Consider the following 55704-nt stretch of genomic DNA (forward strand, 5'->3'; position numbering starts at 1 on the left):
TTCGTCCTGCCCCTCGTCGTTCCAGCGGTCCTCATCGCCGACGGCATCTTGGTCGTCGGACTCGTTGTCGGACTCGCTCTCCTCTTGAGCGTCGAACCCGCTGGCGACGCGCACCGGCGCCGAAAACTGCATCGGTGGCACGGAGAAGACGAAGTACTGCCCCTCGCCGACAGCCAAGCTGAGCTCTGGCTTTCCGCCGGAGAACCACCAGAGATACGCGCAAAGCATGTCTCGCCATTTTGCGTTCCGCCAAGACTTGGTCACCTTGCGACGCAATGAGTGTGCTTGCGCCTTGTCCTCCACCGGGTCCATGCCGTTGGGCGTAAACACGATGCGCGGGCGCAGGCGAAGGTGCTCGACCGGCCACGTCCGCATCTGGGCCTGCATCCCCAGGTGCCAGTGAATGCCCTTCGACTGACCAACAATCTGGCGAGAACCCCGGCGATAGCCCCAGTCGAATGAGACCCTCGTAAGGGGGAATGTCTTGATGTCACCCCACCAGCTCACTCGTCCGTTCGCGCCAGCGTCGCCACGGAGGCGTCTCGCTTGACATGCCGCATCAAAAGCTTGGCTGGCCAAGTCCGAGATGGCGCGCTTCGCCTCGTCTGGTCTGACGCCTAGCTCCGGCCAACCTAGCGAGATGAACTCCCTCGTCTCGACACCAGGAGCTTCGAAGCTGTAGCTGACCGGCGCCTCAGCACCCCGCAGGTGAGGAGCGCTGAAGGCGAGTACGCCGCTCCTGAAAGGAACCACCGGCCACTTGTGAGCCGCCCTGCTCTGGAAATCGTCTAGCGGAATGCCACCCGGTGTGTCGTAGAAGCGGATGTACTTGGGGCTGCTACGTAGCTTCAGCCAGTTGGCCATCAGCGGCTCGGTCTTGGGAACAAGTCGCGTTGAGCCACGTGCATGCTCTTCAAGCCAGGTCTGGGTCGGGGCTGCGGCGCCAGTCGTCGGCACCCGCAGCTCCGACAACAGTTCGGAGAGTTCGCCAAGGCCGGCTGCCCAACTCCGGGTGAAGTCAATATATTGGAAGCTGGCGATGCGGAACGTGGGCTCGTACGGCTCCAGCCGCAGCGGGATGATGAACTGAGCGTCCCCCAGTTGCTTGGCGAGCAGGGTGGCCATCTCAATCTCCGCCCGTACGCCAGGCTTCTCAAGTCCCGACGGCGTGCATACCAGCAGCATTTTCACTGCTCGCGTGCGCAGCGCCTGCTCGAGCTCACGCGACCAATCCGCGCCGCCTCGCAAACGGAAGATGTCCGCCCAGACCTCATAGCCTAGGCCGGAGAGTTTTGCGCCCAGCCAGCTGACGAAGCGGTTGTCCTCTGGCGTCGCGTGTGAAAGGAAAACGCAGTCGCGGGTCGGCTGTGACATGCCGTCCTCGCTACTTGCCGGCCCCCGCCGCTTCCACTTGGGCGAGTCTCGCCGCAACCTCCCTCTTGCCCAGGTTGCGCAGGGACGCAATCGCTTCGAGCTGAGCTTGCCGGGGGCGGGTTTGCCCGCTCTCCCATTTGTAGACAGACAGCGGGCTCACCCCAAGGAGTTTGGCGTAATTGGCAGCAGAGAGGCCCGCCTTCGTGCGTTGCGCTGCAAAGCGGGTTGCACTGAACCGCAATTTGCGACTGCCCATCCCCTCTCCCGCAGGCCTGGGTTCGTCGACAACCCGGGAGCTCTTGGGCGCACGGCCAATTTGCTGTTCGAGCTGTTGGACTCGCTTTTTCAAAGCTGCAATATCTCGACGATAGCTTGTCGTCGCCTTCTTGAGCGAGTCGACCTCGCCGCGCAGGACCTTCCGGGAAATGCGTGCGATTTCTGATTTCAGTGCTGAAGCGATGTCGGGCATGCCTCTTCCTCATATTAGGTTCACCTCGGGTGGCGCGCGCGACCTGCTCGCAGGGATGCACCCCCCAGGGGGTCGCGCTTATAGGCCATGAACTGCGGCGGCGCTTGTGAATGGAGGGTTGCGCTTCGTTCGGTGCTCTCCGCCGTCCGGCACGTCGACGTTCGAAAATCCATTCTCCAGCCTACGCAGCACTGACGCTATAGCGAATCCGCTCCGCTGGCCCGTGCTGAACGCTCAATGCTACTGGAACCGCCCGACCTCGCAGAGGAGCCCAGTCGGCGCCCATACCAGCGACACCACTGGCAGACCCGGCGCAAAGCTGGCCAGCCGCTGCAATGTGTCGAAATCGGTCTGCGAGTGTGGGCCACCCATCGGGTGGCTGTGCCAAGTGCCGACATAGTGCAAGTAGCCCACTGAGTCGCCGTGGGCTTGGCGTAACGCCGCCCTCAATCCGCGCGTGCCGAGCACGAACCGCTCCGGGTAGCGTTCGCTGTCTTCGGGAGCAGGGACCAGGTCCGCGATGTAGATGGTTCGAGACAGGACATCAACGTGTCCCAGTAGTGCGCCCCCGGTCTCTCGCGGGGTCCAGTGCTGCGAGTCGGCGGAGATAGCCGCGGCAACGGTGCCGCTCACCCGCACGGTCCATCCCCCGTCGCCGACGGCCGCCAAGACGTGCGTGGGAGCAACTGCGTCCGATTGCCACTCCATCCCCAGGTCATCGTCCTGGCCCACGCCGACCAGCAGCCGCGCCTCTTTCGGAAAGCCTGAAGCAAGCCACTGCTGGACCTGCGTAGCAATGCCAGCACTTCCGCGGGATAAAACGCTGTCCGGCATGCTCAGGGTCAGCGAGCGGCAGTTGTCACCAACGAACACCTCCGTTGGCTCGGCAGCGTCGCCGCCGATGGCGCTGCGCAGTTGCACGTTCTGGCGACAAAGTGCATAGAGGTGCGCGTAAAGGTCGTCGACACGTGCAGCCCGCTGCGGCGCCTCCAGCAGGACGACAGCCACCCTGCCTCCCCCGATGAGGAAAGCGCGCGCCACGCGAACTTGCTCGCCCAAGTGAGCCGTCTTGGCGACTGCTGCAGCGACCTTCAAGGAGGCAGTGGTGTCGACAAAGAGCCTGGTTGCAGGCTGCACCACTTCGCTTATCTCCTGGCCGTCAGCGCCCAAGAGCATGGGCACGATGTCGCGAGCCACGGCACGCGCGCCTTGGTGCCCCAGGCCTGCAAGCGCTTTGCGCGTTTGCTCCGCCTTGTTCCAGCCGGATGCGTCGAGCAGGGCGTGGCGGGCCAGGTTGTGGGGCGAGACAGACTCGTCATCGACGAGGGTCTGCGCGCCAAAGCCTGCCCTTCCCAGGTGCAGCGCCACCTTCGAGCCGACGCTGCCGCAGCCGACGATGGTGACCATCTGCTGGAGGTCGGCGTCAGCATAGCCAGACGTGGCGGCGAGCAGGCGTGGGCTGATGCGGTGAATTTGGTATGCCGGCTCCACCTTTGCATCGCGCAACTCGGGGCGATGCGGCTGTCTGGCGACCCGCACCAGGTACGGCACGAATTCAACACTGCGGTGCGACCCAATCAGGTGGACTGGCCGGTGTGCAGCTAGCACCACTCCAAGGCAAAAGTCGCCAGGCCAGGGCCAGTTGCCCGCGCTGGCCGCGAACATCATCGAGCGGAAGATGGCGGTGTCAAGGCTGGCACGCAGCGCCTCACCTGAAATGCCCAAGCTCTCGGCGCGCTCCAGGAGGGTAGGCACGTCGACCACGGTGTCCGCAGCGTATTCGCTGCAAACGCGCGGCTGACCATTCGCCCAAGGAGAGCACGCCAAGAACACGGGAGTTGTCCCGGTCCACGCCTCGGTGGCCTGCAAGCGCGCCAAGCTGAAGCTGCCCGGCTCCTCGCCGGGCGCGCCAAGGCACAGATGGCGAGATGTCCCCACCTGGAACAGTCTCGAGGGCAGCGCCAGGATGCTGCCGTCGTGGGGCAGGCTCAGGGCTAGGGCGTCGGCGTCGAATTCGATGCTCGTCTCGGGGCTGCCGCGGCGCGTGGGCTCCCAGCCCTGCTCCAGGTCCAGCAACTGGCCGGCGGCAGCCTTCTTCAGCCAGTCCAGCAGCTGGTCCAGAATTTTCTCTATCCCGAACCGGTGCATCAGCTCCGTCAGGTCACCTTCGAAGATGCATGGAGGCACGAGGCTGCCGCGCCGGTGCGGATTGATGTGGGCGAAGTTCGAGGGGAAGTCCGTTCGCAAGCGCGGCGTGGGAGCGCGCATGGGAAACTCTGGCGTGAACACCAGATAGACCGTCTCCAGGCGTCGCACGCCGGTTGCGGACACATCGTTCTGCGCGCGGCTGGGCAGGCTCACTTCCACGTCGAGGACGGCCATCTGGCGGTCGTCGACCTGATGAACTGCAATTTCGGAGCGCACGGCCTGGTGGCCCGCTAGCTCCCGAAGTGCATCCTCTAGCGGCGTCGGCACCGCGTCACCGGCTCCCGTGCGGCATCGGCGTGGAGGCCGAGGTGATGATGGCGGCGGACTTGCGGCCGGTTTCCTGCTTGGCCGGCAGGGACACCCCCTCCGCGGAGACGGTGAGCTCCAGCGGCTCCGGGTTCGCCTCGCTGGGCTGCTCGCCCACGCAGACGAAGCTGCCGCCGGCGTCCTTGACGATGGCCTCGTACTCGCGCTTGGCGCCGATGCACGGCGGGTCGCAGTCGTCGTCCTTGATGGGTGCGCAGCTGGCCACAATCATGGCGCCCTTGCGGGTGACCGACAGCGCCTTGCGGGCGTCCTCGCTCACCTTCGCCTTGCCCTTGGTCTTGGACCAGCTCTCCCAGGAAAGCGTGTGCCACGAGCAATGGTGGGGTGCCAGCAGCAGGTCGTACTCCAGCACGCCCGTGTCCGACTTGTGGCGTTCCCACTGGCGCTCCCAAATCAGGACTTCGGCGTCACCGCCGCACAGGAACTTGCAGCCGTCGGGGGTCTTGGCGTCCGCGCCGACCATCATGTTCAAGATGACGCTCGAGTGGTTCTTGCGCAGCTTTTCCTCTTCCTCTTCCGTCTCCTGCTTGGGCAGCGGGGCGAGCAGCGTGGCGGTGAAGTAGCCCTTCTTGTTCACGCCGTTGATGTGGCTGAACTGCTGGTCGATTTTGACCAGGATGGGCGTCAAGTCATCGGTCTTGCCGTTCTCGTCCTCGCCCATGACCAGGATGCGGTCGCCATCGCCCACGCCCTCGAACTTCTTGTCCCGGTTCACTTTCACGCGGCGCTTGGCTTCCGTGTTGAAGGCCTTGGCGTCGTCGCACAGCACGTGGTCCTTGTCCGCCCGGCGGTACACGATGGGGGAAGACCAGATTTCGCGGATGACGATGCGCTTTTCACCGTCGGGCTTCTTGTCGTCCGGGTAATCGGCCAGGGGGCCGAGCCAGAAGTGGTTCTGCAGGCCCCGGATGTGGTCCGCGTCCGGATGGGTCATCAGGAACGCGTCGACGTAGGGACGGTTCTTGGAATCGCGGCCCAGGCGGTCGCGTAGGTCTTTTGCAACGTCACGCGTGTCGTCATCCGGGTCATCGGCTGCGCCGCGGATGTTGATGTCGACGAGCACGGTGGTGCGCGCCTGGTCGGCCAGCCTGAGCAACGTCATGTCGCCACAGCCGACCGGAAAGAAGGTGATGGAAGCCGCCATTGTTGAGCCCTCGCTTAGCCGATGTATACTCAAGTATACGACAAGCCAGTTTACTCAACTCAGTTTCCCCACCAGCTACTATGACTGTTTTCCTGTATGGAAACCCACCAAGAGTCTGAGTTTGGCTCCGGACGGCCGGAGCCCAGCAGTTGGAGCCAAGACCGTCGGCTGAAGTTCATCGACTTCCGGCTGCGCTGGGAAGGGCGAGTAAACCGCTCGAACCTAATGGGCCACTTCGGAATCTCTGCCCCGCAGGCTTCCGCTGACTTCGCCAAGTACACGGACGCGGCGCCCCAGAACCTGGGCTACGACACCAAGCTCAAGAGCTACGTCCGCGCGGAGACCTTCGCACCGCTGTATCCGCGAAGCCGCTCGCAGCTGTACCTGAACGAGCTACTGGCATTGAGCACGGGCATCCTGGAAAAGGACTTCAGCTTCATCGGTTGGCATCCGGATGTGGCGACGGCGCCAGTGCCCCAGCGCACCTTCGACGGCAGCACCCTTGTCACCCTAGTGCAGGCCATCCGCGAAAAGCGCTGTGTCAATGTTGCCTATCAGGGCATGTACCAGCAGGAGCCCTCGGTGCGCGAGCTTGCCCCGCATGCGCTGGCCTTCGACGGCATGCGTTGGCACACGCGGGCCTATTGCTTCAAACGCGGGCGGCACCAGGACTTCGTGCTTGGCCGCATCCTGGAGCTCACCTTGGGTGAGTACAAGACCGCGCCCGCACCTGACGAGGAATGGAACCGCACACTGGTTCTGGTTCTCGCCCCGAACCCCGCCCTTACGCTGGCGGCCAAACGCGCCATCCGCCTCGAGTACGGAATGCACGACGGATTTTTGCAACTGCCTTGCCGCCAAGCCCTCCTGTATTACGCACTTCGCCGCCTGCGTCTTGAAGACCCTCGCCATGAGCAGTCATCGGCGCAGCAAATCACGCTGGTCAATCGCGACGAGCTGCAGCCGTATATCAACCAAGTCGACAACAAGGCGTCAGATGGGACTCGACCAACTCTTTGATACGTACAGCCTTCGCGCGCGGCACCTGCCGACCGTGCTCGTCGTGGCGCCGCCGCTGATGGTCGCGTCGCTGTTGTTTCCGAAGGTCTACGACCGCATGGGCGCGAGCATGACGTCCGTCAGCGTGAGCGTGAGCCTGAGCCTGGTCTTCCTCTTCTTCATTGCCCACGTGCTTCGCCAGCGCGGTCGCGCGGTGGAAAAGAAGATGACCGCCGAGGCCGGCGGCATGCCCACCACGTGCTGGTTGCGGCACAAGGACACCAACCTGGACCCTGTGACCAAGGCGCGCTATCACGGCTACCTGGGCAAGAACGTGCCGGGGCTGAACGTGCCTTCCCAGAGCCAGGAGCAGCAGCGGCCCGAAATGGCAGACGACACCTACCGCTCCGCAGTGAAGTGGCTGCTGGAAAAGACGCGCGATACCGCCAAGTACCCCCTGGTGCTCAAGGAAAACGCGGAGTACGGCTTTCGCCGCAACATGTTCGGCGGCAAGTGGCTGGCCATCACGTTGTGCGTCCTGCCCCTTGCCGCCGCCTATGCGTGGGATGCGTACAAGGGCGTCGGGCCCCAGTTCGACAACGACCATGTGGCCGCCATCGCCATCGCGGTCGTAGCGGTCTTGGCTTGGCTCTTCTTCGTCACGAAGGAGTGGGTCAGGGATGCGTCCCACGCGTACGCGCGTGCATTGCTCGCCACATGTGAGGCCTGACCGCAAAGAAACACACACAACAGGGAGCAGTACATGTCCGGCGCATACGCCCATCTTGCAGTAGTAAACGACGCCCAGAAGCACGCGGAGGCCGCAGGGCTGCGCGAGGACACGCTCGTCGCCCTGGGGCTTCACCTGAAGTTCCTCGAGCTCGGCTCGGTCAGCCCCGACTACCCGTACCTGTCGCTCAAGCGCGGGCAGAAGCAGTGGGCGGACGCCATGCACTACACGCACAACTCCACGCTGCTGCGCGCCGGCGTCGCTGCGGTCGCAGCCTTGCCCGAGGAGCTCAAGCCCAAGGCGACCGTCTGGCTTTTCGGCTTCGCGGCGCACATGACGACCGACATGACCATCCATCCCGTCGTGGAGCTGCGCGTTGGACCTTACCAAGGCAACGAGGGCGAACACCGCCGGTGCGAGATGCACCAGGATGCCTTCATCTTCCCCAGGGTGATGAACGTCGGTGAAACGGGTCTTTCCGAGCACTTGGCCACCGGCATCGCCACGTGCCATGCGCCAGATGACGAGGACGTCCTTGACCCCGCCGTGGGGCGCGTGTGGATGGCCATGCTCACGGCCGCATACCCGAGTGTCCGAGGCGACGCACCGCCTCTTCCCGATACTTGGCACTGTGGCTTCAAGGACATCCTCTCCGCGATGGCGGGCGCGAACCACCTGTTCCCTTTCGCGCGGCACGTCAGCGCCGACCTGAACTTGGCGTACCCGACCGAGCGCGCCATCGACCCGAGCTACATCAAGGGCTTGCGCACGCCCCAAGGTCCCATGGACTACGAAGCCATCTTCGAGAAGGCGCGCTCGAACGTCCTGACGGTTTGGAAGAGGCTTGATGACGCCCTGGCTGCAGGCGGTGATTCGGACGAACTCAACGCGCTGGAAGATTGGAATCTGGACACCGGCCGAACCGTGCAGACCGCACAACTTGTTTTCTGGAGGGGTCACGCATGAACCGCTGGATTGTTGTCGCGAGCCTGGCGCTCTCCCTGGTCGCCTGCGCTTCGCAGCCGAGCGAACGCGAGATGAACTACCTGGCCTCCGCGCTTACCAAAGTCTCGGCCGCTGTAGACGCAACTGCACGGCACAGGCGCTCTGCCGACGGACTGGACGAATCCCAACTGCTTCAGGCGGCAACCGCGCATGACCCGTCCCTGCTCAAGCCTTTTGGGGGGCTCACGGTGCGAGTTCTTCGTGATGGGCGTGATTCGGCTGTCCTGGTCTGCAAGGCGGGCGGTGGTGGCGCGCTGCTGGAGGACGCTGGCTGCACCGCAAAGATGGACGTCCATCGGTGGAACCAAGACGCGAGTAACCGCTGCGAATTCAGCCTGAACGTCAAGCAGGTCTGCGCCAGGTAGGGCACGAGAGGGAGGAGTCATGCCGAAAAACATAGTCATTTTCTCGGACGGCACGGGACAGGCCGGTGGCCTGAAACCCGACCAGAACTTGAGCAACATCTACAAGCTGTTCCGGGCGTCCCGCCCGGGACCTGAAAGCCCCATCAATCCAGCGGAGCAGGTCGCCGCTTACGACGCTGGACTCGGCACAGATAACGACGCAGGCAGGATTCCTTTCAGTCCAGTTCAAAAGTTCCGAAAGCTGTGGAGCGGCGCCACCGGAACCGGCATCAGCCGCAACATCGCCGACTGCTACGAGGCCATCCTGAAGCATTACGAGCCGGGGGACCGGGTGTTCCTTTTCGGCTTCAGCCGCGGCGCGTACACGGCGCGCTGCGTCGGTGGCGTCATGTCTCTGTGCGGCGTGCCCACTCGTGCAGCCGATGGGGGCCCGCTGCCGCGGTACGGGCGGGCGCTGCGCAAGATTGCTGACGAAGCCGTTCAACAGGTGTACGAGCACGGCTCCGGCAGCAACGACCCTCAGCGCAAGGCCGAGCGCATGGAGAAGGCACGACGCTTCCGCGAAAAGCACGGCAGTGCCAATGCTGAAGGCCAGGCCAACGTCGTACCGTACTTCATCGGCGTCTTCGACACCGTCGCATCACTCGGTGCGCCCGGGCCGCGCCGGCTGCTGATGTTGCTGGGCCTCTCCGCGTTCGTCGCAGCCATGACGGCCCTGGCCGCGGGCGTGGTTTCGCTGCTGCCGTGGTTCACGTTCGCAGCCACATACATCATGTTGGCCACACTCATTGTGGTGGGCATGGGAGCCGGGTACCTGCAGACGCACCTCAAGACCATTCGAGACTTCCCCGACAAAGGGGACGTCAAGCGGCACATCGCGGCCTGGCGCTTCCGTTTCTATGACAACACGCTGAACACGCGGGTGCGTTACGCGCGGCATGCCCTGGCAATTGACGAAAACCGCAAGGACTTCGCCCGTGTGCCGTGGGCCGCGCCGGGAGACTGGCCTGACCGCACCGGCGAGCCTGAGTGGCTTCAGCAGGTCTGGTTCGCTGGGAACCATTCGAACATTGGCGGCAGCTACGCGGAAGACGAATCGCGGCTCTCCGACATCTCGCTCAAGTGGATGGTCGAACAAGCCACCAGCCTGCCGCACCCGCTGAAGGTCGATTGGTCCCGACTGAACCTTTTCCCTGATGCCGCCGGCATGCAGCACTGCGAGATTGAGAGCATGCGGGACTCGTACCCGTGGTGGGTGCCTAAGCGGCTGCGCTTCGTCTGGGCCCAGCATCCGCGTGAGATTCACGTCGATGCGCCGCTGCACCCCAGCGTCGTTGAGCGGTTCGAGCTCGCCCAGGTGTCGCGCTATGGACTTCATGCGCCGTACCGGCCTGGCCATCTGACCACGCACTCGAAGCTGGGCAAATACTACGGGCGTGCGCCGGCGCTTGACAGTGAGGCAGCGGCCGTTCTTCAGCCGGTGCCGGAGAAGCAAGCGCAGGCGTAAGAACAAGAACCACGAAAAAGAACAGGGCGAGTAATGGCCGATTTCATTGAGCTGGATTTCTTGGACGTTGAGTCCGAAAAAAGCGGCGACGCAATCACCGTGCGCTACGAGGTCGCAGGCGTTCAATCAGTGCACGTCATCGACGGCGGCTACGTCGACACGGGCGACAAGGTGGTCGCGCATCTCAAGAAGTGGTGCGGCGGCCTTGCCGTGAACCACGTCGTGCTCACCCACCCCGACCAGGACCACGCCAACGGACTGCGCAAAGTCCTGGAGGAATGCGAGGTAGGGACGCTTTGGATGCACCGGCCTTGGCTGTTCGCAGACCAGCTCCTTCCTAGCTTCCCCACATACAAGTCTGTGGACGCGTTGCGCTCCAAGCTGCGCGCTTTGTATCCGGGTCCGGCAGCGCTCGAGGACATCGCCCTTGAGCGAGAGATTGACATCAAGGACCCGTTCCAAGGTGCGCAAATCGGTCAGTTCGTTGTGGCGGCGCCTTCGAAGGCAAGGTACCTGCAGTTGATTGTGGACTCCGACCGGACTCCGGAGAAAGCGGAGGAGAAGTCGCTCGCTCAAGTCGTTGCGGAGGCGTTTGACAGCGCCTTCAAGGCCGCCAGCAATCTCGTGAAGCGGGCGTGGGGCATGGAGACCTTCCCTGTGTCAGGGACGAACAGGGAGAACGAGATGAGCGTGGTGCAGTTTGGCGTCTTCGGCGGCAAGCGCGTACTGCTCACAGGTGATGCCGGCCGTGAGGCACTGACCGAGGCAGCCGATTTTGTGGAGGCCCGTGGCCATGCGCTGCCCGGCGTCTGGTGCTTCCAGGTCCCGCACCACGGAGGTCGTCATAACGTGAGCACTGAGCTGCTTGACCGTTGGCTCGGCCCCCCGCTGGGGGCAGCGCCCGAAAAGACGGGTTGGCTTGCCGTCTGCAGTTCCGCCAAAGCGGACACTCACCATCCGAAGAAAGTGGTCGTTCGAGCGATGCTGCATCGTGGAGCGCACTTTTCATCCACCGAAGGCCGATGCGTCCATGTCAGCCATCCAAGAATTACCCGGCCGGGCTACTCATCCATTCCACAGGCCGACTATCCCGAGCACCAAGAGGAGGACTAAAGTGGTCGGCTCTCGCGGCGCTTTGAGCAGCTGAGCTTAGGCGCGCGCAGGCTTCGCAGGAGGCCGCAGACGGCAGGCCGAGCGCGAAAGTCTTGCACTGACAGGACGCAAAAGTCTTGCATTGACAAAGCACATAAGTCGTGTAACTATACGGCAGCAAAATCTTGTCATCGCAAAGCATAAAACTCTTGTCCCCATGCCCTCCCCGAACGAAAAGCTGGCTCAATCTCTCGAGGCTCTGCACGCCTTGGAGCCCGCACGCGCTATCCCTGCAAAGGCGCTCACACGCGTCCATCGGGAACGGCTGAGAGACGCAGGCTTTCTCAATGAGGTGGTCAAAGGCTGGTACATCCAGACGCGGCCGAACGACGGTGTCGGCGACAGCACAGCTTGGTTTGCCAGCATGCGGGAGTTCATTGCTGGCTACTGCACCGAGCGATTCGGGGACGAGTGGCACGTTGGACCGGAGCAGTCACTCTTGATGCACTCGGGAGAGCGCTCGCTCCCCACACAGCTGCAAGTTTGGTCGCCAGCGGCGGGGAATCAGTCTCTGAATCTGCTCCATGGCACCTCACTGTTCCTGTACAAAGCCCCTCGACTGCTCCCCTCTCGCCCAAGTGAGGACGCAGGAGGCTTGCGGCTGGTTGAACTGGAAAGTGCTCTCGTTGCTGCCGGACCAGCATTCTTCACCCAGCAACAGCTGGCGGCGACGATTGCGCTGCGGAGCCTGCCTGAAGCCAGCAACCTGATTCGAATCCTGCTTGAGGGCTCCCACTCCGTTATCGCAGGCCGACTTGCGGGCGCTCTTCGAGCGTTGGGCAGGCCTGAAATGGCGGAAGAGATTGTGCAGACGATGAGGTCTGCCGGTTACACCGTGGTGGAGACCAACCCTTTCGAAAAGCCGGTGAATACGACGCCGGGGGGCCGACCCGAAACGCCGTACGTGCAACGCATCCGACTCTTGTGGGCGGACATGCGCCAAGCCGTCATCGACACCCTGCCTGCGCCAGCGGAGGCGTCTCACGATGTCATGCAAGTGCTGGCCGACGTCGAGGCTCGATACGTCACCGACGCCTACCACTCCCTGTCCATTGAGGGCTACCGCGTGACGCCGGAACTCATTGAGAAGGTTCGTCAGGGCAACTGGGACCCAGACGGCGACGACAAGGGTGCTCGGGACGCCATGGCAGCGCGCGGTTACTTCGAGGCTCACAACGCGGTGAAAGAGTCCGTTGGCAACATAGTGAAGGGGCAAAATCCAGGAGAGGAGCTGCGTAAATCACACAGCGCTTGGTATCGAGCTCTCTTCGCACCCAGCGTTCAAGCGGGCGTTCTCAAGCCTCAAGACCTGGCCGGCTATCGAAACGACCAGGTCTTCATTCGCGGAGCTCTGCACGTCCCGCTGTCAAAGGAGGCTGTGCGCGAGACCATGCCGGTCCTGTTTGAGCTCATTTCGAAAGAGGAACATCCTGCAGCAAGGGCCGTTCTGGGTCACTTCTTGTTCGTGTACATCCATCCTTACATGGACGGTAACGGGCGGCTGGGTAGGTTTGTGATGAACGCGCTGTTGGTGACAGGCGGGTACCCTTGGACCGTCATTCCAGTGGAGCAGCGCAAGGCCTACATGAGCGCACTGGAACAGGCCAGCACTCACCGAAACATCCTGCCGTTTGCTGAATTCATTGGCAAGCTCATTGCTGAGCAGCGTGAACGCCCACTTGAACGTCCAGGAAATCGAGTTGCGGCGGCCGCCTAAGCGGTCCTCCGAAAAGCGTCTGTGCGCGGGTGAGCGTAGAGGACCCACGACCGCCTGTGTGGGCGTTTAAAAAGCGGGACTATACGCATCAGCGGCCGAGTTGCCGCCCGACCCAAGCGAGCTCTAGATTGACAGACCACGACGAGCAACAGCTACTAGCGCACCCTGCAAGAGCGCGACGCCGGGAGTGACGATGAACTCGTCGCTCGCGCGAACTCTGCTCCGGAGCTGGGCGGGTCGTTCATTGTCGAGCTCGGTGACTTCACCGTACGACGAGCGGCGCCGGTCGTCCCGCTCGACGCCTCCAACATTACAGCCCTGTAATGTTCGCGTCCAAATTCCCCTCTGTGCTTCAGCGACGCCACGGACCGTGACCTAGAATAAGTCCGATGCGCCGCTGGTTGCTGATTGTCCTGTTGCTCGTCATGCCGTTCCAGACAGTCTGGGCGGTGGTCGCGCCTTACTGCGGACACGAGACGCAGAGCACGGCCCAGCACTTCGGACATCACGAGCACAAGCATGCTGCAGGTGGTGCTGAGCAAGGCACGGCAGCCTTGCCCGGCGCCGACATGGACTGCGGAGCCTGCCACTTGGTCAGTCCCGCTACCGTTCCCGCCGCTCTTCTCGTCGCAGCGGCGCCGCCGACCGCGGCGCCGGTGGAGTTTTCCCCGACGCACTACATATCTCGGGTTCCTTCAGGCCCGGAGAAGCCCCAAAGACACGCCGCATCGCCTACCGTGCGATTCGTAAGCGGCGTGGTCTCAAGCCTTACCACCTAGACTCAATCCGCCCGAATCGCTTCTGTCTCATGACAAGAAGGAAGATTCGATGCGTTATCCCCTGGCGGCGCTCGCCATGGCGCTGGCCGCCGTGGCCCTGCAGGCCCAAGCTCAAACAACAATACCTGCGCCTGCTGCTGCCGCGACAACACCGCAGCTCACTCTCTCGGAGGCAATTCGCCTGGTCGAGTCGGCCAACCCTGCGCTACGCGGCCGGCAGGCCCAACTCCTAGCGGCTGAAGGCCTGCGCCAGGAGGCCGCCTCTCCGCTGTTCACCAATCCCCAGCTGACCCTGGAGCACACGCGCCGCAGGCCAACTGGCGCGGCTTCAGAGGGCAGCAGCACTGAGCCGCTCGTTGGCATGGCTCAGCCGTTCGAACTGGGTGGCCAACAGAGCAAGCGGCGCGACGCCGCTGCAGCCGTGCTCGAATCCGTGCGCGCTGAAATCGAGGACGCGCGCCTGCAAGCAAGGGCAGAAGCAACTTTGCGCTTCAACGCCGTTCTTGTAGCGCAGCGCAAGGTTCAACTTGAGGAGCGCGCGCTTGCCCTGTTCGAGAGTTCCGCGCAGGCGGTAACCAGGCGTCGTGAAGCCGGGGAAGACACCCGGCTGGACGCCAACGTTGCCCGCATTGAATCGGAGCGAGCAAGAAACGCCTTGGCGGTGGCGCGAGAGCAGCTGCTCGATGCGCGCGCCGAGCTCGCCGCGGCCTTGCAGCTGCCTGCATCGCAACTGCCCCAAATAGCAGGTGATGCAAGCCTGTCGCCGGACCACGTACCGGTGTACAGCATCGACCAACTCTTGGCTGCGGTTCCGTCGCTGTCACGGCTGCGTGCGTTGAGCGCCCGTGAGGCTGCGGCGCGTGCACGTCTGGCCGTCGAACAAGGAAATCGGCTGCCTGACGTCACCGTGGGCGTGAGCGTCGGGCGCGAAGGCCCGGCCGCGGCACGCGAACGAGTGACCACGTTGTCGGTGTCACTGCCCCTCCCGTTGTTCAGGCGCAACCAGGCGGCCATAGGCCAAGCCCTCACCGATGTAAACCAAGCCGAGATTGACCGAGCAGTCGGTGTGCGCGACGGCGAGGCCACTGTCCGCCGGTTGTGGCTTCGCCTGGGCAGCCAGGCAGAGCGTGTTCAGCGACTGCGGCAAGCAATGGTGCCGGCGGCACTGGACAACCAGCAGCTTGCCTCTCGCTCAAGGAAGGCCGGACAGATTGGCTTGCTGGACCAACTCTTGGTGAACCGTCAGGCGCTCGATGCTGAACGAGAGCTCAACGAAGCAGTGGCGGACTTTCACAACACCCGTATCGAACTCGAACGTGCGGCCGGCTGGTCGCAAGAAGGACACGCACGATGATTTCAATCAAAAAACCCGGGCCCACGAGACGCAAGAAGCTGTTGCTGGCAGGCGGGGCGACTCTCGTTTTGGTTGCAGCGCTCTCTCTGCTTGCGTGGGACCGAGGCAGCGGGGCCTCTGCCACCAAAGAGGAAGCCGCAGAGGGTAAGGAGGGCCACAACGAAGCCCAGGAGCTCACCTTGACGAGCGAAGAGGCTGCTCGAGCCGGCATCAAAGTCGAGCCGCTCAACCCTCAGAAGCAGTCTTCGTCCATCGTCGTAACGGCAACCATCCAGGCGGACCAGGACCGGATTGCCCGCGCTTCTCCTCGGACGGAGGGTCGCATCATTTCCGCGCCTGTACGGCTTGGCGACCGCGTCCGCGCAGGCCAGGTCCTGGCATCCCTGGACAGCGTGGCAGTGGGAGAAGCGCACGCGAGTCTGATGCAGGCCCAGTCGGAGTTGCGAATTGCGGAAGCCGACTTCAAACGCGCAGAGGCGCTGGTCGCCGACGAAATCATCCCGCGCAAAGACTTCCTTCGGGCGCAGTCGGAGCGAGATAAGGCGGCGGCCAGCGTGCGGGCGGCAACGGACCGCCTGCGTCTATTGGGTGGGAATCCAGGTGCCGGCGGGCGAGCGATTTCAAGTTTCGCCGTCACCGCTCCTTTTGCGGGCACCGTCATCGAGAAGAAGGCCACTCTTGGCGACTTGGCTAGCCCCAATGAGCCGCTGTTCACCGTCGCAGACCTCAGTCGCGTCTGGATTGTGGCGGACCTGCCAGAGGCGGCCGTATCGCAAGTGCGTGTCGGCGCTCAGGCCCGGGTCAGTGTCCCGAGCTATCCGAACGAACTCTTCGGCGGTCGTGTCAGTCACATCGGCGCGGCCTTGAACAAGGAAACGCGCACGGTCGCGGCTCGCATTGAGCTCTCGAATGCCGATGGGCGCTTGAAGCCTGACATGTTCGCCACGGCGACCATCGAAGTGACTGGCGACACGCGCGAGGTGATGGCGCTTCCCGACTCCGCCGTTGTGCTGATGCAAGGGCAGCCCACTGTGTTCGTCTTCGAGCAGGGCGCCTATGTTGCACGCGCTGTTCAAACCGGTGAGCGCATCGGCGGACGCACGACCATCACCGGAGGCATTCGCGCCGGCGAGCAGGTGGTCACCGCAGGCGCCTATGAGCTCAAGGCACGGAAACAGAAGTCCCAGCTTGGTCACGGGCACTGAAGGAACAACAACAACATGCTCAATGCAATCGTTGACGCGGCACTTCGCTACAAGGTGTTAGTGCTCGTCGCCTTCGGAGTACTTGTCGGCCTGGGAATCATGGCGTTCCGGGCCGTGCCGGTGGACGCTTTCCCTGACGTCACCCCCGCGCAGGTGAATATCTACACCGAGTCGCCCGGCGTCGCCGCTGAGGACATCGAGAGGCTACTCACGGTGCCTATCGAAGGTGCCATGGCGGGCTTGGCCAACGTTGAGGTGGTCCGCTCGGTGTCCCTGTTCGGCCTCTCGTACGTCGGCGTGTACTTCACCGACGACGTCGACATCTACTTTGCACGACGCCTAGTCGGGGAGAAGCTGCAGGAAGTCAAAGAGCGCCTGCCCCAGGGCTACGGCGAGCCGGTGCTCGGCCCAAACAGCTCTGGTCTGGGCCAAGTGTTTTGGTACACGATTGAAGACGCGGACAAGAAGCTCAGTGCAATGGACCTGAGAACGCTGCACGACTGGACCGTGCGCCTCATTCTCAGAACCGCACCTGGCGTCGACGACGTCATCTCCTGGGGCGGGCACGAAAAGCAGTTCCAAGTGCAAATCGACCCTCGTCGGCTCGTCAAGTACGGCCTGACGTTCAAGGAAGTCATGGAAAGCCTGGCTGCGAACAACAAGCAGGTGGGCGGCCAGTACCTCAATGTTGGTGTCGAACAGTACCTGGTGCGTGGATTGGGGCTGGTGAGCAATGCCGCTGACATCGGCTCCATCGTGGTTGCGGAGCGCAACTCCGCCCCCGTCTACATCCGTGACGTGGCTGACGTGCGGGAAGCGCCAGCCGTCCGCTTCGGGGCCGTCACCCGAGACGGTCGCGAAACGGTCCTGGGCATTGCGCTGGCCCGCATCAATGAGAACGCTGCAACCGTTGTCGAGGGCGTGAAGGCCAAGCTGAAGGTCGCCCAGGCAGCGCTGCCAAAGGGCATTGAGCTCAAGCCCGTCTATGACCGGACTGAAATCGTCGACAAGGCGATGAAGACCGCGCAAAGCGCGCTGCTCGAAGGCTCCATCCTCGTTGCAGTCATCCTGTTTCTCTTTCTGGGTGAATTCCGCTCTGCCATCGTCGTGATTGTCACCCTGCCGCTGGCGATGTTGTTCGCGTTCATCATGATGAGGCAGTTCGGCTTGTCAGCGAACCTGATGTCCCTCGCCGGCCTGGCCATCGGCATCGGGATGATGGTGGACGGCGCAGTGGTGATGGTGGAGAACGCTTTTCGCCTGCTGTCGCATGCACGGGAGTCGGGACGCCCCATCAACAAGACCCATGTGGTCCTGGAGGCTGCCCGGGAAGTCGCCAACCCGATTGCGTTCGCCATCCTCATCATCATCGTGGTGTTCCTGCCGCTTTTCTCCCTCACAGGGCTGGAAGGCAAGCTGTTCAAGCCGATGGCCCTGACCATCACGTTCGCCATGGCGGGCTCACTTCTGCTCTCGCTGACGCTGGTGCCGGTTCTCGCGTCCTTGATTCTCAAGCCCAAAGAGGAGAAAGACACGTGGCTGGTCGCTCGCTCCAAGCGCGTGTACCTGCCCCTCCTGGACTGGGCCCTGGACCACAAGAAGAAAGTCCTGGGCGCCGCTTTGGCTCTCCTTGTCGTGGCCCTGTCCCTCTTCCCTTTTCTGGGCAAGGAGTTCATGCCGCAGCTCCAAGAGGGGGCAATCATGTTCCGCGTCGTCGGAATTCCCTCCACCTCGCTGGACGAGTCCATTCGCGTGGCCAACGTCATGGACGCAAGCTTGCGGCGCAAGTACCCGCAGGTGCGTTCTGTGCTCGCGACCATTGGCCGTGCCGAGAAGGGCGAGACGGCCGACGTGAACTACATGGAAGTCTTGCTTGACCTGAAGCCGCAGGACGAGTGGCCAACAAAGCAGTCCTACGCTGCCCTTGGCAAGGACATGCAGGAGTACTTGGAAACGCAGGTGCAGACGGCAGTGTTCGGCGCCACCCAGCCAATTCAGATGCGCGTGGAGGAACTCATCTCCGGGGTGCGTGCAACGCTGGCACTGAAGGTCTACGGCGAAGACCTGGACAAGCTTGAAGACCTCTCTGCGCAGCTCAAGGGAATCATCGGCGCAGTCCCTGGAGTTGCGGACCTGTCGGCCGAGGCGAACAAGGGCAAGCCGCAGATGGTCATCAAGGTGGACCGCGCCGCTGCTGCTCGCTATGGACTCAACGCGGATGACATTCTGGAGATTGTCCAGTCCGGCATCGGCGGCTCCACGGTCTCCACCCTCATCGAAGGCACCCGTCGTTTTGACATCTCGGTCAGGCTGGCCGAGGAGTACCGCAATTCCCCCTCGGCCATCGCCGCAATTCCAATTCGCACGTCCGAAGGCGCGCTGCTGCCGTTCTCGCAAGTTGCGAAGATTGAAATGAACGAGGGCTACACCTTTGTCAGGCGGGAGGCACTGCAGCGGTACGCCGTCCTGCAAATGGATGTCCAGGGTCGAGACGTCGACAGCTTCGTCAAGGATGCGAATGCTGCCATTGCTGCCAAGGTCAAGCTGCCCGCCGGCTATTGGGTGGAATGGGGCGGCGCTTTCGAAAACCAGCAGCGAGCCATGGCGCGACTGGCACTCATCGTGCCCTTGACGATTGGGTTGATTTTCATCCTGCTCTACACGGCATTCAACTCCGTACGGCACGCCACCCTAATCATCGCCAACGTCCCTTTTGCCATCATCGGCGGTGTGTTCGGTCTCTTCATGACCGGTCAGTACCTGTCCGTTCCGTCGGCCATCGGGTTCATCGCGGTGTTCGGTGTCGCCATGTTGAACGGTATTGTTCTAGTCACATTCCTCAACGAGCAGCGACACCAAGGAATGTCGATTCGAGACGCAGTGCGGCAAGGTGCGGCCCTGCGATTGCGTCCGGTGTTGATGACTGCATCAGTGGCCATCTTGGGTCTTGTGCCAATGCTGTTGTCTACCGGCATCGGCGCGGAGACGCAGCGGCCGTTGGCCACGGTCGTCGTCGGAGGGCTCATCACGTCCACGTTGCTGACCCTGCTGCTGCTCCCCCTTATGTACGAGTGGTCCGAGAGCCGCGCAGAGCGCAAGCGTGAGCGCACGCAAGACACCGTCCCAGAGCATTTGCACCCAGCCAAGGAGCTGCCATGAAGGAAATCAAAGCCTACGTACACCGCGACCGAGTGGCGGACGTTATCGCCGCTCTCAAGGAATCCCCTGCATGGGGCGGAACGGCCGGCGATTCAAGCCATAACCTGGCGGTCTATCTCGTGAGGGGCATGGTTGCCGCAGCCCATGGCGAGGACCGTCATTACTCCACCGACCTGGGCGATGAAGTCGTCAACGAATACAAGCTCGAGATGATTTGCACGCCAGAAGAGACCGAGGGCTTCATCAAGTTGATTGCAGCCAACGCCCGCACCGGTAGTTCGCCAGCCGGCTGGATAAGCGTGTCCGACCTCGAGCAGGCCATTCGGATTCAGTAGTCCCCTCTCACCACCTTTATCTTCTTTACGAAGGCACCTGACATGAAACGCACTCTCACTTCCCTGCTTCTCGCTGCCCTCATCGCGCCGGCCATGGCTGCTGGCGAAGACCACAAGCCAAAGCATGGCGGCATCGTGGTGGAAACAAAGGCCGGCGACCTCGAATTGGTGGCAAAGCCGGAGCAAATCCACATCTACGTCGGCGACCACGGCAAGCCGCTGAAGCTCACGAGCGCCACCGGCAAAGTCACTGTTTACTCAGGAGCTGACATGAAGGAGGCACCTTTGGCTCTGGCGGGCGACAAGCTTGAGGCCAAGGGCCCGTTCAAGATTGCCGCAGGCACAAAAGTTCTGGCCGAAGTCTCGGTCAACGGCAAACCGGCGGTCGCTGCGCGATTCACCCTGAAGTAGGCGGTAATGCGATGAACCCCACAGGAAGAGTCGCCCTCTACAGCCTTGTCCTGGCGGCGCTCTTGCTGGGCGGTTGCGCGACTTCCCCGGAGAGTCCCTACCGGTTCTCTGATGGTTGGCGCGAGGCTAAGGTCGTCAAGGTCATCTCCGGGCGGGACATCTCCCGTCCAGGCTTTTGGGAGTGCCTTCGAGATGTACCCGAGGCGGAGCGGCTTGCGCGAACCTTTGTCGAACTGGAGTACCGCAGGATGCGTCGACACGCCCATCGCCTAGTGCCCCTGCCGGCAGGCTTGGAGCTGCAACCTGGCGAAAAGGTGCATCTGAACGTATCGACGTGCGAGAACTCGCTCGTCAAGCGGGCTACGCCAGCGGGGTAGCAGTATGCGAATCGCGTTGCCCTCTTTGCAGGTCGGTCTGCCGATTCTCATCATGTGGGTCGGGCTCGTACTGCTGGTCGTGCTCGCCTTCTTTGGCCTCCGGCACTGGCAACGCAGGCACCCGCGGCCGCCTCCGCCAAAGGAGCTCACGTACAGCCAAGCGCTGCCCTCGCGCCTGGGAAAGACAGGCGCAAGCCGTGCGCCGACCTCCAGTCGCTTCCGAAAGCAGTGAGATGCCCACATGGACCCCTGAGCCTGCTGCCGCATGCGAGGCAAGAGTGTGCGGGCTTTGTGCAGCGGTGTCTTCTGCTTGAGCTTGACCCTGTACCTACTACAACCCTTCCAATGGCTTCATGAGTCGAAAAAGCAGTTCCAACGACAAGCCCGACCCAACCTCCCAGCAGACGTGCTGCGACCACAGTCCTCCTGAAATCTCAGCCGCCGATGTGGTACGCCCTCCCGGCAGCGGCGCGGCTCGCGCCGCTTCGGTCACGCCGGTCGCTGGCGTCCCCGGCACAGGTCCAGCGCGGTTTCGGATTGACACGATGGATTGCACGGCAGAAGAAGCCGAGATTCGTAGAGCGCTCGAGCCCATTTCTGGAATTCGCTCACTGAGTTTTCAGCTGAGGGCTCGCACCTTGGGAATTGACGCGCCGGCGGAGGTGCTTCCGGCAGCATTGGCTGCCATCCGCAAGGCCGGCTTCAGCCCTGAAGCAATTCAGGCGGATGCCACAGTGGAGGAGCAAACCCGCGAAGACCACCCCGACGTACATGACCACGAGCATGAGGTCGGGGGTGGCATTTGGCGCCTGGCCCTCGCCCTGGCGATGGCGGTTGCAGCAGAAGCGCTGTCGTACTTCGCCCCTGAGACCCAACTCTGGAAGTTCGCAGGGATGGCGGTCGCGGCAGTTGCCATCTGGCTGGCAGGCCTGGACGTGTACAAGAAGGGCGTCGCCGCCCTGATGCGAGGCAAGCTCAATATCAACGCGCTGATGTCTGTCGCAGTCACCGGGGCGTTCTTCATCGGCCAATGGCCCGAAGCCGCGATGGTCATGGCGCTCTATGGCATCGCGGAGCTCATAGAAGCTCGCGCCGTGGACCGGGCGCGCAACGCCATCAAGGGACTACTTGACCTCGCCCCCGACCAGGCGTTGGTGCAGCAGACGGGCGGGCAGTGGGTCGCAACCCCAGTTCAAGCTGTTGCCGTAGGAGCTACGGTCCGCGTGGGCCCAGGGCAACGCGTACCCCTGGACGGCGTAGTGACTCGTGGCAACGGTGCAGTCAACCAAGCGCCGGTGACGGGCGAAAGTATCCCGGTCGACAAGACCGTTGGTGACCCGGTGTATGCGGGAACCATCAACGAAACTGGGGAACTGGAATTCAGAGTGACTGCGGGAGCGACGAACACAACCCTGGCGCGCATCATTGCCGCGGTGGAGAAGGCGCAGGGAACACGTGCGCCTACACAACGATTCGTCGACCGGTTTGCGGCCATCTACACGCCGGCCGTATTCCTGATTGCGCTGGCCGTCGCGATTGGGGCACCGTTTTTGATGGGGTTGACCTGGCTGGAAGCCCTGTACAAGGCCTTGGTACTTCTGGTCATCGCGTGCCCCTGCGCGCTTGTCATCTCCACGCCGGTGACCGTCGTCAGCGGCCTGGCCGCGGCTGCTCGTAGAGGGATACTGATTAAGGGCGGAACGTACCTGGAATCGGCGCGCCTTCTCAAGGCTGTGGCCTTCGACAAGACAGGCACCGTGACGGAGGGAAAGCCCAAACTCGTCGACTGGATGCCTTGGGGAACGGGAAATCCGGCCCAGACCCAGCTGCTCGCTGTTAGCCTCGCGGCCCGCTCAGACCACCCGGTATCCGGGGCCATTGCCGCAGCGCTTCCTGGAGACCGCCTCCAAGTCCAGGACTTCACCGCGCTACCTGGCCGGGGGGTGGAAGGGACAGTCGAACAGCAACGACTTTTCCTCGGAAACCATCGCGCCGTCCATGAACGCGGTCTTTGTGGTCCTGAGGTGGAGGCGGTCCTGCAGGCACACGAGCACCAGGGGCGCACTGTCACCCTGCTCGCAAACGCGACGCGCGTTCTTGCAATTTTTGCAGTGGCCGACACCATCCGTCCGACCTCTGAGCAGGCCATTCGCGACCTGAAGGCATTGGGCGTCACGCCTGTCATGCTCACGGGCGACAACAACGCCACGGCACGCGCCATTGCTGCTCAAGCCGGAATAACCGACGCACGAGGCGAGCTGCTTCCTGAAGCCAAGCTCGAAGTTATCAAGCAGATGCAACAACGCTACGGGGCCACCGGAATGGCTGGCGATGGCATCAACGATGCGCCCGCTCTGGCACAGGCAGACCTCGGCTTTGCGATGGGCGGCGCGGGCACGGACACGGCGATGGAGTCAGCTGACATCGTCATCATGAACGATGACCTGCGGCGCGTCGCGGAAGTCGTGGCGCTCTCCAAGAGCACGCACTCGGTGCTCTGGCAAAACATCGTCCTCGCGCTTGGCATCAAGGCCGTATTCCTGGTGCTTGCCGTTTTCGCAAGCGCCACCATGTGGATGGCCGTTTTCGCGGACATGGGAGCAAGCCTGCTCGTTGTCGCGAACGGACTGCGTCTTCTGCGCGCCACCACAGGCGAGGGAGTATGCAAAGCCGTTGCTCCCGCAGCTGCAGGAGGTCATGCCCATGTCCACTAAACCCGCAGGAACCCCGCGCGCTTGCATCGAGGCAGCTCTGCGAGAGGCGGCAGCAGCCACAGAGTCGCTGCTAAATGACGACGGCGGCCTCATCGACATTGAACACGGTGCAAACCTCCTCATTCGAGCTTTCGAGGCGGGCAAGCGAGTCTTTTCGTGCGGCAACGGTGGCTCCATGAGTGACGCCATGCACTTCGCCGAGGAGTTGACCGGGCGCTACAGGAACAATCGCGCAGGCTTGCCGGCGCAGGCCATCAGCGACGTAGGTCACCTCACTTGTGTGGCCAACGACTTCGGCTACGACCAGGTGTTCTCTAGGTACGTATTGAGCCACGGCCGTGCAGGAGACTGCCTTGTCGCCATCAGCACAAGTGGCAACAGCACCAACGTCATCAATGCGGCTGTCGCCGCAAAGGACAGAGGTATGACAGTCCTGGCACTCACCGGCAAGCGTCGTTCCGTGCTCGGGGCGCTCGCTGATGTTTGCATATGCACTCCGGCCGGCTTCTATGCCGACCGGGTGCAGGAACTGCACATCAAAGTCATCCATATCCTGATTGAGCTGGTGGAACGTCACTTTTTCGCGGAAAACTATGCGGACTTGGACCTCGACACGGGGCCCGCATCATGAGCGGCTCGCACAACCACGCCGTCCCGACTGGGAACAAGGAAAAGGCGCTATGGGTGGCGCTCGCCTTGACGGGCAGCTTCATGATTGCCGAGACCATTGCTGGCTTCATCACCGGCAGTCTGGCTCTCATCTCGGATGCGGCGCACATGCTCACAGATGCCGCCGCCTTGGCCATCGCATTGGCAGCAGTCAAAATCTCCAAGCGTCCCGCGGACCTAAACCGCACCTACGGCTACTACCGGTTCGAGATTCTGGCTGCCGCCTTCAACGCCTTGATGTTGTTTGGCGTCGCGGCCTATATCCTCGTCGAGGCATACGGCCGCTTCCGCAATCCGCCGGAGATTCAGACGGGGGCCATGATAGTGGTGGCGCTTGTCGGTCTGGTGGTGAACATCATCAGCATGCGACTGCTCTCGGCTGACAAGGACGCGAGCCTCAATGTGAAAGGCGCATACCTTGAAGTTTGGAGTGACATGCTGGGGTCACTGGGAGTCATCGCCGGCGCTGTCGTCATCCGCTTCACGGGTTGGAAGTGGGTTGACCCGTTCATCGCGGTTGCAATCGGTCTTTGGGTGCTACCCCGCACTTGGGTGTTGCTCAAGCAGAGTCTGAACATCCTTCTCGAGGGCGTCCCTCGCGGAATCGAGCTGGCAAGGGTGCAAGCGGCGTTGCTGGCCTTCCCTGGTGTTACCGGCGTCCATGACCTCCATATTTGGGCCCTCACCAGCGGCAGGCTCAGTCTTACCGCTCACATCGTTCACGACCCCCTGTTTTCCCATGATTCCATGATTGAGCCTCTCAATGAGATGCTCACCAGGGAGTTCGCGCTCTTTCACACGACCCTTCAACTGGAGGTCACACCGTGCAGGCAATCCCGAGACGGGGACGCCCACACGGTTACGAGCGCAGCAAAACCAACGGAGTATGTGGATGCGCGCTGAGGGGCGGTATGGGCCGTCCTTGCGGCTACCAGCCGACCGGAGCGCCAACGCGCCGGGCACTCCAGCTCGGATGCTTTTGCGCTTGCAGCAGTTCGGCCTCGACCTGAGCTCGCGTCAACGGCACCCCACCTTTGACCGGCAGGGGAGCGCCTCGGCGGATGAACTCCCAGGTGCCGTCCTTCTTCGCCGCTTCCATCTCTGCGATGACTTCCGCTCGGCTCCTTCCCGCCTTGGCGTGCTCCGGATAGTTGACGTAGCCCTGCTCGGTGTTGGCCGCATGCAGGACCTGGTCCGCAAAGGCCGGGACCGACATTGCAGCCACAGGGATAAATACCACCAACATCTTCCGAACGTTCATGCTTCTCTCCTTCATTTGGGTCACCGACTCACGAGCCGGCGCTGGCGAATGCGCAGCAGAAGCGAGTATGAGAATGCGCTCCGGTCAGGAGACGAACGCTGGGATTACATGTTTGTCACCACGGACTTCAACCTGCTCTGCACTCCGTAAGCTGAAGCCATGAGAGTCTTGGTTATTGAAGACGAGCACAAGCTTGCGGCCTACCTCCAAAAAGGACTGAATGAGCAGGGGTTTGTCGTAGACATTGCACGCAACGGCATCGACGGCCGACATCTGGCAGTCGAAGGGGACTACGAGCTAATCATCTTGGACGTGATGCTGCCTGGCGTCGACGGCTACGCAGTCCTTAGTGAGATTCGCAAGGCGCGCAAGACCCCTGTTCTGATGCTCACCGCTCGAGACCGTGTCGAAGACCGAGTGCGCGGTTTGCAGGGAGGTGCCGATGACTATCTGGTGAAGCCGTTCGCTTTTTCGGAACTGCTCGCGCGTATCCGCGCCGTCTTGCGTCGAAGCGGTCCACCACAGGAGACGAACTCACTGCGTGTGGCCGACCTGGAGCTCGACTTGGTCAAGCGCAAGGCTTTTCGCGCGGGACAGCGTCTTGCCCTGACCGCCAAGGAGTTCACCCTGCTGGCGTTGCTGATGAAGCGAAGTGGCGAGATTCTGGCGCGCACAACGTTGGCCGAGCAGGTGTGGGACATGAACTTCGACAGCGATACCAACGTTGTCGAAGTCGCCGTGCGCCGACTGCGTGTGAAGATGGACGACCCGTTTCCCAAGAAGCTCCTGCACACTGTGCGCGGGATGGGCTACGTGCTGGAGGACCGCTCGTGAACACCGGCAGGCGAGCGCCTTACTCCCTCGGGATTCGCCTGACTTTGATGTTCGCTTTTCAGACCCTTCTGGGCTTCGGCATACTGAGTCTGGTCATTTACCTTGCTGCTGCGTGGAATCTCTCGCGCAAAGCAGAAGCCGAGCTGAGTCGCAAGTCAGAGTTGGTGCGTCACCTCGTTTCGGAAGCCTCTGAGAGCGGAGACACCAAGTCCATGCGCCACAAGCTCGACGAGTTTTTCGCGCGCCATGAAGGCCTGCAGGTCGACTTGTCGGGCCCCTCTGGCCAGCCCATCTACGCGAGTGCCGAACGTGTGGCGACCGGCGCGGGGCAACGTGCGGCGCAGTTCGCGCTGCCGTCAACGGGGAAGACTTCCATCACGAGTGCGAGAATCACGCTTGACCTTTCAGACGACCAGCGCTTTTTGCAGGCTCTCGCGACTCTGTTGGCGCTCAGCACGCTGCTCGGGGCATCGGCCGTTTCCCTCACCGGTTTTTGGTTAGTGCGGCGCGCACTTGAGCCGTTGCGCGCTTTGGCGGAGCGAACACGTACGATTCGCATGGACAAGCCCGGACAGCGGTTGACCTTAGAGCCTCGAGTCCAAGAGCTTCAGCCGTTTGTTCACCAGTTCAACGAACTGCTGGACCGCCTGCAATACACCTACCAGGAGCTCGAAGCTTTCAATGCAGATGTGGCTCACGAGTTGCGCACCCCGCTGGCAAGCATCATCGGTCAGACGGAGGTCGCCTTGTCAAGACAGCGCGGCGCCGACGAATTGCGTGCGACTCTTGGCTCGAATTTGGAGGAAGTCCGGCGACTGTCAGCAATCGTCAGCGACATGCTGTTTCTCGCCCGGGCGGACAGAGGCGCCGAAGCGATGACCTCCACGGAAATGTGCATTCTGCCGTTGCTGCAACAAGTAGTCGAATTCTACGAAGGCGCCTTGGCCGACCTCTCCCTGAGTGCTCGCATCGAGGGCACCGCTCGCGCCGCCATTGAGCCAGGCCTCATTCGGCGTGCGGTTTCCAATCTACTAAGCAACGCGATGCGCTATGCGGCTGCCGGAAGCGACATCCAAATTTCGGCGAGACAAGACGCCAGCTTAGTGTGGATTGAAGTGACAAACGTAGGTCATGCGGTTCCGCCGGCCGCGCTACCGCGCTTGTTCGACAGGTTCTTTCGTGGCCACCCAGCGCGCGAGGGCAGCAGCGAACACCACGGCCTTGGCTTAGCCATCGTAGCGGCTATCGCCAAGATGCACGGCGGTACGACCTGCGCCAGAAGTGACGCTGGGTTCACGACGATTGGCTTCTCGCTCGCCACAGGGCGGGCACGAGGACCGGCAGGTGTGTCGGGCGAAAACTTGCGAGTAGGGGAAGCGCCAGGGCCCAGGCCTCCGATGGCACTCGTGGCGACTAAGGGCGACGCGCCTCCGCAGCCAGACTCGAACGAATAACATGGAAAATCGTTGGGCGCCGTCTCATTAAACGGCATAGCCAGCAAATGGCGCGGTGCAGCCCCACTTTGGGTCCATCTTAGCCAGTACCGGGGGCGTGGGACAAGGAGAGAACCTCCGAGCAGCCACCCGGCGCCGGCGGTCGCAGACGAGCACACACTTGGGCAAATAGTGGCCGGGCGATGGCCGGACACGACACCGCCTTCAGTTCCTCGGAGTGTCCGGCCTCCCTTGCCGGACACAGGGTCGAACGCCGAGGCGCGGAACGGCAGGCCCTCCAGTTCGCACGACCTCGCCGTCGAGAGTGAGAGGCCGCGCCGCTTAAGGTAAACGCGTGGCCTCACCAGGTGCTGCCGAGGTGTTGGCTTTGCTGTTCTCCGCGACGAGTGCCCGCTCCTCGCGAAGCGGCTCCGACGGGAGGTGTGCCCCGCCCCCTCGCGGAGCCGACTTGAGGCAGGTCTTGGAGCATCCACCAAATCAAGCCGAATCGTCTGGGCCATGCGTCGGAATGGCGCGCGGGCTTTCTGACCGAAGGCTGCGCCGCGCGGATGCGAACCATTGCTCACGCGCCCCAACACTGAGACACTTCGGGCCTCCCTCGCTCGAAGCGCACCTAGGCCTCTGTTCTTACACTTCGCATGAAGAACGAAATTGCCCTGCGACCACAGACGGCCGCAATCCTCACGCGGAACGGCAGCATCCAGCTGCAGTTGCCGCCTCCTATTGTCGAGGTGCTGCCAGGCGTCGAGTGGGGTGCTGTGGATGCTTTTCCCACGCCGGCGTACTGGGTGTATCAAGTGCTCTTCCGCAGGCTGACTGGTCGCCCGGCCGAGTTCCGGCTAGGCCGCTCGTTGCTGGAAGAAGTAGCCGCTTGCCTGCTGGGCGGCCATGGTATGCCGGCTACCGTCTGCATGGCGGCCTTCGAGCATTTGCGTGGGAAGGGCGCGTTTTCCGGTCCGATTCCCACGCAGGCGCGCTTGGAGGCTTGGCTCAAAGAGCCGATGCTCGTGCAAGGTCGAACCGTGCACTACAGATTCGCCGCCCAAAAAGCACGGTACCTCGCTGCGGCGCTGCCACTTGCCCACGAAGCTCCTCATTTCGATTCGGGCAAGGACCTGCGCAATTGGCTCCTTCAATTGCCTGGCGTCGGGCCGAAGACGGCGGCTTTCATTGCTCGAAACTGGCTCGGCGCCGATGACGTTGCAATTCTCGACATCCATATCATGCGTGTCGGGCAAGCAATCGGCCTCTTTCCGCGCAAGATGACGGTCGAGAAGCACTACTTTGAGCTGGAGGAGTTGTTTGTCCGCCTCGCCCAGAACATTGACGTGAGGGCCTCTGAGCTCGACGCGGTCATATGGTCTGAGATGGCCTCTTCGCCGCTGACGGTAAGGCATTTGTTGGAGTACTTGTCAGAGCCACCCCGAGGCAAGCAGAGCAAGACGCCACGCCAAAAGAGTCAAACGGAACTGACATTCGTATAGCCCGCAAACGCGGACGGCCGCTTACCCAGAGCGGTATTGCGACCCCAACTCGTCGTACGTACTGAAGTGTTTGCTGCACCCGGGGCAGTCGCCGCACGCCACGTTGCCGCGGTGACAGCTATGGGACCAAGCCAGCAAGCCTGGCGGCACTCCAGTTTGTCGAATGAGTTGCGCGGTGGTGAACCTGATGGCAGGCGCCTGCACACGGAGCCCACCTTCTTGGAACGCGACAAGTCCGTCCATGCGCTGAAAGAACTCCGGCAATCCGTCCCGATGGCGGCTTCCGTCCCCCTGGACGGTTCCCAAGTACAGCATGTTGACGCCGCAGCTTACTGCGCGCATACACGCCAGGGTAACGAGTAACTGATTTCGGTAGGGCCACCACTCCGTGGTTTGGGCGACGGGATTTGCAGCGGAGCCCGACATGTCGCCGGCGCCCAGGCTACGGCAGTCAACCTGGATGACATGGTGCTCGATGCCCAGCTCCCGGCAGACCTGGGCAGCCGCCGTTTTCTCCGCTTGAGCAGCGTTTTGTCCGTAGTCAACCGTGAGCGCCACCTGTGGACGCTTCCACCAAGCAACAGCCACAGAATCCATGCCTCCGGACAGAAGCAATGCAGTTATCAAAGGGCCGCCGCCTCCCAAAGCGTCGAGTAGATGGCCGTCGCGTAGTTGGTGCACATGACGCAGCCCGAACCCTCCAGCATTGTTAGGCTCTCTTGGCCTTGGTGCCGCTCGCTGTAAACGACTACGGGCTTGTTCAATGCACGGGCATAGCCAACTTCGAACACGGTACCAGGGTCGACCCCATCCGCGATGGCGAACATCACCTGCGAGTCTCTCAAGGCTTGGAGGTCCTTTTGGGCGATGGTGCTTCTATCCCCTTTCAGCCCCACGTCGTGCAAAGGTGAAAAGACCTTCAAGCCCATGTCCTCAAGATTGATGACGGCCTGCTCGACCAGCCACTGCTGCATCAGGTCAAAAAAGGGACCGGCGAGATACACCTGTCTTGGCTCTCCGCTACGGTACGCTTCGGACACTGAAACTGGCTTCGTGCCGTGGTTTGCCAGGTGCTCCGCGGTAGGAAACCCCTGAGTCTCGCAGTAGTAGGCCGTGGCACGCGACGCAATATCTGCAGCCTCCCAAGGACGAAGACCACCCTCCATCCAGGCGTTCGCAAAATGGCCGACAAAGCAATCACCCGACCCGATTTTCCAGACACGCTTCGTTCGGTATGCAGGCACCTGTCTCTGCTCGCTAGCCGTCCAGACATACGCCCCCTGAGCGCCCATCTTGACCACGACCACTTCTGCATTCTGCTCTGCCGCCAAAGCAGGTGCACTGCGGGACGGGTGCGCGCCATGCATGCCCGCCATGTGCGCTGCCTCAAACGAGTTCATGACCAGAGCCAGACGCTCAGCCGTTGAGCCGTTTTCTGCGAAAGGACGGCCTTCCCTGATGTTCTGGGGGTCGTAGACCGCCCACTTCGCGTGAACCTTCGCATCCCCATCAAGCATGCCGAAGCGGACTGCCTTTTCTGCGCTGACTTCGAGAACGCCCCGTCCTTGCTTGGGAGCATCGTAGATTCGGGGCACTGCTAGGTCGTGCATGTAAACGAACCTAACGAGCTCATCGGTCCGGGGCCCCTTCACGCTCAAGGTTCCAAGTAGCGCTCCTCGGTCCTCGAAGGCCTCCCTGGCATCGTCAGTCAGGAACGAGTGAAGTACGACGGGTGTACCCATGGTGGCGATGGCTTCTGCCGCCCGTCCCGCGGACCCATACACCTGGTCCCAACTGGGACGTAAGCACCGCTCCCGGTAGACCCCGCCGACAACTTCAATGGCCATCAGACGTGCTCCACCCGCACGAGCACCTGACCGCTATTTACGTTGAGAACCGTGGCCTTGTATTGGTGACCGTTGTCCATGCAATCTCGGATACGACTTGCGTCGGGCCCGACCAAGCCGCCAAGTAGCTGCCCGCCTTTGGTGACCTGGACAACCCGGCGGCCGCCGGTGGTGGCAACCGACACGTCCAGAACCTCTGCGACGCGCAGACCGGGAACCAGAGCAGGGTTCGGGCTCGTTAGTTGCGCGTCGAATGAAATGTCTTCGCACTGCGGCGGAGTGTATTGCTCACGACCGCCACGGCTATAGCCACCGCCTCCTCCACCCGACATGCAGTTCTCCTGGTCGTTGTTCTACCGCGTAACCAAGCACGATTTAGGCATCACCCAGATGCTCGCGCACGATACCGCTCAAAGCGTGGGACCCACCAGTGCCCTCGCGGAGCCCCTCAGCTGCTCAGTTTAGACCCTTAAAGCAATTACTCTCCTCGGTCGAAAGAACGATTGGGGAAATCGCTATACGTAGCAGGTCACAACATGATGGAGAGGCCCCCTAATGAACAAGAAAGTTGAACCTTTGTCGCAACTAGACTCCAGCCGGGACAGCCTGCTAGGTCTTGCCCGTTGCATAGAGAACCAGATGGAACTGGTCGATTTCCGCCCCGAGTTGCACAGGCCGCCCGAGAAGCTTTCGGAACTTGCGTTTGAACCGAGTTGCATCGAAATCCACAGTGCGGAAGACCTCCTGGGTGTGGATTGCATCTTGGAGTGCCTGCTTGCCGCTGGTCTGCAAGACACTCGCGGCTTCATGTCGCTCGCCCAGAGCGCGAGGACGTACTTGATTTCCAACCCCGTTCTGCTCTGCCAGCCTTGGATAAACAGTGGCGGCACTGTGTTCGAAATGCATTGCGAGCTCACTGGCGGTTTCTTCGACAGTCCCTCGGCACCCTCAAGTGCCTTTGTGAACTAGATTCTCGAGAACATCTTCTCAAGCCGCACCCTCCAAAGGGGGCGGCTTTTTCATTGCCGAAGCAAGTTCGCGGCTGCGAATTCGAGCACTGGCTTTCTCGAAGCAGCCAGTTGTCACGTAGCGGCTGTCCGCCTATAATGAGAGCTTCGACCAGACCTCACCTTGAGTCTGTTATAGACGGCTAGAACAAGAAAGCCGCACCAAGTCCGGATAGCAATCCGACGCAACCGACCTAAGCAGGTCGCCCCCCAAGCATCTAGTACATCTCCGGCATCGCCAGGAGCGCTGCGCTATGCCCGCCATTTGGCAGCGGGCACCGCACCGTGCACGCCGGAATCTCAGCTGCTCCAGCGATTCGCTGGCACAAGGAAAGTAATGAAGAAGAACCGCAACACCGCCCAACCTGAAGTCAAGAAGCCCTGGAGTGGGCGAGTCCATGAGGAGGAATGCACCCGACCTGGCGGACTGCTGACGGGAGCGCTAGTCGCATGTGCAGCAGAGCGACAGGAGACCCTTAACGAAATGGCGGCTCACGTGGGTGTGGGCTACGGTTACATCAACCAATTGCGCAGTGGCCTGCGCAACGTGAGCTCCATCAGCGATAAGTTTTCGCAGGATTGCGCAACCTATCTCGGCATCTCCCGCCTGCAAGTGCTGATGCTTGCAGGCCGGATTTCGCCGTCAGACTTTTATGACTCTGCGAGCAGCTATAAGGAGGAGGTCGCCCGAGCCCTGAACTTTATTTGCGAGGACCCGCAGTGGGGGCATCTCATTACGGGCGAACTGCGCAGTTCCCACTCGGACACCCAGTACGCGGTCGTCAAGCTGTACGAAGCTGCTACGGGCAGCACGTTGGTCCGGGGACACGCCAATAGCAAGAACGTTGTTGAAGACTTGGCGTCTTTTGCCCGTGAAGTCACCATGTCCGCGCCAATGAGCGCTGCGATGCCAGCAGCGTGGCTCAATCTGTGTGCGTGACGCAGGTCCGAACGAAGCGTGTGCGTGGGTATGCAAAGACTGAACGCTTCGGCACGACGGAGCTCGCGTCGAACTGATGGAGCGGGGCACCACGGCGGCCCGCATGTGCGCCTTTGCCATGGGCTCAGGCTTCGCGCGGCGGGGTCCGAGTCCGTGGCCTACGGGACCTATCAGCCGTGGTGTGGTCACGCTGCGTAGGGACTGCAACCCAGGACAGCGGTGCTTGTGGTCAGCTGGAGCCAGCATCGTTGACCGGCACTTCTGCAAGGATTGCGCAGCGGCCATTGAGAAAACGATGCGAGCTATTCGCTTGCCTGATTGAAGTGCAAGGGTGTTCCCGCATTTGCCTTGCGGGCGTGGCTGGTTATCCATACAGTTACCGCAACCAACAAGCATTCATCGCGGAAAACACGGTGGCCCACATCTACATCCAGCACTTGCAGAAGCTGCGCACTGACGGGAAGCGCCATCACGCCTTCCCGTCGATGCCCGAACTGTGCGAGGTGGCGGGCCTGCCGTCCACCGCCTCTGTCTGCGACCTGCCCTCCCGTTTGAAGGAGGCCGGCCACGTCGAGCGGGTGGTGGGCCGCCTCGCCCAGACCAAGCGGTTCTTCGCCCGTCCGCTGGTGGGTCAGGTCCGCACCGGCCTGCCGCAGCCTGCGTCCGACGACCGCACGTACCGGAGGTGCCCCGCCTGACCACCTCCACGCCAACCCCACGGCTTTAAGGCCATCCACTTCTCGCGGACGACGGCTCACGAGAGCCGCGGACCAGCTTTGCCTGAATCTTTCGATTGCAGCCTGGACACGCCAGGCGCAAGGGAGCGTCGCATGCGCGTACTGTTTCTGGACTTTGACGGAGTTTTGACCAAGGTAGCCGCCGAGGGCGAGCGTGTGGTCCTCTTCGAGTGGCTGCCCCTCTTGGCCGCGCTGTTGGTCCCCTGGCCGGATGTCCGCATCGTGGTCCACAGCACATGGCGCTACGACCACACGGACGAAGAGCTGCGCAAGCTGCTCGGGCCTCTCGCCGCCAGGTTTATCGGCGCGGTGCCGCGCGGTCCGCGGGCGGAGGCTATCCGCTGGTTTCTCTACTCGAATGCAGCAATCACGGACTACTTGGTAGTCGACGATTCATGCGCGGAGTTCCCGGAGGACTTCTCGGGCCCACTCGTCGTGTGCGACCCGCTCTTCGGCATCTCTGATGCGCGTGTGCGCGCGGCTATAGCGGCGTGGCTGGCAGGGGGCACGAGGTGAGGCCGCCGAAGGGCCGTGGCGAGCCCGTGCTCTACATGGACGTGGACGGCGTTCTTCATCACGAGAACTGCCTGTGGCACCCTCGGCGCGGAGCGTACCTGCACGCGCCCGAACGCTACGTCCTGTTCCAGCACGCAGCGCTGCTCGAGGAGTTGCTCGCTCCGCACCCGCAAGTGCGGATTGTGCTCAGCACCTCCTGGGTTCGACGATATGGCTGCGCAGGTACGGCAAAGCGGCTGACTGGGGGCCTGCGTGCACGCGTCATTGGGGCCACGTACCACTCCAGCATGTCTAGAGACGGATTCGCCCTTCTCCCGCGAGGACAGCAGGTGACCGACGACGTTCTACGCCGGCGGCCGGGCAGTTGGCTTGCCCTCGACGATGACCCGGAGGGCTGGCCGGACTGGGCCGCACCCCATTTCCTGCAGACGGACCCGTACGAGGGAATTAGCCCGCCGCACTTGCAGGACGAACTGCGCCGGCGGCTCGCGCTCTTAGCCAACCTGCTGCCTCCGTCCGAGCTCCCCCCTGCCAATACTCCCAGGAAGTGACCATGACTGTTTGGACTATTGCTCCAGTTGAACTCCGCCCTAATGTGACCCTCGAGTCGTGGGCGGTATTCGAAGTACCCTTGAACGGCCTGGAAAGGCCGTGGACGCGCCACTTGGCTGGCTATTCGCTCGAAGATGGTCAAGGGCAGGTCTGTTCACCCGTCGAATCCTTCGACCCTGCCACCGCGCAGTGTGTCACCCGCAGCGGTCGGGTCTACCGGCTGCGGGGTCGTCCCGGCCTTGGCCAAGACGCAGAGTACGTGTGGCGCCGGTGGAAGCGCATCGCCAGCATCACCGAGGAGCGGGACGTGACGCAGGAAGTCTTCGCCGCTATTTCGGCAGCGAAGGTGGAAGGTCGTCATGGCGTGGCGGATTGAGCCCATCCCGCAGGCGCCGACCAAGACGTTGGACGCCTGGAGCGTGTACGAGGTCCCCTTCGACGGGGTCACTGCTCCATGGACACGGCACTTGGTAGGTTTCCGCCTGGAGGGCTGCAGTGGGCAGGTTTCGTCCCCGGTGGTCGCCTTCGACCCCGTTACTAGGCGGGCACTGACGCGCAGCGGTCAGGTTTATGAGCTGCGCGTAGGTCCCGGGTTCAACACAGACGCGTTCGTCGCGTGGAGCACATGGGTCTACGCCAACCGCATCCAGCATGCCGTGGACGTGACAGACGAAGTGGAAGCCCTTCTTCGGAGCTACGAGCAATGACCGTCCCTTCCGAGCGCACGCGCGCGCTGCTTTACACCTACGAGCTGCTCAGGCGCCTCCAGGACCCACTGGAGACGCCAAGGGTTCCCCGTTGGCTGCGCGGGCACGCCAAGGAGCTGCTGCGGCACTACCCGGACCACTCCAGCATCCAGCTCGCGCACAAAGCCTTGCCGCATCTGTTTGGCCCGATACCGGGATACGGAGAACGGAGCAGCCCGGGCGACCTGCAGGACTCCAATGACTAGAGGCGCATGCCCTTTAGGACGAGTACCGAACCGTTCTGGAAAGTCCGGGGACAATGCACGAATCCTGAGCTCCTGGAGGCGAGCCGAAGTGACGAGAGCCGGTGCAGGGCACGTCGCTGCAAAGCTCCATTCGACCTTGGCCAATACGACAGACTTCGCCAAACTCGCATGCCCGGCAGCGGAAGCCTCGATGTTTACCGTTGGCGCATCCGAACTGCCGCAATTCGCTCTCGACCACCCGCCACGCTCCGTCTGCGGCGTGTGGGCTACTGGACGCTGAAACCGATGGCTGCGAGCTTCTCGTACGGTCGGCTCGACGGGCGCATGGTGCACGTCAGGGACCTGGAGCCGTCCACCCGCCGCGGGCTGCAGTGCGGCTGCGTGTGTCCCGAATGCGGCCGTCAGCTGCAAGCCCACATGGGCAGCCAGAAAGCTTGGCACTTCCAGCACCACGTCGAAGACGCGAACTGCAATCCGCAGCCGATGACGCTGCTTCATGCCTTCGTGCGCGACGAACTGGCCAAACGCGGCGACCTCGTCGTGCCCCAGGTGCAGGCGTTCATCCATCTTGATGCGGACGGCAAGCGCCTGGCCAAGACAGTGGCGCTGCCCGAGCGGAGCTTCCGGTACACGGCCGCTCGAACCGAGGCGCGCACGGGCAGCATCCAGCCGGACGTGTCGTTCGTCACTGATGCCGGCACCGCCGTAGCGCTCGAGGTCAGGTACACGCACGCGGTAGATGACCATAAGCAGACGACGCTGCGCGGCAGATTCGCGTGGGCAGCCGAGTTCAACGTGTCCGACCTGCCGCCTGACGGGGTCAGCGTGGCGCAACTAGAGACGCTGCTTACGCAGCCGGACCGGTGGAAGTGGCTGGCTAACCCGTTCCTGAGTCAAGCGGAGCGGCTCGAGCTGGCACGGTACCGGTGGAGGAACACCTTGTGGCGCGCCGGCGCTGACATTCGCGCGGTTCCGAATGCCCGCCACGCGCCCCAGAAGCTGAAGACGGCGCAGCAGCACCTCGAGTGGGCTAAAGGTGCATTGCACGAGCTTCGTGGCTGGGTGGTCCATGAAGAGGACGCTGCGGACTGGCTGGGCGAGCGCAACAGGTTCGAGCGAGTCGCCGTCGCCTGTGCAGCCCTGCGAATCAACCCTATCTCTCTTCCAGACTTCCTGACCCAACGGCCAGCGCCCTCAGCTCCTGAACACGTGTTCCGCGCCAGCCCGCACCGATGGCAGCCTCTTGTGTTCAGCAAGTTCTGCATCGGCCGGAGGGCGTTTTCCGCCCACGACGCAGCGAGGTGGTGCCGCCGCGCGGTGCCAGAGCTTTGCTCTGCGGACGATGGGTCGCGTTGCGCCAACGGGTTCTCCTGGACGGCGGCCGCGTTGCACGTGTACTTCCTGCAGCTGGAAGCCCAGGGGCTCCTGCAGGGGGCCGCGAACGTGCCACGGGAGGAGCGCACCTTCACGCCGAAGTTTGTATCCGTCCGCGAGCTGCACGCACATCTCTCAGCCCAGAAAATCAGGGAGGCGCCACCCACCTTGGAGCAGCGCCTTTCCGCTTTAAGGCGCGCTCACGGGTCCAAGGCTCGTTTCTGAGGCAGGTCGGCGAGCGCTTCGCGCTTAACGGAGTCTCTCACCGGCAGCAGCAACCGGCTGTGTGGAGCAGTCGTCCACCTTGACGTACACGGCTTGGCCGGCCGCCAGCGCGTGGCCGGGCTCCACGGGTACGGCCCAGTGCCGCGTTCGCGAAACCTGCCTGTACTTGACCACCGCAAAGCTGGTAGTAGCCAGTTGCTCTGCGCCTGCATTGCGCACGCAGGTGTAGAAGCGTGGCCGCTCCAATTCCGCAGCATTCTGGACAGATACAACTTCAGCCTTCCGCCAGCCCTCGCTCCAGGCGTATTTGTCTTCGTACCGAGGGCTCGCGCATCCGGCCAGGGCGACAAGCGCCATCACAGCAGCGAGATACGCAGGAGTTCGAACAACTTTCATAACGCTTCCTTCGGTTCGGGTAAAGGTGGGTCAGTGCTTGTGGCCAGAACGGTCGTGAACGCCGGGGCTCTCGCGGCCTTCGGCCGGCTCGACTTCCGTAAAGTGGTGCTCTTCGTCGGTCTGGTGGCAGGGCTCCAGTTCGCACTGCACGGTGATGTGCGTGATGGCGAACTGGTCTGCGAGGCGCCGGCGAATCTCCGGGAGAACTCGCCTCTCTGCGTCAACGGCGGGGTCGTTCACTACGTGCACGGTCAGACTCACCTTTCCGCTGGTGAGTGCCCAGACGTGCAGGTCATGGATGCTGCTGACGCCTTGGACTGTGAGCAGCGCTTCCCTGACCTTGGCTAGGTCAATGCCTTCCGGAACTCCCTCGAGGAGGATGTTCAGGCTGGCGCGCAACAGAGACCACGTCCGGGGGAGAACCCACAAGGCGATGAGCACCGCGACCGCCGAATCGACCCACTGCCACCCCGTGAACTTGATGACCAAGGCACCAATGACAACGCCCAGGGAGCCCAGCATGTCGCTCCAGGCCTCCAGATAAGCGCCCTTCATGTTCAGGTTCGCGTCCTTGCCGCTGGCCAGCATGCGCATGCTGACCAGGTTCACGGCCATCCCAATCAGCGCAACCACCAGCATCCCGGTGGACTCCACTTCCGGAGGTGCCTTCAGGCGCAGGTATGCCTCGATGCCGATGTAGACCGCCACGCCGAACAGAAGCATGGCGTTGAAGGCCGCTGCCAGAATTTCGAAGCGGTGATACCCAAAGGTGCGCTTCGCGTCGGCAGCCCTCTTGCCCATCCGAACGGCCGCCAAGGCAATTGCCAAGGCTGCCGTGTCGGTGAACATATGGGCCGCATCGGAGATGAGCGCCAGGCTCTGGGTGAGGACGCCGGCCACCACCTCGACGAGCAGGAATGTCGTGGTCAAGGCCAGCGCAATCATCAGCGAGCGCTCGTTCGGGCCCGCCATGTGGCTGTGACCGTGCGTATGGTCGTGCCCGGCGCCCATCGTCGCGCTTACTTGATTTCGAAGCGAGCGGTGCCGACAGACTTGCCGCCGTTCGACACCACGGCGACCACCTTGGTACCTGCGGCGACCTTGAAGCTGCCCTTGGCCTCCAACTTGTCGTTACCGGCAGGAGCGAGCGTCACCTCCTGCTTCTCCTTGCCGGCGAGGAGCGTCACCTTGGCGCTCGCCTTGGAATGGTCCATCTTCTTGCCGTGGTCGCTCAGATACAGCTGGATGACATCGGGCTTGGCGACGAGCTCGTAGTCGACCTCCTTGCCATGACTGACGATGCCGCCGTTCATAGGTTTGTGGTCGTCCTTTTGCGCCAATGCGGCGCCGCCACAGAGGGCCAGGGCTACGGTGAAGACGATTGCGGTCTTTCTCATGAATGCTCCTTTTGCAGTTAACAGTTCAAAGTGCTTCCGCGTCCTTGTCACCCATCAGGCGCTCGGCGTCTTCGCGGCCAAACAACCAGAACATGACAGGTGTCAAGAACGTGTCCAGCAGAGTCGAGCTGATGAGGCCCGAGAAGATGACAACGGCGACGGGGTGCAGCACTTCGGTGCCGGGTTGCTCCGCCTCGAACAGGAGGGGCGCCAACGCGAACGCGGTCACGAGTGCGGTCATCAGCACGGGCGCGAGCCGCTCCAGCGACCCTCGAACAATCATCTTGTGGTCGAAGTTCTCGCCTTCGAAGCGCATCAAGTTGATGTAGTGGCTGACTTTCAGAATGCCGTTGCGCACCGAGATTCCCGCCAGGGTGATGAAGCCCACCAGCGCTGCCACGGAGAGCGGTTGCCCCGAAAACCATAAGCCCACTACCGCACCAACGAGAGCGAGCGGGATGTTCGCCATGATGAGAAGCGACAGCTTCGCGGACTGGTAGCGGGTGTAGAGCACCACGAACATCAGCGTGAGGGACACAAGCGACAGCAGCCCCACCAAGCGTGAGGCCTGCTCCTGCGCTTCGAACTGACCGCCCAGGGTGATGAAGTAGCCCTCAGGTAGCTTCGTCTGGGCGACGACCTGGCGCATGTCCGCCACGATGTCCGACAGCGCGCGGCCCTGCGCGTTTGCGGAGAGCACGATGCGGCGCTTGCCATCATCTCGGCTGATTTGGTTCGGGCCGTCGCTCTCCTCGATGGTGGCAATCTTGGAAAGCGGTATCCGGCCGTTGGGCGTCTCAATGAGAATTTGCCCCAGCCCGTGTGCCGAGCGCGCCGTCTCCGGCAACTTCACCACGAGCGCGAATCGGCGTCCCCCTTCGACGATTTGGGTGACCCTCTCCCCTTCCACCAGGTTGCCGAGCGTGCGCAGCACTTGAGGCGCCGGCACGCCGTACTGAGCTGCCGCGGCGTAATCCAGCGTGACCTTGATTTGCGGCGCAAGAACCTGCTTTTCAATCTCGAGGTCGGCCACACCGGGAACTGCCGCGAGCTTGCCCCGCAGCGCGTCAGCCTGCGCTCGCAGCACGTCCAGGTCCTCGCCGAAAATCTTGATGGCGATTTGCGACCGAACGCCTGAAAGCATGTGGTCAATCCGGTGTGAGATGGGTTGCCCGATGGAGACGGCGGCCGGCATGTTGACCAGCCGTGAGCGGATGTCCGCGCTGATTTCCCCGATAGAGCGCTCCAGCTCGTGGGTAGGTTTAAGTCCCACGTCCAGCTCACTCACGTGCACCCCCTCGGCGTGCTCGTCCAACTCTGCCCGTCCGCTACGCCTTCCTACGTGCGTCACCTCAGGGACCTGCTTCACCAGGACCTCTGCTTGGCGAGCCAACGCTGCCGTCTCAGACAGCGTCACGCCCGGGTTCAGCCGCATTCCTATAAGCAACGTACCTTCGTTGAAGGGCGGCAGGAACGTCTTGGCGAAGAACGGAACCGCGACCATGGCCAGTGCGACGGCAACCGCGCCTGCTACGAGCGGCAGCTTCGGCCGAGTCAGTACCTTCTGCAGGTTGGTGGCATAGCGAGCCTTCAGCCACGCCAGCACCTTCGTGTCGCCGTGGTCAAGCGACTTCATCCTCGGAAGCAGGTAATACGAGAGCACCGGCGTCACCGTGACCGACACAACCAGGCTGGCCAGCGTCGAGACAATGAAGGCGATTCCCAGAGGGACGAACAGCCGCCCCTCCATGCCTGGTAGCGCGAACAGCGGCACGAAGACCAGCACGATGATGACCGTCGCGTACAGGATGGCCGACCGCACCTCCATCGTCGCCTTCGCCACCAGTTCCACTGGATTGAGGCGGTGGTCCGGGTGCTTAGAGCGGTCCTCCTTCAGCCGGCGCAACACGTTCTCCACACCAACCACCGCGTCGTCCACCAGGCCACCGATGGCAATGGCCAAGCCGCCCAGGGTCATGGTGTTGATTGACAGCCCAAAGTACTTGAACACCAGGGCCGTCATCAGAATCGAAACTGGGATGGCCGTCAGCGCAATGACGGTCGGGCGCAGCGTTCCCAAGAAGAAGAACAGGATGGCTGCGACGAATACGGAAGCTCCAATCAGCTTCATCTGCAGGTTGCTGATGGACGCTTCGATAAAGCTTGCTTGCCGGAAGGTGACCCGTGGCGCCTCCATGCCACGAGGCAACGACGCTTTCATCCCTGTGAGCGCTTCCTCGACCGCCAAGGTGAGTCCAACCGTGTCGGCGGTCGGCTGCTTTTGGATGCCCAGAATAATTGCCGGCTTGCCTTCGAAACCTGCGTCACCCCGTTTGATGGCCGGCGCAAACGCCACGTCTGCAATCTGACGCAGAAGAATCGGCTGCCCAGTCTTGGTCGCAGTCAGCGCCAGATTTCGGAGGTCGTCCAGTCGCGAGGTCCTGCCCAGGTGCCGAATGAGAAACTCGCGCCCACTGAGCTCAAGGAAGCCCCCAGACGTGTTCGATGCGAACCCCTTGAGGGCAGCTTCGAGCTGCTCGTGGGTGATGCCAAGTTCCGACATGCGGGTCGTGTTCGGCTGCACCTGGAACTGTCGCACCTCTCCGCCAATCGGGATGACCTGAGCCACGCCTGGAATGGCCATGAGCCGCGGCCGAAGGGTCCAATCGGCGTACTCACGCACATCCATCAGGGACACCTTGGCCGTGTCAACCGGGATGGCGATTTGCATGATTTCACCCATGATGGAGCTGATGGGCCCCATGCGAGGAATCACGCCTTCGGGCATGCCCTCCTCCATCGAGGAGAGCCGTTCCGACACCATCTGGCGGGCCCGAAAGATTTCCGTGTCCCAGCTGAAAGTGACATAGAGGAAGGACAGGCCAGCCGAAGACGTGGAACGCACTGTCTCCACCCCCGGCAACCCATTCATCGTGGTCTCCAGCGGAAACGTGATGAGCTGCTCGACTTCCTCCGCCGCCATGCCACCTGCCTCGGTCATGATGGTCACGGTGGGTTTGTTCAGGTCCGGGAACACATCCACCGGTGTCTGTGCGAGTGTCCAGGCGCCATAGGCCATGACCACGGCACTAGCAATGAGTACCAACAGCCGGTTCGACAGGCTGTTGGCCAGGAGCCACTTGAACATTCGGTGGCCCTCTCAGCGAACCTGATTGATGAGGGTTGCGCCCTGTGTCGCAACACGGTCCCCCACCTTCAAGCCATTTGTGACAGCGACATTCACGCCATCCAGGGGCTCCACTGTCACAACGCGCGGCTCGAACTTCTCTGGCGCCGTCTTGACCCAGACGATGCTCTGGTTGGAAGCGTTCCTCATCACCGCAGACGACGGCAGCGGGAAGCCGCGTACGAACGCTCGGGTGTGGACGAACACCTTCACCGGCTGGCCAACTGCCAGTCGGGATAGGGCAGCGCCCTGCGCGCGGAAGTTCAGTGGCAGCGCTTGGTCACGCATGCTGCGAGCCGCACCACTGAATCGCAACGGCACCGTTTCGTTGCCCACTGCCATCGACGCGTTACCGATGTTGGCGGGCAGCTCCGGGTCATAGGTGGTCGCCTCGATTCCCAGCCTTGTGGGGTCGACGATTTCGAACACGAGCTCGCGGGCGTCGACCACCTGGCCGAGGGCGACGTTCGACGCTGCGATGACCCCCGTCAAAGGGGCGACCAGTGCCTCGCGGGCGCCCAGACCACCCGAAACGGCGGTGGCACGGCCTGCCAGGCTGGCCACTTCTGACTCCGCGGCCTCAATTTCCTTGCGCGGGACGGTGTCGCTCAACTCTCGCAACCTGGCCAGTCGCTTGGCTGCCAGCGTCTGCGCGGCGCGAAGCTCCGCGAGCTGGGCTGCCTGGTTTGAGCGCTCCAACGGCGCGGCAGACGCCACCACGTAGGCGAGCACCTGTCCCTTGCGCACGGACTGGCCAAGCGACGGCAAGCCACCGCCCTGCGCCTCAATGCGACCAGCGATGGTGGACTGCACCTTGCCTCCGGCGTTGGGGTCCATGACGACGCGTCCAGCGAGTTCGACGGTTTTCCCGAGCTCGCCGGCCTTCGCCACCGTCGTGCGCACGGACAGCTGGTGCTGTGCCGGCTTTGGCAGGAATACGCTGCCATCAGGTAGGCGCTGCGGGCCGTTGCCATTGGCTGGCGCTGCAGCTTCGCCGTGGTTGTGACCTTCGCCAGCCCAAGAAACGGACGTGAATCCCAGGAGGACAGCGAGAAGAAGTGTGCGCGCGTTCATGCTGAGCCTCCCAGCGCCCTGCGCGACGCGCGCTTGCGCGCGATGACCGTTGCAACTCCGAGGCCCAGGAGCGCGGCAGCGGCCCATCCCGCATACCGCAACCCGCCGGCGGCATCGCCTTCAGCGTGCTCTTCCTCATGAATGTCGATTTCGCCGGCCAAGATATCGGTCTCGCCTTTGACCTCAAGGGAGACTGTGACGGGCGTCACGCCCGGCTTGAGCTCCTCTGGCAGAGTCGCTTCGTACTCGCCGGGCGCATGCACGCTGACGGGCAACTTCTTGCCGCCGACCTCGAGCTCCAACTTTGCCTCTGGCACGGGACTGTTGTCCTCGAACCGGTCAAGGTAGATGGCCAACTGCTTTCCGTTGACCACGCCGACGAGTTCGAAAGCCTCTGAGACTGCGGAAAATCGCGGCAACGCAGCGCCCGTTGCTGCGGCCGGAGCATCGTGGTCGTGTCCGTGTTCATCAGCGGCCCATGCTGGGCCTGCAAGGGACACCCACAGTGCAAGGGTGAAGAGAATTGGTTTCATCGTTGTTCTGATTCATTCGGGCAGCAGGCCCAGGGCTTGGCGCAGCTGCGACACGGCAGCTGCTGCTTCAACTCGGCTCCGCGCCAGCGCGCGCTGGGCCTCGGCGGCCTCCAGCTCGACTCGCAGGCGTGTAGGCAGGTCGGACTCACCTAGACGGAAGGACTTGTCGTAGAAGCCGCGCGTCTCAGCAGCGAGGCGGGCGCGGCGCTCAGCCGCTTGCACCTGCGCTTGGGACGCTTGGAGACGTGCGCGCGCTGATTCGGCTTCGCTGGTGACGCGGTTCTGCTCCACATCGGCGATAGCCTCCGCTTCAAGCGCCTCCGCTTGCGCCGTGGTCACACGGGCGTCTTGGCGAGGTCCGCCCCCGAAAGGGACTCGGATTCCCACAATGAGCGACTGCACCGAAGGCTCCCCGGCACCCCCCGTTTCTCGAGATGCCCCAACCGTCAGTTCGGGGTTCGCGCTGCGCTGGGTGCTCGTGAGCTCCATCGTGCGTCGCGCCACGAGCGCCCTGCTCTTGGCCTCGGCAACGACTGGGTGCTCCGGGGTGGCAGAGGATGCCGGCGTGGGCTCCGGTACCGCCGGTGCGCCCGGAGCCGGCGCAGCGAGAACGATGCCGCGAAGCGTGCCCTCGGCACTAGCTCTCGCGGAGTCGGCTTCGGCAACCGCTGCTTCCGCTTGGGCAACCGCGGAGTCAGCCTGATGCTGGTCCGCACGCGCCAGGTCGCCTGCCTGAACTCGCCGAGTAACGTCAGCCGCAAGCTGGCGCGCGCTGGACACCCGGTCTCGGGCGGCGGCAAGTTCGACCTCCGACCGCTTCAGTGTCCACCAAGCGTCCCTGACGGTCCCCGCCAGCTTCAGCTGAGCGGCACGCACGCGGAGGTCCACAGCCGCGAGCTGGGCATCTGCCAAGCTCGCTGCGCGTGTCCGCTCCCCCGGAAGCCACAGAGGAAAGGTGAGGGCAGCCTCGTATTCCCGCCCGCCGGAGCCCGACCGCCCGGTCTTGCCCTGTAGCTCCAACGCTGCGGGCTCTGCAGTCAGCCGCTGGGTCGCTGCCCGTCCCGCCTCGGCAGCCGCCCGCCGGGCAGCCGCTGCCCGAGCATCGGGCTGGCGCTCCCAAGCGACGTCAAATATGTCCCGCAGTGTCCTCGCGAGTGGCCCGTTCACAGGCTGCGCCACGACTGCAGGGGAGACGCACGCCGCGGCAGCTGCAATGAGCCATGCCGCGGTGGTGCTCCTGAATACAAGCATCCGATTCTCCAAAAGTATTCATGGGGAATCGGCAAGGCACGCGAGCGGCGCAGCTGCGCCGAGCGTCAGTGAAGGGGTGCCAAACCCGCCCCGCCGTCAGGCGAGGCGTGCCCAATTGGGGCGGTCCGGGGGAAAGACAGGCGGCTTCGGCAGGCTCTTACCCAAAGCCGGGAGTGTGGCGCGGCTTTCACCTGGACGGGAGGCCAGCACGGGTGCTGCAACCGCTCCGCCCACTCCGTGACACACGTGGCAATCGGTATGGATAGCGCCCGGGCCGTCGGAGCCGCTCAGGTCTTGTTCAGGTCCCTGGTGCTCGTGCGTATGGTGTCCAATGTGCATGCTCGCAGGGCTCTCCTCATGCGCGCAGTACGGCGCCGCCGCGGCCCAGAGGGCCTGTAGCGGGAGCAGCACGAGCAGGAGAATGGCGAACCAGCGGCGCATCGGCGAGGATTGTAGTCGGTCGTCAGCGGGCGGGCGTACCGGCGGAGATGACCAGCAGCTTCGAATGCAAAGCACCTTGCACGGCCACAGGGCCAATCCCATCCTGCGGGCTTGTGCGAACCACATGTTGAAGGAGCTGTTCCGGCCAGCCTTGAACGTCGGAATCAAGCGCCGCCCAAGCGGACGGCTTGCGTTCCTGCACATCAAACAAGATGCGTTCCGCCGGGAGAAGCTTGGGGAGGGGCGGCCGCGATGTCAGCAGCTCCAACGTGGTGCCGATAACACGTCGCTGCAAAGCTTGTGGCAAGTGAGCAAGTGCCGCATTGACGCCGAGCATTTCAACCCAAGAGGAGTTCAGCACTAGCCGCACGGCAGGATACTCCCCGAGAATGACCTGCAGCAGGCGTGCATGTTCAAAGAGGCTATGCCCTTCGGCCTCCAAGTACGGGCCGCTGACGCCCCAGTGGCAGGACTTCGGATGCAAGCTGCCGTCGAAGTCAAGGTATAGAAGCGGCTGTGAGTGGCCACGCGGTTTCATTGTGCGAGCTCCTGCTGCATTGGACGGGCGTACTTGTCGCCGGACGAAACGGTACAGGACAACTCTACCGAAGCTTGAGAATTCGTCGAGCGCCGCCGAGGACGACAAGCGCGATGACCGTTCCGATGACCAAGTCAGGAACCTGAGAACCTGTCCAGGCGACAAGCACTCCGGCCACGATAACGCCGATATTGGCGAGGACGTCGTTGGTGGAGAAGATGTAGCTGGCCTTCATGTGCGCGCCGCCATCCTTCTTGGGTGTCAGCAGGACAAGGCAGGCTACGTTTGCGAGGAGGGCCAGCAAACCGACTCCCATCATGAACGCAGATGCGGGCTCGCTACCGACCACGGCGCGGCGCACCACCTCAGCCATGGCGCCGAGCGCGAGCAGGACCTGGAGCCAGCCGGCCAAGTGGGCAGCCTTGACCTTCAGGGAAGCCGCGCGTCCGACGGCGAACAGGGCAAGCCCATAGACGGCTGCGTCAGCGAACATGTCCAAAGAGTCGGCGATGAGCCCGGTGGACTGGGCAAACAGCCCAAGTGCCATCTCTATGACGAACATTGCGCCGTTGATTGCCAGCAAAAGCTTCAGGGTGCGAGCCTCTGCCTGGTCGTCAATACCCGCAGCAAGGACGGGCTCTTCGGCAGCGAGTTCCGAGTACACGAGAGAAGCTCCAAGGTCGAGCGTCCCAAGGCGCTCCAGGAACCGGTCTGGCTCCCCCGTGTGCAAGACCGTGAGTTCCCGCTTTGGCAGGTCGAACGTGAGGGCGCTCACCCCTTTCTCGCCGGCCAAGGCCATCCGAATCAGGTTTTCCTCAGACGAGCAGTCCATCTTCGGCACTGAAAAGTGACTCTTCTTCAGGTCCTCAGCGGCAGACGCTGGCTCGGTGCCTTTGAGGGTTGCGCCAAGGTTCAGAGACACTAGGGCAGCGAGCACTTCGCCTGCCGGTCTGGTGTGCAGTACCTTGAGCTCACGAGCTGGCAAATCGAAGGCGAGTGTCTGGATGCCCTCCTTCCCGCGCAAAGCCATGCTCACGATGTTCTCCTCGGAGGGACAGTCCATTTTGGGGAGCGAAAACGTGCTCTGCAGCAAAGTCCCGGTCATTCCTCGTTCCGGTTGGTTTCCACCACTGCATTGGAAAGCCTCTAGCCACTACAGAGTCAAGGCTAAGATGCGCCTATGAAGATTGGCGAGCTTGCGGCGGCATCGGACACTGGAGTAGAGACCATCCGCTACTACGAGCGCGAGGGACTGCTGCCAGAGCCCGCACGGACGGAATCGAACTACCGAACATACGGCCAAGAGCACTTGGCCAGGCTGCAGTTCATCCGGTACTGCCGTGGGCTCGACATGTCGCTTGACGAGGTGCGAGTGCTACTGCGCTTCAAGGATTCACCGCACGAGAACTGCGGGGACGTTAACACGGTGCTCGACGAGCACATTGGTCATGTGAGTCGTCGTATCAAGGAGCTGCGTGCCTTGGAGAAAGAGCTCAGGGGCCTACGCGCACAATGCGGTGAGGCCCGCGAAGCTCAAGAGTGCGGCATTCTCGAAGGGCTTTCCAAGGCGTCGAACAGGCCAAAGAAGGGGCGAGGCCAACACTTGAAGGGCGTACACGGGCCCACTTGACTCTCCAGCAACTTCAGGCTGTTCAATTGGACGATGAGCTCCACGCCTCGCCTGACGCACTGGCATCTCCTCGCATTGCTTGTCCTCGCTTCCGACCAGGCCATCAAGAGCTTGGTCGACCTGAACACCCCAGTGGGTTGGACCTACCCCGTGACAGGCTCTTTCAACCTAGTCCATGTTCTCAATCCGGGGGCGGCATTCAGCTTTCTTGCAGACGCGGGCGGGTGGCAACGCTGGTTCTTCCTGACCGTCGCTGTCGCAGCGTCGGCTTGGCTAACGTGGATGCTTTCAAAGCCGAGGGATTGGACGGAGGCACTTGCCTTCAGCCTCATCTTGGGCGGTGCCATGGGTAATGCTTTGGACCGGGCCCTGCGTGGGGAGGTCATCGACTACCTCGATTTTCACCTTGCAGGTTGGCACTGGCCCGCGTTCAATCTCGCAGACGTTGCGATACTGACAGGTGCCGTCCTGACGGTGGTCGCTTCCGTTCTGCCGCACCGTACTGCCGCTGAATCAGCTCAGTAGGCGATTGACTCTGTAGCTGCTCGAGGGTTTCCAATGTCTGCATTGAGAGGAACCCCACCATGTCTGCCAGCTGCTGTTCTCACTCGAACTGCTCGAGTCCAGTTGTCGACCCGCGCTACCGCAAGGCGCTTTGGGCCGCGCTGTTTCTGAACGCCATCATGTTCGTCGTCGAGCTCGGCGCGTCTTGGACCTCTGGGTCGGTTTCCCTGATGGCCGACTCCATCGACTTCTTCGGAGATGCCGCAAACTATGGCATCTCCCTGGCCGTGCTCACGATGGCTGCTTCGGCCCGCTCCAAGGCAGCGCTCTTCAAGGCCGCCAGCATGGGCGGGTTCGGCGTCTTTGTACTTGGCAAGGCCGTCTACAACCTGCAAGCAGGCGTGACGCCGGAGCCCATCACAATGGGCGCAGTGGGTCTTGCCGCCCTAGCTGTGAACGCCGGGGTGGCGCTGATGCTGTACCGCTTCCGCACAGGGGACGCCAACATGCGGTCGGTGTGGATTTGCTCGCGCAATGACGCCATCGGCAACGTGGCCGTGATGCTGGCCGCCGTCGGAGTGTTCGGGACGGGCACCGCTTGGCCGGACTTGCTCGTTGCGGGCGTCATGGGCGTTCTGGCGCTCGCCGGCGCGTGGAGCGTGTTCCAGCAGGCACGAGCGGAGCTTCGCGGCTCTCTGGCCGCCGCGTACTAGGACTGCAAGAAGAGCTCTGGTCGAGGCGCACGCGCGTGGGGGCTGTCATGCTTCGTACGTGAATCGCTCGACTCCTCGGTAGGTGTCAAGGTCGCGCTTGTATCGGAGTCGCTCCGCGAAGCCCGCGGCCCGCAGCACCTCACGCACTTCCATGACATCGGCGCGGTCGCGCCAGTCCCGCGTGTAGACGCAGATTACGTGCTCGGGGTAGCCCCCCAGTAGCCTGCTCTGTCGGGTACTCACCTTTGCGCATAAGAGGGCGCCTGCAGATACGAGACCAAGTACATTTATCCACGCGCCATCGACCGCATCGCCGCCTTTTGGTATGAGCCACTTACCCGAACGACGAGTGCTCTCGAACACCTGGCCGGGTGCAGTTAGCACCAGCCACGGTTCGCCCATCGTCGTGCTCGGACGTAACAAGCTGTCCCCGGTGTTCACGCTTCGCTCAGCTCATATCAGAGATGACTGTATGTTCACACAGATTGTAGGGGCCTGCCTTTCCTAGACACCGGGACGACAGAACGAATGCCGACCAGTCCAGTTCCATCCTCGAGGTCTACGCCAAAGGCGCAAGTCCTAGCCCGCGCAGCAGGCACTGCCGCCTTCTTGGATGGGGGGACACTTCACTGTCCCGTACGAGCAGAAGACGCAGCAGTCGCCCGGCAGGGGCCGCAGGACGGCTAGGCAGTTCTCGCACTCATAGAACCACTGGCAGGCATCGGTGGGCATGGTCTCGGCCTTGACGTGCCCACACTCCGGACACGTCAGGGTTGATTCCAAAACAACAGGGGTCACGTCACTGCACTCGCTTCAAGGTGGAGGGGAAGCCGGCGTCGGCTGTCGCTTTCATGAGGGCTTCCTGCGTGGTCTTAGCCGAGTCGAACCTGACGACAGCGAGCTTGGTCTTGAAGTCGACCTTCGCGGACTCGACTCCCGGCACCTTTTCCAACGACATGCGAACTGCGATGGGGCACGTCGCACACGTCATATTGCTGACCTGAAGTATCACGCTGCGGTCGGTTGCAGCATGGGCACCGGCCGTGATGGCCAAGGCGCCCAGAAGGATGGCGAGTGATTTCATCGCAGCTCAGTAGAAAACAGGCGCGTAGAGCGGCAGAGCAACGAGCGCTACCGCCAAAGCGGATACGACCCAGAACAGCGCCTTTTGACGGCTACGGGTGGAAGACACGGCGCAGACGTCGCCGGGCGCGCATTGCGCTGACTTCAGGTAAAGGCGATAGAAGGCATAGCCGAGGAACGCCGCGGTGGCGGCGATGAACCACGGCTGATACGCTTCCAGCGCCGTTAGCTGCGAGCCCCAGGCGCCGCCCACACCGAGGACGACGAGGAGCAACGGCCCGGCGCAGCAAGCCGATGCTCCCAGTGCGGCAGCTGCACCCGCAAATACTGATGCTCGGACGGTCCATGGTGGGTCTTCTGTGCGTTCTGCATTCATGTGGAGTAGTCTATGTACGTACCTGAGTACGGAGTCAAGCCCACCGTGCAGTCAATGACAATTGGGCAGCTCGCAGCTGCTGCCGGCGTGAACGTCGAAACGGTGCGGTACTACCAGCGCCGCAAGTTGCTCGCTGTCCCCGAGCGCGAGGTCGGCAGCATCGGGCGGTACCCAGAGAGCGCCCTCACCCGGTTGCGCTTTATCAAGCGGGCGCAAAGCCTTGGGTTCTCATTGGACGACGTGCAGGTCCTTCTCTCGCTGGATGAAGGCCAAGCATGCTCATCTGCACGGGAGTTGGGAGAACGCAAGCTTGCTGATGTGCGCGAGAGAATCCAGACGCTGCGCGCGCTCGAGGTCGCTCTTCAGGGCTTGGTTGCCAGATGTTCCAGCAATAGGCGCAAGGTGAGCTGCCCACTCATCGAGGTTTTGATGCGCTCAGACGTGGCGCGCCCCTGAGCTGGGTCGAACAGTCAGCGCTTCACCGAGGCGGAGCTCCAAGGATTTCTTCAGATTGGCGACCTGCGCGACCTCCTTGGCGGTTGGCCCGTACTCGTCTACATCGAGCTTCAGGATTGCGACCTCTCGGACCAAGTCGCTGGCCACTTGTTTGACGAAGGCCTCGTCTTTCCCCGACAGGCCTCCAAGCAGCGTGCGAAGAGACGCGGCGGATTCGCCGACCTGGATTGGTTGGTCGCGGGGTCGAAGTCGACGGTCGATAACGAAGACGAACGCGCCCATGTTGCTTCGGGTATCGACGGTCCCGTCCTCTTCGATGGTGACTACAACTACTGGGGCCGCAGGCTCCGGACTTTTTTCTGCCATGGCTCGTAAGGGCGAGTAGATGAAATAGTTCTGCGGCCTACCGGCCGCGCACTGGATGCGCTTTTCGGTCCTGGACGGCGCCCCTCAGCTCTCAGCTAAGGGGCCGCCTTCGACTCTTGGCTTCACTGCCTCACGCAGCTTGGCGAGGGGAACTTGCAACCGCTCGGTGACGGCCTTGAAGGAGTCCTCGGACATCACGCTACCTTCGGCGGCGAGGGTCACTACCTCGAACTCTCCGAGAGGCACGTTCTCCGGCAAGCGCTCAACTGCCAAGATGACTTGATGCTTGAACCCAGCCGCTCGGCCAAGGACGTCAATCATTCTGCGAAGGTTGGTGTCATCCTGGCCAGATTGAGCCAGCGTGTCAGCAACGAACGGGAACAAAGGCGTATCGCCCCATTCTGCGTTCGTGGCCAGCATGGCTAGGTGCATTGCGAGCAGCGACCGAGGGGCCGAGCTACCACCGGACTGCGCACGCGAGCCGGGCTTCGGCTCGGAGATTTGCTCAGAAGCTGGTACTCCGAGAAGATTAGAAAGGCTGGCGAACTGGTCGTTGAAGTACTTGCGGACGCTCTTCAGCCGGTCTGCATCGGTGTACTTCTTCAGCTCAACCTCCGCTCTGTCTTTGCTCTCGTTCAAGCGTTTCAGAACCACGCCAAGGTCATTGGTCACGCGCTCAAACGCGTTGTCCAAGGTCCGCTTGCTCTGGGACGCGAGGACGTCCTCCAGCTTTAGCCGAGCCCTCCGCTCGCTTTGCATCTGGTCGAGTTCGCCGATGGACCGCTCAATCTGCTTGAGCGAACCACGCACGCGGGCTTCATCAGCTTCTGTGGCGTCAAGCTGTGACCGCATCTCCGCCACCAGAGCGGTCAGGGACTCCAAGTCGCTGGACAGCTGCAGCCGGGCGTGGAAGGAGTTCGCGTGGACAGTACCGCAAGTGGGGCACTCGATTGAGGTGTTCGCCTGCTCCAAGTACGCAAAATCTCCCGTGAGCTCACTCTGGGCCCGCTGGGCGACGTTCAGCTCTGAGTGCAGCTTTTGACGAGAATTCACTAGGTTCAGCAGCTGCGTGCGAACACGAACCTGCTCCTGCTGAAGCTTCAGCGCGCGCTTGCCCAGTTCTGCAAGTTCGGAGCGGAATGCGTTGACATTCAGGGAAGGCAGCTTTTTTGGAAGGACGTCCTCCACTCGTTTGAACGCCTTCCTTTGGGCATCCAGCTCTTGCTCTTTCTCGCGGATGCGTGCTACGGCGTCGTCCTTTTGGTGCTTCACTACAAAGTACGCGTTAGGGTGCAGGCCGATGAAGGCCTGGAACGTCTCGTCCTTCCATTTGGAGAATTGGCCGAGATTCTCAAAGGTGTCCCAGTCCGCGCCCCAACTCCCGTCCTGGTCCATGTAGTAGGGCAGCAGCATGTAGCTGACGCCGGCCGGCGCATACACGTTGCTCTGAGGCCGCCGTAGCTCCAGCTTGTAGCCAAAGAACTCGCTGGCGAGCCGGTCCCACACGGTCAGCTTGTCCGCGGAAAAGAGCAAGTCGCCAGCTTCATCGAACATGCCTAGGCGCTTGCCCTGGCGGAGCGACATATACGTCTTACCTGCGAACTCGAACTCCAGAGCAGCAGCCGTGTCCGGGTCCCAGTGGCCCGGAGACTGCTTCAACGTGGGGCAGCCGAGTGACCACAGCAGGTTCTTAGTGATTCTCGACTTCCCCACCCCGTTTGGGCCGAACAGGAGGGTCTTGCTGCTGAACCGCTGCTCCCGAGCCTTCCCGTCTCTTCCGGATACGAGCCAAAGCGTCTTGAAGTTCACGCGCCGGTTCATTCTTTTTCCTCAGATTGCGCACCAGGCGCAGGAGTGAGTACGTCGAGTTCGATTCCATCGGTCAACACCAGTAGGGCGATTGCTCGCAAATAGGAGACAGGGAGGCCGGCCGTCAGGAAGTGCTCGGTCGCGCGTACCTCCTGCACGACTTCCTCCATAACTTCTTTGAGCGTACCCGTGGAGCCTGCCTGCATGACCTTTGCCTTTGCCACCGCAAGCGCCGTTGCGATTTGCCGGAAGACCTCATTCGTTCTGTCGGTCGCTTCGGCGCAGACGCGCACGCGTTGCACGCGAATTTGCTCGCGCGCGAAGAACGGGTACTGCTCGCGTTCCAGTTCCTCGATGGCTCTGTCCAGTGCGTGGTGAACTGGCGGCCTGAGTTGCGCGACCTGGGCCAAGATGTCGACAACCTGCTTGCGAGAGAGCAGCCGTGTCTTAAGTTCTTCAAATGACCTGGCGTAGCTGGTGTCAGAGGCGCGACGCTGAATCTCGCTCGCGAGCATCTGAGCGGCGATGGTTGTATGGGAAAGTTTGAACGGGAGCTTTCCTGCCGCGGAAAGGTCGCTCAGCTTGCCCCCGACAAACATCTCCTGCTCGCCGAGCGGGAGGTTTGTTCTCTGCACGTGGACGCAGGACAGGTCCACGTCGTCTGCAACCACCCCAAGCTGCTGCCCGAGCTGCGCTTTGACTTTCGTCTGCTGTTCCTCCGTCAAAGTGTGCAGACATGTTTTGCCTGCATTCGTGTCGCTGCCTTTTTCGTTGGGCAACTTCACGCCCACGTTCGAGACGAAATGCAGAACCGTCGGGTGGCCTTTGAATTCCAGCTTGCGGCGGTATAGCTTCGCGAGGATGGAGGGCTCGTGCCCGTCGCCCGACTTGAGCTTCGTGCCCTTGCGCTGCAGCTCCTCGAGCGACCAAGCACCGCTGCGCTCTGACTTCTTCACTTGGCAAAACTCCACCGAGCTCGGCGCCTCGGCGGAGTCCAGGATGGCTACGTCCTCCTTGAACTCGGAGAGGATGGCGAAGTCCTGCTGCGTCTCCAGCCTTTCGACGGCGGATAGCGTCGCCCACCACTGCTGAAAGGAAAAGCCCAGGGTGGCCGACCTGCCTCCAGACTCGTCTCCGGGCAAGTCGCGCAGCAGGGCTTCGAGGGGACCAGGTCCAGATGCCGCTGGCGCGGTGGGCTGTCGACGAGGCGGCATTGTCAGACTAGGGTGCGGGCAGCTGCAAACCAATAGCAGCCGCGCACCGTCCTGGGAAGTCTCATGCCTGTATTGCCTCCACTCGCGCCGAACCTTCTTGTGCGCCGACGCGCTAAATAGAGGCCGGCAATTCAGATTCCAGCGGCCATCGTACCTACGGTTGCTTCCGGTGCCAACGTCCATGTTGGCGAGGCGAGCTTGTATCACCATCCCTGCGAACGCGTTCTTCGCCAGGTCGAACTTCTGGGTGAGTTCCTTCGACTGACAGCCTGTCGCCCGGCAGCCTAAGTAGAAGCGCTCGCGAGTTATCTCCCAAGGTGCGATATGAGTCAGTCAATCTCCCCGTCGGTGAGGCCCCAGCCCCTCGTATTCAACGACCTTCGGACCTTGGCAAGAAGCTCGCTGTTGCTCCACTCAGGTCTCTCAGCACGTTTCCGCTGGCAGTAGGCGGTCAGCTGGCGAAGCAGGTGCGCGCACACGTCGTAGCGGCCAGTCAGTTCCTCCTCGGAGAAGTCGGTGATACAGCGTCCATCCTGGAGCACCACGGCAAGTTTCGGCTGCGCACCCGCCAGGGCGCCGGGTGCGCGCATTCACTGGGCGCGTGCGATGACGTACGCGAGGGTTTGGTCATGGCGCTCCGGCAGGGGCCCGAATACTGTCCGTCCATACAGCAAATGCTGAAACTGGCCTCCGTCAGCTCACCATTCGTATGTTTGCGTTCACTGCTGCTGCATGAACCGAAGCTAGCAGCTTCCGTTGCAAATGCATCCGTCTAACCCTATAGTTACTACAAGGTTTATGGCGTGACTCAATCGTAGGTCACTTCCGCCGCGCGGCCGTCTCGCGCGGGTCTGGCAAATGCGAGATGTCAATGGACTTGGTCCCCATGACTCGCAAGGCCTCCAGGAAGAAAGCCACAGAGAAGGTGCCGCGGTTTATGCGTGTCATCAGGCTCTGCTCGGAATCACCGGCACCCAGGTCACGCGCGAGCGTCTTGTAGACGTACCCGTGCTTGGCCATCTCGGCCTGCAGCAGTCGCCTCGCTGCCACCTGCCACAGGGTTTTTCGGCGCTGGTTTGAGGTGCTCGCTGCCGCCCCCGGCGGGCTTTTCTGGTCTTCGGGCATGTGCCCATCAAGTAGTGGAGGACGCTCTGACTCTACCTGCGCTTTTTAGCTTGTACCTGTCCATTTTGTATGTTTAAGGGTCCATCTAGAGGACGACCGTTTTCCAGCTCCTAGACGCTGGAGACACACACGCAATCAACCAAGGCCATGCTGACCGATACCGACCTCGAAAGACTCTTTGCCGAACGGAAGACACCGGCGGCCGGGCGCACACTGATTCGGAAGATTCGCGCTGAATCGCCCGTCCGCCACCTGCAGTACCGCATGGGCGGTGTCCGCACCCGTCTCATCAGCAAAAAGATGGGCGGCAAAGCGTTGTACGCGGAAAGCCGCACATGCGAGTTCCCGGCCATCTACATCCGCGAGCATGACCCTGACACCATAGAACTCTGGCCGCAGCCCTGCACGGTGGACCTGAAGCTGCAGAG

56 protein-coding genes and 1 pseudogene (2 of these 57 only partly in view) are annotated in these 55704 nt (G+C 62.4%); 32 read left to right on the forward strand and 25 right to left on the reverse strand.

All coding sequences use genetic code 11. The features are described from left to right. The 4 genes from RAMLITH_RS22740 to RAMLITH_RS22755 all read right to left on the reverse strand — a co-directional run. Window positions 1-1374, reverse strand: partial view of a toll/interleukin-1 receptor domain-containing protein gene (locus RAMLITH_RS22740; protein WP_168109744.1) — the 5' portion only. The gene continues 15 nt to the left of window position 1, outside the view; the window shows 1374 of its 1389 coding nt (coding positions 1-1374); it begins with the start codon at window positions 1372-1374; its stop codon lies beyond the left edge, outside the window. Between the two features lie 10 nt (window positions 1375-1384). After that, window positions 1385-1843: a helix-turn-helix domain-containing protein gene (locus RAMLITH_RS22745; RefSeq protein WP_168109745.1), complete on the reverse strand. Its 459-nt coding sequence runs from the start codon at window positions 1841-1843 to the stop codon at window positions 1385-1387. Between the two features lie 240 nt (window positions 1844-2083). Beyond that, window positions 2084-4318: a Mov34/MPN/PAD-1 family protein gene (locus RAMLITH_RS26230; protein WP_181956470.1), complete on the reverse strand. Its 2235-nt coding sequence runs from the start codon at window positions 4316-4318 to the stop codon at window positions 2084-2086. 4 nt (window positions 4319-4322) lie between these two features. Continuing rightward, complete coding sequence (locus tag RAMLITH_RS22755) at window positions 4323-5522, reverse strand: ComEC/Rec2 family competence protein (protein ID WP_168109747.1); 1200 nt, start codon at window positions 5520-5522, stop codon at window positions 4323-4325. A gap of 96 nt (window positions 5523-5618) precedes the next feature. Here RAMLITH_RS22755 and RAMLITH_RS22760 point away from each other — a divergent pair, with 96 nt between their 5' ends. The 16 genes from RAMLITH_RS22760 (at window position 5619) to RAMLITH_RS22830 (ending at window position 24903) form a co-directional block, all read left to right on the forward strand. Beyond that, complete coding sequence (locus tag RAMLITH_RS22760) at window positions 5619-6542, forward strand: WYL domain-containing protein (protein WP_168109748.1); 924 nt, start codon at window positions 5619-5621, stop codon at window positions 6540-6542. After that, window positions 6520-7251: a hypothetical protein gene (locus tag RAMLITH_RS22765; protein ID WP_168109749.1), complete on the forward strand. Its 732-nt coding sequence runs from the start codon at window positions 6520-6522 to the stop codon at window positions 7249-7251. The genes RAMLITH_RS22760 and RAMLITH_RS22765 overlap by 23 nt, the downstream gene beginning before the upstream one ends. A gap of 33 nt (window positions 7252-7284) precedes the next feature. After that, window positions 7285-8217: a zinc dependent phospholipase C family protein gene (locus tag RAMLITH_RS22770; RefSeq protein WP_168109750.1), complete on the forward strand. Its 933-nt coding sequence runs from the start codon at window positions 7285-7287 to the stop codon at window positions 8215-8217. Beyond that, complete coding sequence (locus tag RAMLITH_RS22775) at window positions 8214-8621, forward strand: hypothetical protein (RefSeq protein ID WP_168109751.1); 408 nt, start codon at window positions 8214-8216, stop codon at window positions 8619-8621. Before RAMLITH_RS22770 ends, RAMLITH_RS22775 begins: the two co-directional genes overlap by 4 nt. Before the next feature lie 19 nt (window positions 8622-8640). Then, complete coding sequence (locus tag RAMLITH_RS22780; protein ID WP_168109752.1) at window positions 8641-10128, forward strand: phospholipase effector Tle1 domain-containing protein; 1488 nt, start codon at window positions 8641-8643, stop codon at window positions 10126-10128. 33 nt (window positions 10129-10161) lie between these two features. Continuing rightward, the gene (locus RAMLITH_RS22785; RefSeq protein ID WP_168109753.1) at window positions 10162-11241 is read left to right on the forward strand and encodes a ComEC/Rec2 family competence protein; all 1080 of its coding nucleotides are present in this window, start codon (window positions 10162-10164) and stop codon (window positions 11239-11241) included. A 196-nt stretch (window positions 11242-11437) separates the two neighbouring features. Then, window positions 11438-12997 carry a Fic family protein gene (locus tag RAMLITH_RS22790; RefSeq protein ID WP_168109754.1) on the forward strand — a complete coding sequence of 520 codons (1560 nt, stop codon included), beginning with the start codon at window positions 11438-11440 and terminating at the stop codon, window positions 12995-12997. A 389-nt stretch (window positions 12998-13386) separates the two neighbouring features. Beyond that, complete coding sequence (locus RAMLITH_RS25905) at window positions 13387-13776, forward strand: DUF2946 family protein (protein ID WP_272954213.1); 390 nt, start codon at window positions 13387-13389, stop codon at window positions 13774-13776. Between the two features lie 49 nt (window positions 13777-13825). Continuing rightward, a complete protein-coding gene (locus RAMLITH_RS22795; protein WP_168109755.1) occupies window positions 13826-15130 on the forward strand; it encodes a TolC family protein in 1305 nt (434 codons plus the stop codon). Beyond that, window positions 15127-16335, forward strand: coding sequence for an efflux RND transporter periplasmic adaptor subunit (locus RAMLITH_RS22800; RefSeq protein ID WP_168109756.1), 1209 nt, complete (start codon window positions 15127-15129; stop codon window positions 16333-16335). The genes RAMLITH_RS22795 and RAMLITH_RS22800 overlap by 4 nt, the downstream gene beginning before the upstream one ends. A gap of 15 nt (window positions 16336-16350) precedes the next feature. Then, entirely contained in the window at window positions 16351-19494 is a 3144-nt protein-coding gene (locus tag RAMLITH_RS22805; protein WP_168109757.1) for an efflux RND transporter permease subunit, read from the forward strand. Further along, window positions 19491-19829, forward strand: a complete 339-nt coding sequence (locus RAMLITH_RS22810) for a P-II family nitrogen regulator (protein ID WP_168109758.1) — start codon at window positions 19491-19493, stop codon at window positions 19827-19829. Before RAMLITH_RS22805 ends, RAMLITH_RS22810 begins: the two co-directional genes overlap by 4 nt. A 42-nt stretch (window positions 19830-19871) precedes the next feature. Continuing rightward, window positions 19872-20240 carry a hypothetical protein gene (locus RAMLITH_RS22815; RefSeq protein WP_168109759.1) on the forward strand — a complete coding sequence of 123 codons (369 nt, stop codon included), beginning with the start codon at window positions 19872-19874 and terminating at the stop codon, window positions 20238-20240. Window positions 20241-20970: 730 nt separating this feature from the next. Then, complete coding sequence (locus RAMLITH_RS22820; RefSeq protein ID WP_168109760.1) at window positions 20971-23331, forward strand: heavy metal translocating P-type ATPase; 2361 nt, start codon at window positions 20971-20973, stop codon at window positions 23329-23331. Beyond that, window positions 23321-23962 (forward strand): SIS domain-containing protein, encoded by a 642-nt coding sequence (locus RAMLITH_RS22825; protein WP_168109761.1) that lies wholly within the window; start codon window positions 23321-23323, stop codon window positions 23960-23962. Before RAMLITH_RS22820 ends, RAMLITH_RS22825 begins: the two co-directional genes overlap by 11 nt. Further along, a complete protein-coding gene (locus RAMLITH_RS22830) occupies window positions 23959-24903 on the forward strand; it encodes a cation diffusion facilitator family transporter (protein ID WP_168109762.1) in 945 nt (314 codons plus the stop codon). The genes RAMLITH_RS22825 and RAMLITH_RS22830 overlap by 4 nt, the downstream gene beginning before the upstream one ends. 25 nt (window positions 24904-24928) lie before the next feature. Here the strand turns inward: RAMLITH_RS22830 and RAMLITH_RS22835 are convergent, their stop codons facing one another. After that, window positions 24929-25261 carry a DUF4148 domain-containing protein gene (locus RAMLITH_RS22835; RefSeq protein WP_168109763.1) on the reverse strand — a complete coding sequence of 111 codons (333 nt, stop codon included), beginning with the start codon at window positions 25259-25261 and terminating at the stop codon, window positions 24929-24931. A 159-nt stretch (window positions 25262-25420) separates the two neighbouring features. On the opposite strand from RAMLITH_RS22835, the gene RAMLITH_RS22840 reads away from it, so the two are divergent. The 3 genes from RAMLITH_RS22840 to RAMLITH_RS22850 all read left to right on the forward strand — a co-directional run bounded on the left by RAMLITH_RS22840 (window position 25421) and on the right by RAMLITH_RS22850 (window position 29033). Continuing rightward, the gene (locus tag RAMLITH_RS22840) at window positions 25421-26095 is read left to right on the forward strand and encodes a heavy metal response regulator transcription factor (protein WP_168109764.1); all 675 of its coding nucleotides are present in this window, start codon (window positions 25421-25423) and stop codon (window positions 26093-26095) included. Beyond that, window positions 26092-27549 carry a heavy metal sensor histidine kinase gene (locus RAMLITH_RS22845; protein ID WP_168109765.1) on the forward strand — a complete coding sequence of 486 codons (1458 nt, stop codon included), beginning with the start codon at window positions 26092-26094 and terminating at the stop codon, window positions 27547-27549. The genes RAMLITH_RS22840 and RAMLITH_RS22845 overlap by 4 nt, the downstream gene beginning before the upstream one ends. Before the next feature lie 638 nt (window positions 27550-28187). Next, a complete protein-coding gene (locus RAMLITH_RS22850) occupies window positions 28188-29033 on the forward strand; it encodes an 8-oxoguanine DNA glycosylase (RefSeq protein ID WP_202883318.1) in 846 nt (281 codons plus the stop codon). 21 nt (window positions 29034-29054) lie between these two features. Here the strand turns inward: RAMLITH_RS22850 and RAMLITH_RS22855 are convergent, their stop codons facing one another. From RAMLITH_RS22855 to RAMLITH_RS22865, 3 genes are all read right to left on the reverse strand, one after another. Continuing rightward, complete coding sequence (locus RAMLITH_RS22855; RefSeq protein ID WP_337786198.1) at window positions 29055-29714, reverse strand: 7-cyano-7-deazaguanine synthase; 660 nt, start codon at window positions 29712-29714, stop codon at window positions 29055-29057. After that, a complete protein-coding gene (locus RAMLITH_RS22860; protein ID WP_202883319.1) occupies window positions 29657-30643 on the reverse strand; it encodes a PfkB family carbohydrate kinase in 987 nt (328 codons plus the stop codon). Before RAMLITH_RS22860 ends, RAMLITH_RS22855 begins: the two co-directional genes overlap by 58 nt. A 236-nt stretch (window positions 30644-30879) precedes the next feature. Beyond that, complete coding sequence (locus RAMLITH_RS22865) at window positions 30880-31212, reverse strand: hypothetical protein (RefSeq protein ID WP_168109768.1); 333 nt, start codon at window positions 31210-31212, stop codon at window positions 30880-30882. Between the two features lie 223 nt (window positions 31213-31435). Between RAMLITH_RS22865 and RAMLITH_RS22870 the strand changes: the two genes are divergently transcribed. The 8 genes from RAMLITH_RS22870 (at window position 31436) to RAMLITH_RS22905 (ending at window position 37183) form a co-directional block, all read left to right on the forward strand. Next, entirely contained in the window at window positions 31436-31849 is a 414-nt protein-coding gene (locus tag RAMLITH_RS22870) for a hypothetical protein (RefSeq protein WP_168109769.1), read from the forward strand. A 375-nt stretch (window positions 31850-32224) separates the two neighbouring features. Continuing rightward, on the forward strand, window positions 32225-32827 hold the full coding sequence (locus RAMLITH_RS22875; protein WP_168109770.1) for a DNA-binding protein: 603 nt from the start codon (window positions 32225-32227) through the stop codon (window positions 32825-32827). 356 nt (window positions 32828-33183) lie between these two features. Next, on the forward strand, window positions 33184-33525 hold the full coding sequence (locus RAMLITH_RS22880) for a LexA family transcriptional regulator (protein WP_168109771.1): 342 nt from the start codon (window positions 33184-33186) through the stop codon (window positions 33523-33525). A gap of 132 nt (window positions 33526-33657) precedes the next feature. After that, complete coding sequence (locus tag RAMLITH_RS22885) at window positions 33658-34080, forward strand: HAD domain-containing protein (RefSeq protein WP_168109772.1); 423 nt, start codon at window positions 33658-33660, stop codon at window positions 34078-34080. Window positions 34081-34115: 35 nt separating this feature from the next. Beyond that, window positions 34116-34631, forward strand: coding sequence for an HAD domain-containing protein (locus RAMLITH_RS22890; RefSeq protein ID WP_168109825.1), 516 nt, complete (start codon window positions 34116-34118; stop codon window positions 34629-34631). An 80-nt stretch (window positions 34632-34711) separates the two neighbouring features. Further along, window positions 34712-35008 (forward strand): hypothetical protein, encoded by a 297-nt coding sequence (locus tag RAMLITH_RS22895; RefSeq protein ID WP_168109773.1) that lies wholly within the window; start codon window positions 34712-34714, stop codon window positions 35006-35008. Between the two features lie 327 nt (window positions 35009-35335). Further along, complete coding sequence (locus RAMLITH_RS22900) at window positions 35336-35584, forward strand: BPSL0761 family protein (protein WP_168109774.1); 249 nt, start codon at window positions 35336-35338, stop codon at window positions 35582-35584. Between the two features lie 285 nt (window positions 35585-35869). After that, window positions 35870-37183, forward strand: a complete 1314-nt coding sequence (locus tag RAMLITH_RS22905) for a competence protein CoiA family protein (protein WP_168109775.1) — start codon at window positions 35870-35872, stop codon at window positions 37181-37183. A 426-nt stretch (window positions 37184-37609) separates the two neighbouring features. On the opposite strand, the gene RAMLITH_RS22910 is transcribed toward RAMLITH_RS22905, so the two are convergent. From RAMLITH_RS22910 to RAMLITH_RS22945, 9 genes and pseudogenes are all read right to left on the reverse strand, one after another. Then, window positions 37610-38590: a cation diffusion facilitator family transporter gene (locus RAMLITH_RS22910; RefSeq protein ID WP_168109776.1), complete on the reverse strand. Its 981-nt coding sequence runs from the start codon at window positions 38588-38590 to the stop codon at window positions 37610-37612. 8 nt (window positions 38591-38598) lie between these two features. Further along, entirely contained in the window at window positions 38599-38976 is a 378-nt protein-coding gene (locus tag RAMLITH_RS22915; protein ID WP_168109777.1) for a hypothetical protein, read from the reverse strand. A gap of 25 nt (window positions 38977-39001) precedes the next feature. After that, window positions 39002-42124: an efflux RND transporter permease subunit gene (locus RAMLITH_RS22920; RefSeq protein ID WP_168109778.1), complete on the reverse strand. Its 3123-nt coding sequence runs from the start codon at window positions 42122-42124 to the stop codon at window positions 39002-39004. 12 nt (window positions 42125-42136) lie between these two features. Then, on the reverse strand, window positions 42137-43237 hold the full coding sequence (locus RAMLITH_RS22925) for an efflux RND transporter periplasmic adaptor subunit (protein WP_168109779.1): 1101 nt from the start codon (window positions 43235-43237) through the stop codon (window positions 42137-42139). Then, window positions 43234-43770, reverse strand: coding sequence for a hypothetical protein (locus RAMLITH_RS22930; protein WP_168109780.1), 537 nt, complete (start codon window positions 43768-43770; stop codon window positions 43234-43236). Before RAMLITH_RS22930 ends, RAMLITH_RS22925 begins: the two co-directional genes overlap by 4 nt. A 12-nt stretch (window positions 43771-43782) precedes the next feature. Beyond that, entirely contained in the window at window positions 43783-44109 is a 327-nt protein-coding gene (locus RAMLITH_RS26320) for a hypothetical protein (protein WP_475493630.1), read from the reverse strand. Window positions 44110-44397: 288 nt separating this feature from the next. After that, window positions 44398-45021 (reverse strand): annotated as a pseudogene (locus tag RAMLITH_RS26325) (TolC family protein); the annotation flags it as partial. 463 nt (window positions 45022-45484) lie between these two features. Next, window positions 45485-46000 carry an HAD domain-containing protein gene (locus tag RAMLITH_RS22940; protein ID WP_168109782.1) on the reverse strand — a complete coding sequence of 172 codons (516 nt, stop codon included), beginning with the start codon at window positions 45998-46000 and terminating at the stop codon, window positions 45485-45487. Window positions 46001-46064: 64 nt separating this feature from the next. Beyond that, window positions 46065-46922, reverse strand: a complete 858-nt coding sequence (locus RAMLITH_RS22945) for a cation efflux transmembrane domain-containing protein (RefSeq protein WP_420376936.1) — start codon at window positions 46920-46922, stop codon at window positions 46065-46067. 258 nt (window positions 46923-47180) lie between these two features. Here RAMLITH_RS22945 and cadR point away from each other — a divergent pair, with 258 nt between their 5' ends. Genes cadR through RAMLITH_RS22960 form a run of 3 tightly spaced genes read left to right on the forward strand, consistent with a single transcriptional unit; the run spans window position 47181 to window position 48847 of the window. Further along, complete coding sequence (cadR, locus tag RAMLITH_RS22950) at window positions 47181-47630, forward strand: Cd(II)/Pb(II)-responsive transcriptional regulator (RefSeq protein WP_168109783.1); 450 nt, start codon at window positions 47181-47183, stop codon at window positions 47628-47630. 33 nt (window positions 47631-47663) lie between these two features. After that, window positions 47664-48155, forward strand: coding sequence for a signal peptidase II (gene lspA, locus RAMLITH_RS22955; protein WP_168109784.1), 492 nt, complete (start codon window positions 47664-47666; stop codon window positions 48153-48155). A gap of 59 nt (window positions 48156-48214) precedes the next feature. Then, window positions 48215-48847 (forward strand): cation efflux transmembrane domain-containing protein, encoded by a 633-nt coding sequence (locus RAMLITH_RS22960; RefSeq protein WP_168109785.1) that lies wholly within the window; start codon window positions 48215-48217, stop codon window positions 48845-48847. 45 nt (window positions 48848-48892) lie between these two features. Here the strand turns inward: RAMLITH_RS22960 and RAMLITH_RS26290 are convergent, their stop codons facing one another. The 4 genes from RAMLITH_RS26290 to RAMLITH_RS22980 form a co-directional block, all read right to left on the reverse strand. Then, window positions 48893-49249, reverse strand: a complete 357-nt coding sequence (locus tag RAMLITH_RS26290) for a putative phosphothreonine lyase domain-containing protein (RefSeq protein WP_420376937.1) — start codon at window positions 49247-49249, stop codon at window positions 48893-48895. Between the two features lie 177 nt (window positions 49250-49426). After that, the gene (locus RAMLITH_RS25910; RefSeq protein ID WP_168109787.1) at window positions 49427-49645 is read right to left on the reverse strand and encodes a GDCCVxC domain-containing (seleno)protein; all 219 of its coding nucleotides are present in this window, start codon (window positions 49643-49645) and stop codon (window positions 49427-49429) included. A gap of 1 nt (window position 49646) precedes the next feature. Continuing rightward, window positions 49647-49931, reverse strand: a complete 285-nt coding sequence (gene merP / locus RAMLITH_RS22975; protein ID WP_168109788.1) for a mercury resistance system periplasmic binding protein MerP — start codon at window positions 49929-49931, stop codon at window positions 49647-49649. A gap of 6 nt (window positions 49932-49937) precedes the next feature. After that, the gene (locus tag RAMLITH_RS22980; protein ID WP_168109789.1) at window positions 49938-50306 is read right to left on the reverse strand and encodes a mercuric transporter MerT family protein; all 369 of its coding nucleotides are present in this window, start codon (window positions 50304-50306) and stop codon (window positions 49938-49940) included. A 12-nt stretch (window positions 50307-50318) separates the two neighbouring features. Here RAMLITH_RS22980 and RAMLITH_RS22985 point away from each other — a divergent pair, with 12 nt between their 5' ends. Then, entirely contained in the window at window positions 50319-50762 is a 444-nt protein-coding gene (locus RAMLITH_RS22985; protein ID WP_202883320.1) for a MerR family transcriptional regulator, read from the forward strand. Here RAMLITH_RS22985 and RAMLITH_RS22990 read toward each other — a convergent pair. The 4 genes from RAMLITH_RS22990 to RAMLITH_RS23005 form a co-directional block, all read right to left on the reverse strand. Beyond that, window positions 50742-51044 carry a hypothetical protein gene (locus tag RAMLITH_RS22990; protein WP_168109790.1) on the reverse strand — a complete coding sequence of 101 codons (303 nt, stop codon included), beginning with the start codon at window positions 51042-51044 and terminating at the stop codon, window positions 50742-50744. The genes RAMLITH_RS22985 and RAMLITH_RS22990 overlap by 21 nt on opposite strands. 168 nt (window positions 51045-51212) lie before the next feature. Next, window positions 51213-52949, reverse strand: coding sequence for a hypothetical protein (locus tag RAMLITH_RS22995; protein WP_168109791.1), 1737 nt, complete (start codon window positions 52947-52949; stop codon window positions 51213-51215). Further along, window positions 52946-54079 carry a dsDNA nuclease domain-containing protein gene (locus tag RAMLITH_RS23000; protein ID WP_168109792.1) on the reverse strand — a complete coding sequence of 378 codons (1134 nt, stop codon included), beginning with the start codon at window positions 54077-54079 and terminating at the stop codon, window positions 52946-52948. The genes RAMLITH_RS22995 and RAMLITH_RS23000 overlap by 4 nt, the downstream gene beginning before the upstream one ends. An 891-nt stretch (window positions 54080-54970) precedes the next feature. Continuing rightward, a complete protein-coding gene (locus tag RAMLITH_RS23005; RefSeq protein ID WP_168109793.1) occupies window positions 54971-55276 on the reverse strand; it encodes a DUF6471 domain-containing protein in 306 nt (101 codons plus the stop codon). 147 nt (window positions 55277-55423) lie between these two features. On the opposite strand from RAMLITH_RS23005, the gene RAMLITH_RS23010 reads away from it, so the two are divergent. Further along, on the forward strand, window positions 55424-55704 hold the start of the coding sequence (locus RAMLITH_RS23010; protein ID WP_168109794.1) for an integrase catalytic domain-containing protein. It continues 2548 nt past the right edge of the window; only the first 281 of its 2829 coding nucleotides appear in the window; its start codon is at window positions 55424-55426; the stop codon falls past the right edge of the window.

The organism is Ramlibacter lithotrophicus (genome assembly GCF_012184415.1).
In the GTDB taxonomy this organism is placed as follows: domain Bacteria; phylum Pseudomonadota; class Gammaproteobacteria; order Burkholderiales; family Burkholderiaceae_C; genus Ramlibacter; species Ramlibacter lithotrophicus.

Excerpts from the sequence above, each read along its gene's own strand:
- RAMLITH_RS22745 (WP_168109745.1), bottom strand. The coding sequence starts at position 1,843 with ATGCCCGACATCGCTTCAGCACTGAAATCAGAAATCGCACGCATTTCC.
- RAMLITH_RS22755 (WP_168109747.1), bottom strand. The coding sequence starts at position 5,522 with ATGGCGGCTTCCATCACCTTCTTTCCGGTCGGCTGTGGCGACATGACG.
- RAMLITH_RS22760 (WP_168109748.1), top strand. The coding sequence starts at position 5,619 with ATGGAAACCCACCAAGAGTCTGAGTTTGGCTCCGGACGGCCGGAGCCC.
- RAMLITH_RS22765 (WP_168109749.1), top strand. The coding sequence starts at position 6,520 with ATGGGACTCGACCAACTCTTTGATACGTACAGCCTTCGCGCGCGGCAC.
- RAMLITH_RS22770 (WP_168109750.1), top strand. The coding sequence starts at position 7,285 with ATGTCCGGCGCATACGCCCATCTTGCAGTAGTAAACGACGCCCAGAAG.
- RAMLITH_RS22775 (WP_168109751.1), top strand. The coding sequence starts at position 8,214 with ATGAACCGCTGGATTGTTGTCGCGAGCCTGGCGCTCTCCCTGGTCGCC.
- RAMLITH_RS22780 (WP_168109752.1), top strand. The coding sequence starts at position 8,641 with ATGCCGAAAAACATAGTCATTTTCTCGGACGGCACGGGACAGGCCGGT.
- RAMLITH_RS22785 (WP_168109753.1), top strand. The coding sequence starts at position 10,162 with ATGGCCGATTTCATTGAGCTGGATTTCTTGGACGTTGAGTCCGAAAAA.
- RAMLITH_RS22790 (WP_168109754.1), top strand. The coding sequence starts at position 11,438 with ATGCCCTCCCCGAACGAAAAGCTGGCTCAATCTCTCGAGGCTCTGCAC.
- RAMLITH_RS25905 (WP_272954213.1), top strand. The coding sequence starts at position 13,387 with ATGCGCCGCTGGTTGCTGATTGTCCTGTTGCTCGTCATGCCGTTCCAG.
- RAMLITH_RS22795 (WP_168109755.1), top strand. The coding sequence starts at position 13,826 with ATGCGTTATCCCCTGGCGGCGCTCGCCATGGCGCTGGCCGCCGTGGCC.
- RAMLITH_RS22800 (WP_168109756.1), top strand. The coding sequence starts at position 15,127 with ATGATTTCAATCAAAAAACCCGGGCCCACGAGACGCAAGAAGCTGTTG.
- RAMLITH_RS22805 (WP_168109757.1), top strand. The coding sequence starts at position 16,351 with ATGCTCAATGCAATCGTTGACGCGGCACTTCGCTACAAGGTGTTAGTG.
- RAMLITH_RS22810 (WP_168109758.1), top strand. The coding sequence starts at position 19,491 with ATGAAGGAAATCAAAGCCTACGTACACCGCGACCGAGTGGCGGACGTT.
- RAMLITH_RS22815 (WP_168109759.1), top strand. The coding sequence starts at position 19,872 with ATGAAACGCACTCTCACTTCCCTGCTTCTCGCTGCCCTCATCGCGCCG.
- RAMLITH_RS22820 (WP_168109760.1), top strand. The coding sequence starts at position 20,971 with ATGAGTCGAAAAAGCAGTTCCAACGACAAGCCCGACCCAACCTCCCAG.
- RAMLITH_RS22825 (WP_168109761.1), top strand. The coding sequence starts at position 23,321 with ATGTCCACTAAACCCGCAGGAACCCCGCGCGCTTGCATCGAGGCAGCT.
- RAMLITH_RS22830 (WP_168109762.1), top strand. The coding sequence starts at position 23,959 with ATGAGCGGCTCGCACAACCACGCCGTCCCGACTGGGAACAAGGAAAAG.
- RAMLITH_RS22835 (WP_168109763.1), bottom strand. The coding sequence starts at position 25,261 with ATGAACGTTCGGAAGATGTTGGTGGTATTTATCCCTGTGGCTGCAATG.
- RAMLITH_RS22840 (WP_168109764.1), top strand. The coding sequence starts at position 25,421 with ATGAGAGTCTTGGTTATTGAAGACGAGCACAAGCTTGCGGCCTACCTC.
- RAMLITH_RS22850 (WP_202883318.1), top strand. The coding sequence starts at position 28,188 with ATGAAGAACGAAATTGCCCTGCGACCACAGACGGCCGCAATCCTCACG.
- RAMLITH_RS22860 (WP_202883319.1), bottom strand. The coding sequence starts at position 30,643 with ATGCACGACCTAGCAGTGCCCCGAATCTACGATGCTCCCAAGCAAGGA.
- RAMLITH_RS22865 (WP_168109768.1), bottom strand. The coding sequence starts at position 31,212 with ATGTCGGGTGGAGGAGGCGGTGGCTATAGCCGTGGCGGTCGTGAGCAA.
- RAMLITH_RS22870 (WP_168109769.1), top strand. The coding sequence starts at position 31,436 with ATGAACAAGAAAGTTGAACCTTTGTCGCAACTAGACTCCAGCCGGGAC.
- RAMLITH_RS22875 (WP_168109770.1), top strand. The coding sequence starts at position 32,225 with ATGAAGAAGAACCGCAACACCGCCCAACCTGAAGTCAAGAAGCCCTGG.
- RAMLITH_RS22885 (WP_168109772.1), top strand. The coding sequence starts at position 33,658 with ATGCGCGTACTGTTTCTGGACTTTGACGGAGTTTTGACCAAGGTAGCC.
- RAMLITH_RS22890 (WP_168109825.1), top strand. The coding sequence starts at position 34,116 with ATGGACGTGGACGGCGTTCTTCATCACGAGAACTGCCTGTGGCACCCT.
- RAMLITH_RS22900 (WP_168109774.1), top strand. The coding sequence starts at position 35,336 with ATGACCGTCCCTTCCGAGCGCACGCGCGCGCTGCTTTACACCTACGAG.
- RAMLITH_RS22905 (WP_168109775.1), top strand. The coding sequence starts at position 35,870 with ATGGCTGCGAGCTTCTCGTACGGTCGGCTCGACGGGCGCATGGTGCAC.
- RAMLITH_RS22910 (WP_168109776.1), bottom strand. The coding sequence starts at position 38,590 with ATGGGCGCCGGGCACGACCATACGCACGGTCACAGCCACATGGCGGGC.
- RAMLITH_RS22915 (WP_168109777.1), bottom strand. The coding sequence starts at position 38,976 with ATGAGAAAGACCGCAATCGTCTTCACCGTAGCCCTGGCCCTCTGTGGC.
- RAMLITH_RS22920 (WP_168109778.1), bottom strand. The coding sequence starts at position 42,124 with ATGTTCAAGTGGCTCCTGGCCAACAGCCTGTCGAACCGGCTGTTGGTA.
- RAMLITH_RS22925 (WP_168109779.1), bottom strand. The coding sequence starts at position 43,237 with ATGAACGCGCGCACACTTCTTCTCGCTGTCCTCCTGGGATTCACGTCC.
- RAMLITH_RS22930 (WP_168109780.1), bottom strand. The coding sequence starts at position 43,770 with ATGAAACCAATTCTCTTCACCCTTGCACTGTGGGTGTCCCTTGCAGGC.
- RAMLITH_RS22940 (WP_168109782.1), bottom strand. The coding sequence starts at position 46,000 with ATGAAACCGCGTGGCCACTCACAGCCGCTTCTATACCTTGACTTCGAC.
- cadR (WP_168109783.1), top strand. The coding sequence starts at position 47,181 with ATGAAGATTGGCGAGCTTGCGGCGGCATCGGACACTGGAGTAGAGACC.
- lspA (WP_168109784.1), top strand. The coding sequence starts at position 47,664 with ATGAGCTCCACGCCTCGCCTGACGCACTGGCATCTCCTCGCATTGCTT.
- RAMLITH_RS22960 (WP_168109785.1), top strand. The coding sequence starts at position 48,215 with ATGTCTGCCAGCTGCTGTTCTCACTCGAACTGCTCGAGTCCAGTTGTC.
- RAMLITH_RS26290 (WP_420376937.1), bottom strand. The coding sequence starts at position 49,249 with ATGGGCGAACCGTGGCTGGTGCTAACTGCACCCGGCCAGGTGTTCGAG.
- merP (WP_168109788.1), bottom strand. The coding sequence starts at position 49,931 with ATGAAATCACTCGCCATCCTTCTGGGCGCCTTGGCCATCACGGCCGGT.
- RAMLITH_RS22980 (WP_168109789.1), bottom strand. The coding sequence starts at position 50,306 with ATGAATGCAGAACGCACAGAAGACCCACCATGGACCGTCCGAGCATCA.
- RAMLITH_RS22985 (WP_202883320.1), top strand. The coding sequence starts at position 50,319 with ATGTACGTACCTGAGTACGGAGTCAAGCCCACCGTGCAGTCAATGACA.
- RAMLITH_RS22990 (WP_168109790.1), bottom strand. The coding sequence starts at position 51,044 with ATGGGCGCGTTCGTCTTCGTTATCGACCGTCGACTTCGACCCCGCGAC.
- RAMLITH_RS22995 (WP_168109791.1), bottom strand. The coding sequence starts at position 52,949 with ATGAACCGGCGCGTGAACTTCAAGACGCTTTGGCTCGTATCCGGAAGA.
- RAMLITH_RS23005 (WP_168109793.1), bottom strand. The coding sequence starts at position 55,276 with ATGCCCGAAGACCAGAAAAGCCCGCCGGGGGCGGCAGCGAGCACCTCA.